This window comes from Neobacillus terrisolis, assembly GCF_051233475.1.
Lineage (GTDB): Bacteria > Bacillota > Bacilli > Bacillales > Cytobacillaceae > Bacillus_BU.
The window spans coordinates 1-57671 of the sequence record NZ_JBKFGH010000024.1 but is presented as its reverse complement, the minus strand read 5'-3'; the positions used below and the strand labels follow the sequence as shown (position 1 = coordinate 57671).

Annotated in this window: 54 protein-coding genes and 1 riboswitch (1 of these 55 running past the window's edge); of the genes, 35 read left to right on the top strand and 19 right to left on the bottom strand. The window is 40.5% G+C overall.

Annotated elements, in window-relative coordinates; translation table 11 throughout:
• Positions 1 to 13 carry the final stretch of a bile acid:sodium symporter family protein gene (locus ACI48O_RS15375; protein WP_435562715.1) on the top strand. 944 nt of this gene lie to the left of the window's left edge, so only the last 13 of its 957 coding nucleotides appear in the window; the start codon falls outside the window, past its left edge; the stop codon is at positions 11 to 13.
• Between the two features lie 101 nt (positions 14 to 114).
• Here ACI48O_RS15375 and ACI48O_RS15370 read toward each other — a convergent pair whose 3' ends face one another.
• Both ACI48O_RS15370 and ACI48O_RS15365 read right to left on the bottom strand, forming a co-directional pair.
• Entirely contained in the window at positions 115 to 1065 is a 951-nt protein-coding gene (locus ACI48O_RS15370) for a response regulator (RefSeq protein WP_435562713.1), read from the bottom strand.
• Positions 1066 to 1070: 5 nt separating this feature from the next.
• Positions 1071 to 2336: a sensor histidine kinase gene (locus ACI48O_RS15365; RefSeq protein WP_435562712.1), complete on the bottom strand. Its 1266-nt coding sequence runs from the start codon at positions 2334 to 2336 to the stop codon at positions 1071 to 1073.
• A 625-nt stretch (positions 2337 to 2961) separates the two neighbouring features.
• Here ACI48O_RS15365 and ACI48O_RS15360 point away from each other — a divergent pair.
• The 6 genes from ACI48O_RS15360 to ACI48O_RS15335 all read left to right on the top strand — a co-directional run bounded on the left by ACI48O_RS15360 (position 2962) and on the right by ACI48O_RS15335 (position 10008).
• On the top strand, positions 2962 to 4275 hold the full coding sequence (locus tag ACI48O_RS15360; RefSeq protein WP_435562711.1) for an anaerobic C4-dicarboxylate transporter family protein: 1314 nt from the start codon (positions 2962 to 2964) through the stop codon (positions 4273 to 4275).
• 77 nt (positions 4276 to 4352) lie between these two features.
• Positions 4353 to 5819 carry an aspartate ammonia-lyase gene (gene aspA / locus ACI48O_RS15355; protein WP_435562710.1) on the top strand — a complete coding sequence of 489 codons (1467 nt, stop codon included), beginning with the start codon at positions 4353 to 4355 and terminating at the stop codon, positions 5817 to 5819.
• Positions 5820 to 6053: 234 nt separating this feature from the next.
• A complete protein-coding gene (locus tag ACI48O_RS15350) occupies positions 6054 to 6665 on the top strand; it encodes a succinate dehydrogenase cytochrome b558 subunit (protein WP_435562709.1) in 612 nt (203 codons plus the stop codon).
• A gap of 104 nt (positions 6666 to 6769) precedes the next feature.
• The gene (gene sdhA, locus ACI48O_RS15345) at positions 6770 to 8533 is read left to right on the top strand and encodes a succinate dehydrogenase flavoprotein subunit (RefSeq protein ID WP_435562708.1); all 1764 of its coding nucleotides are present in this window, start codon (positions 6770 to 6772) and stop codon (positions 8531 to 8533) included.
• 2 nt (positions 8534 to 8535) lie between these two features.
• On the top strand, positions 8536 to 9288 hold the full coding sequence (gene sdhB / locus ACI48O_RS15340; protein ID WP_435562707.1) for a succinate dehydrogenase iron-sulfur subunit: 753 nt from the start codon (positions 8536 to 8538) through the stop codon (positions 9286 to 9288).
• A 270-nt stretch (positions 9289 to 9558) separates the two neighbouring features.
• Positions 9559 to 10008 carry an OsmC family protein gene (locus ACI48O_RS15335; protein ID WP_435562706.1) on the top strand — a complete coding sequence of 150 codons (450 nt, stop codon included), beginning with the start codon at positions 9559 to 9561 and terminating at the stop codon, positions 10006 to 10008.
• 271 nt (positions 10009 to 10279) lie between these two features.
• On the opposite strand, the gene ACI48O_RS15330 is transcribed toward ACI48O_RS15335, so the two are convergent.
• Positions 10280 to 10582, bottom strand: a complete 303-nt coding sequence (locus tag ACI48O_RS15330; protein WP_435562705.1) for a c-type cytochrome — start codon at positions 10580 to 10582, stop codon at positions 10280 to 10282.
• 128 nt (positions 10583 to 10710) lie between these two features.
• Between ACI48O_RS15330 and ggt the strand changes: the two genes are divergently transcribed.
• Positions 10711 to 12291, top strand: coding sequence for a gamma-glutamyltransferase (gene ggt, locus ACI48O_RS15325; protein ID WP_435562704.1), 1581 nt, complete (start codon positions 10711 to 10713; stop codon positions 12289 to 12291).
• A gap of 139 nt (positions 12292 to 12430) precedes the next feature.
• Here the strand turns inward: ggt and ACI48O_RS15320 are convergent, their stop codons facing one another.
• The 3 genes from ACI48O_RS15320 to ACI48O_RS15310 form a co-directional block, all read right to left on the bottom strand.
• Complete coding sequence (locus tag ACI48O_RS15320; protein ID WP_435562703.1) at positions 12431 to 12619, bottom strand: YgaP family membrane protein; 189 nt, start codon at positions 12617 to 12619, stop codon at positions 12431 to 12433.
• A gap of 188 nt (positions 12620 to 12807) precedes the next feature.
• Positions 12808 to 13101 (bottom strand): c-type cytochrome, encoded by a 294-nt coding sequence (locus tag ACI48O_RS15315; RefSeq protein WP_435562702.1) that lies wholly within the window; start codon positions 13099 to 13101, stop codon positions 12808 to 12810.
• 237 nt (positions 13102 to 13338) lie between these two features.
• Positions 13339 to 13875 carry an NUDIX hydrolase gene (locus ACI48O_RS15310; RefSeq protein WP_435562701.1) on the bottom strand — a complete coding sequence of 179 codons (537 nt, stop codon included), beginning with the start codon at positions 13873 to 13875 and terminating at the stop codon, positions 13339 to 13341.
• A gap of 208 nt (positions 13876 to 14083) precedes the next feature.
• Here ACI48O_RS15310 and ACI48O_RS15305 point away from each other — a divergent pair, with 208 nt between their 5' ends.
• Complete coding sequence (locus ACI48O_RS15305; RefSeq protein ID WP_435562700.1) at positions 14084 to 14476, top strand: hypothetical protein; 393 nt, start codon at positions 14084 to 14086, stop codon at positions 14474 to 14476.
• A gap of 68 nt (positions 14477 to 14544) precedes the next feature.
• Here ACI48O_RS15305 and ACI48O_RS15300 read toward each other — a convergent pair whose 3' ends face one another.
• Positions 14545 to 16596 (bottom strand): molybdopterin oxidoreductase family protein, encoded by a 2052-nt coding sequence (locus ACI48O_RS15300; protein ID WP_435562699.1) that lies wholly within the window; start codon positions 16594 to 16596, stop codon positions 14545 to 14547.
• A 390-nt stretch (positions 16597 to 16986) separates the two neighbouring features.
• Here ACI48O_RS15300 and ACI48O_RS15295 point away from each other — a divergent pair, with 390 nt between their 5' ends.
• The 4 genes from ACI48O_RS15295 to ACI48O_RS15280 all read left to right on the top strand — a co-directional run bounded on the left by ACI48O_RS15295 (position 16987) and on the right by ACI48O_RS15280 (position 22347).
• Positions 16987 to 17709, top strand: a complete 723-nt coding sequence (locus tag ACI48O_RS15295) for a toast rack family protein (protein ID WP_435562698.1) — start codon at positions 16987 to 16989, stop codon at positions 17707 to 17709.
• A 568-nt stretch (positions 17710 to 18277) separates the two neighbouring features.
• Positions 18278 to 20260 (top strand): FAD-dependent oxidoreductase, encoded by a 1983-nt coding sequence (locus tag ACI48O_RS15290; RefSeq protein WP_435562697.1) that lies wholly within the window; start codon positions 18278 to 18280, stop codon positions 20258 to 20260.
• A 183-nt stretch (positions 20261 to 20443) separates the two neighbouring features.
• Positions 20444 to 21715: an AAA family ATPase gene (locus tag ACI48O_RS15285; protein ID WP_435562696.1), complete on the top strand. Its 1272-nt coding sequence runs from the start codon at positions 20444 to 20446 to the stop codon at positions 21713 to 21715.
• Entirely contained in the window at positions 21712 to 22347 is a 636-nt protein-coding gene (locus tag ACI48O_RS15280; protein WP_435562695.1) for a retron system putative HNH endonuclease, read from the top strand. The genes ACI48O_RS15285 and ACI48O_RS15280 overlap by 4 nt, the downstream gene beginning before the upstream one ends.
• Positions 22348 to 22424: 77 nt before the next feature.
• Here ACI48O_RS15280 and ACI48O_RS15275 read toward each other — a convergent pair whose 3' ends face one another.
• A complete protein-coding gene (locus ACI48O_RS15275; RefSeq protein WP_435562694.1) occupies positions 22425 to 24413 on the bottom strand; it encodes an LTA synthase family protein in 1989 nt (662 codons plus the stop codon).
• Positions 24414 to 24616: 203 nt separating this feature from the next.
• Between ACI48O_RS15275 and ACI48O_RS15270 the strand changes: the two genes are divergently transcribed.
• The 3 genes from ACI48O_RS15270 to ACI48O_RS15260 are packed head-to-tail and all read left to right on the top strand — an operon-like array spanning position 24617 to position 27214.
• Positions 24617 to 25069 (top strand): hypothetical protein, encoded by a 453-nt coding sequence (locus tag ACI48O_RS15270; RefSeq protein ID WP_435562693.1) that lies wholly within the window; start codon positions 24617 to 24619, stop codon positions 25067 to 25069.
• A 15-nt stretch (positions 25070 to 25084) separates the two neighbouring features.
• Positions 25085 to 25966 carry a tetratricopeptide repeat protein gene (locus ACI48O_RS15265; RefSeq protein ID WP_435562692.1) on the top strand — a complete coding sequence of 294 codons (882 nt, stop codon included), beginning with the start codon at positions 25085 to 25087 and terminating at the stop codon, positions 25964 to 25966.
• Positions 25967 to 27214 (top strand): AAA family ATPase, encoded by a 1248-nt coding sequence (locus ACI48O_RS15260; RefSeq protein ID WP_435562691.1) that lies wholly within the window; start codon positions 25967 to 25969, stop codon positions 27212 to 27214.
• Between the two features lie 148 nt (positions 27215 to 27362).
• Here ACI48O_RS15260 and ACI48O_RS15255 read toward each other — a convergent pair whose 3' ends face one another.
• Together ACI48O_RS15255 and ACI48O_RS15250 are read right to left on the bottom strand one after the other, a co-directional pair.
• Positions 27363 to 28718, bottom strand: coding sequence for a S1C family serine protease (locus ACI48O_RS15255; protein WP_435562690.1), 1356 nt, complete (start codon positions 28716 to 28718; stop codon positions 27363 to 27365).
• Positions 28719 to 28899: 181 nt separating this feature from the next.
• Positions 28900 to 29862 carry a D-2-hydroxyacid dehydrogenase gene (locus ACI48O_RS15250; RefSeq protein ID WP_435562689.1) on the bottom strand — a complete coding sequence of 321 codons (963 nt, stop codon included), beginning with the start codon at positions 29860 to 29862 and terminating at the stop codon, positions 28900 to 28902.
• A gap of 61 nt (positions 29863 to 29923) precedes the next feature.
• Between ACI48O_RS15250 and ACI48O_RS15245 the strand changes: the two genes are divergently transcribed.
• Positions 29924 to 30067, top strand: coding sequence for a hypothetical protein (locus ACI48O_RS15245; RefSeq protein WP_435562688.1), 144 nt, complete (start codon positions 29924 to 29926; stop codon positions 30065 to 30067).
• Positions 30068 to 30119: 52 nt separating this feature from the next.
• On the opposite strand, the gene ACI48O_RS15240 is transcribed toward ACI48O_RS15245, so the two are convergent.
• The 4 genes from ACI48O_RS15240 to kduI form a co-directional block, all read right to left on the bottom strand.
• Positions 30120 to 30572, bottom strand: a complete 453-nt coding sequence (locus ACI48O_RS15240) for a NanQ anomerase/TabA/YiaL family protein (protein ID WP_435562687.1) — start codon at positions 30570 to 30572, stop codon at positions 30120 to 30122.
• 113 nt (positions 30573 to 30685) lie between these two features.
• Positions 30686 to 31462: a 2-dehydro-3-deoxy-D-gluconate 5-dehydrogenase KduD gene (kduD, locus tag ACI48O_RS15235; RefSeq protein WP_435562686.1), complete on the bottom strand. Its 777-nt coding sequence runs from the start codon at positions 31460 to 31462 to the stop codon at positions 30686 to 30688.
• A complete protein-coding gene (locus tag ACI48O_RS15230) occupies positions 31462 to 32127 on the bottom strand; it encodes a bifunctional 4-hydroxy-2-oxoglutarate aldolase/2-dehydro-3-deoxy-phosphogluconate aldolase (protein WP_435562685.1) in 666 nt (221 codons plus the stop codon). The genes kduD and ACI48O_RS15230 overlap by 1 nt, the downstream gene beginning before the upstream one ends.
• 98 nt (positions 32128 to 32225) lie before the next feature.
• A complete protein-coding gene (gene kduI, locus ACI48O_RS15225) occupies positions 32226 to 33056 on the bottom strand; it encodes a 5-dehydro-4-deoxy-D-glucuronate isomerase (RefSeq protein WP_435562684.1) in 831 nt (276 codons plus the stop codon).
• Between the two features lie 390 nt (positions 33057 to 33446).
• Between kduI and ACI48O_RS15220 the strand changes: the two genes are divergently transcribed.
• Together ACI48O_RS15220 and ACI48O_RS15215 are read left to right on the top strand one after the other, a co-directional pair.
• Entirely contained in the window at positions 33447 to 34403 is a 957-nt protein-coding gene (locus ACI48O_RS15220) for a sugar kinase (RefSeq protein WP_435562683.1), read from the top strand.
• A gap of 28 nt (positions 34404 to 34431) precedes the next feature.
• Complete coding sequence (locus ACI48O_RS15215; protein WP_435562682.1) at positions 34432 to 35445, top strand: 2-keto-3-deoxygluconate permease; 1014 nt, start codon at positions 34432 to 34434, stop codon at positions 35443 to 35445.
• Between the two features lie 68 nt (positions 35446 to 35513).
• Here ACI48O_RS15215 and ACI48O_RS15210 read toward each other — a convergent pair whose 3' ends face one another.
• The 3 genes from ACI48O_RS15210 to ACI48O_RS15200 form a co-directional block, all read right to left on the bottom strand.
• Positions 35514 to 36677 carry an iron-containing alcohol dehydrogenase gene (locus tag ACI48O_RS15210; RefSeq protein ID WP_435562681.1) on the bottom strand — a complete coding sequence of 388 codons (1164 nt, stop codon included), beginning with the start codon at positions 36675 to 36677 and terminating at the stop codon, positions 35514 to 35516.
• Positions 36678 to 37039: 362 nt separating this feature from the next.
• Complete coding sequence (locus ACI48O_RS15205) at positions 37040 to 38044, bottom strand: LacI family DNA-binding transcriptional regulator (protein ID WP_435562680.1); 1005 nt, start codon at positions 38042 to 38044, stop codon at positions 37040 to 37042.
• A gap of 307 nt (positions 38045 to 38351) precedes the next feature.
• Positions 38352 to 39128 (bottom strand): metal-dependent hydrolase, encoded by a 777-nt coding sequence (locus tag ACI48O_RS15200; protein WP_435562679.1) that lies wholly within the window; start codon positions 39126 to 39128, stop codon positions 38352 to 38354.
• A gap of 679 nt (positions 39129 to 39807) precedes the next feature.
• On the opposite strand from ACI48O_RS15200, the gene ACI48O_RS15195 reads away from it, so the two are divergent.
• The 15 genes from ACI48O_RS15195 to ACI48O_RS15125 all read left to right on the top strand — a co-directional run bounded on the left by ACI48O_RS15195 (position 39808) and on the right by ACI48O_RS15125 (position 54962).
• Entirely contained in the window at positions 39808 to 40251 is a 444-nt protein-coding gene (locus ACI48O_RS15195; protein WP_435562678.1) for a YkvA family protein, read from the top strand.
• 382 nt (positions 40252 to 40633) lie between these two features.
• Positions 40634 to 40963: a TM2 domain-containing protein gene (locus ACI48O_RS15190; RefSeq protein WP_435562677.1), complete on the top strand. Its 330-nt coding sequence runs from the start codon at positions 40634 to 40636 to the stop codon at positions 40961 to 40963.
• 25 nt (positions 40964 to 40988) lie between these two features.
• Positions 40989 to 41759, top strand: a complete 771-nt coding sequence (locus ACI48O_RS15185; protein WP_435562676.1) for a M48 family metallopeptidase — start codon at positions 40989 to 40991, stop codon at positions 41757 to 41759.
• 318 nt (positions 41760 to 42077) lie between these two features.
• A complete protein-coding gene (locus ACI48O_RS15180) occupies positions 42078 to 43100 on the top strand; it encodes a LacI family DNA-binding transcriptional regulator (RefSeq protein WP_435562675.1) in 1023 nt (340 codons plus the stop codon).
• Positions 43101 to 43238: 138 nt separating this feature from the next.
• Positions 43239 to 43637, top strand: coding sequence for a D-ribose pyranase (gene rbsD / locus ACI48O_RS15175; RefSeq protein ID WP_435562674.1), 399 nt, complete (start codon positions 43239 to 43241; stop codon positions 43635 to 43637).
• 33 nt (positions 43638 to 43670) lie between these two features.
• Positions 43671 to 45167: a sugar ABC transporter ATP-binding protein gene (locus tag ACI48O_RS15170; protein ID WP_435562673.1), complete on the top strand. Its 1497-nt coding sequence runs from the start codon at positions 43671 to 43673 to the stop codon at positions 45165 to 45167.
• A complete protein-coding gene (locus tag ACI48O_RS15165; RefSeq protein ID WP_435562672.1) occupies positions 45160 to 46143 on the top strand; it encodes an ABC transporter permease in 984 nt (327 codons plus the stop codon). Before ACI48O_RS15170 ends, ACI48O_RS15165 begins: the two co-directional genes overlap by 8 nt.
• A gap of 18 nt (positions 46144 to 46161) precedes the next feature.
• Positions 46162 to 47121, top strand: a complete 960-nt coding sequence (locus ACI48O_RS15160; protein WP_435562671.1) for a substrate-binding domain-containing protein — start codon at positions 46162 to 46164, stop codon at positions 47119 to 47121.
• 95 nt (positions 47122 to 47216) lie between these two features.
• The gene (gene rbsK, locus ACI48O_RS15155) at positions 47217 to 48152 is read left to right on the top strand and encodes a ribokinase (RefSeq protein WP_435562670.1); all 936 of its coding nucleotides are present in this window, start codon (positions 47217 to 47219) and stop codon (positions 48150 to 48152) included.
• A complete protein-coding gene (gene deoC, locus ACI48O_RS15150) occupies positions 48149 to 48826 on the top strand; it encodes a deoxyribose-phosphate aldolase (protein ID WP_435562669.1) in 678 nt (225 codons plus the stop codon). Before rbsK ends, deoC begins: the two co-directional genes overlap by 4 nt.
• Before the next feature lie 185 nt (positions 48827 to 49011).
• Positions 49012 to 49204: riboswitch (Lysine riboswitch) on the top strand.
• A gap of 201 nt (positions 49205 to 49405) precedes the next feature.
• Positions 49406 to 50794 carry an amino acid permease gene (locus ACI48O_RS15145; protein WP_435562794.1) on the top strand — a complete coding sequence of 463 codons (1389 nt, stop codon included), beginning with the start codon at positions 49406 to 49408 and terminating at the stop codon, positions 50792 to 50794.
• Positions 50795 to 51225: 431 nt separating this feature from the next.
• Positions 51226 to 51882: a 5-bromo-4-chloroindolyl phosphate hydrolysis family protein gene (locus ACI48O_RS15140; RefSeq protein ID WP_435562667.1), complete on the top strand. Its 657-nt coding sequence runs from the start codon at positions 51226 to 51228 to the stop codon at positions 51880 to 51882.
• Positions 51879 to 53093, top strand: a complete 1215-nt coding sequence (locus tag ACI48O_RS15135; protein WP_435562666.1) for a toxic anion resistance protein — start codon at positions 51879 to 51881, stop codon at positions 53091 to 53093. Before ACI48O_RS15140 ends, ACI48O_RS15135 begins: the two co-directional genes overlap by 4 nt.
• Before the next feature lie 200 nt (positions 53094 to 53293).
• Positions 53294 to 54349 carry a processed acidic surface protein gene (locus ACI48O_RS15130; RefSeq protein ID WP_435562665.1) on the top strand — a complete coding sequence of 352 codons (1056 nt, stop codon included), beginning with the start codon at positions 53294 to 53296 and terminating at the stop codon, positions 54347 to 54349.
• 1 nt (position 54350) lies between these two features.
• Positions 54351 to 54962, top strand: a complete 612-nt coding sequence (locus tag ACI48O_RS15125; RefSeq protein ID WP_435562664.1) for a class D sortase — start codon at positions 54351 to 54353, stop codon at positions 54960 to 54962.
• A 99-nt stretch (positions 54963 to 55061) separates the two neighbouring features.
• On the opposite strand, the gene ACI48O_RS15120 is transcribed toward ACI48O_RS15125, so the two are convergent.
• Entirely contained in the window at positions 55062 to 55730 is a 669-nt protein-coding gene (locus ACI48O_RS15120; protein WP_435562663.1) for a DUF975 family protein, read from the bottom strand.
• A 260-nt stretch (positions 55731 to 55990) separates the two neighbouring features.
• On the opposite strand from ACI48O_RS15120, the gene ACI48O_RS15115 reads away from it, so the two are divergent.
• Positions 55991 to 56191 (top strand): cold-shock protein, encoded by a 201-nt coding sequence (locus ACI48O_RS15115; RefSeq protein WP_435562662.1) that lies wholly within the window; start codon positions 55991 to 55993, stop codon positions 56189 to 56191.
• A gap of 699 nt (positions 56192 to 56890) precedes the next feature.
• Here the strand turns inward: ACI48O_RS15115 and ACI48O_RS15110 are convergent.
• Positions 56891 to 57496 (bottom strand): hypothetical protein, encoded by a 606-nt coding sequence (locus ACI48O_RS15110; protein ID WP_435562661.1) that lies wholly within the window; start codon positions 57494 to 57496, stop codon positions 56891 to 56893.
• Positions 57497 to 57671 lie beyond the last annotated feature (175 nt).

The following is a 57671-nucleotide window of genomic DNA, read 5'->3' as shown; positions in this document are numbered from 1 at the left end:
AAAAGCCGGGTAACATGTGAACAGCGTTTCCAATGAACAGCGCCAGCAACGGTGCTACGGAACCATAGATCAGAAAAACAGCCTTCCCGAATTTCTCGGGAAGGCTGAGCTTTTTTACATATTTTCCTTCGCTTCCATGTAAAGAGCTTGAATGAATTTTTTTATGTTGATTCGCAAAGGAGTCGAGGTATTATTAGCTTTACCTTCTAGTTCCAGCATTTTTAAACGGACTTGAGAATGATCGAAAAAGGTGGAAGCATAATGTTCGAATTTGGGATTGGCATAATCGGTCAAGCCCAGTGCCGCAATATGATCGAGAGCTTGGTGAATAGCACGGCGAATTCTTTGTTCCCCCGCCTTTGTTTCCTTTTTAATAACAGCTGGGCATGTGTTATGTCCAATCCGTTTTTCGACTACTCTTTCGTATAAATCCTTTAAGGAAGGTGTGACTCGAACCCCTTCATTTTCTAATTGGTAAATAATACTCAATATATCAAGTAAATCCTTGTTTCCACTTTCAGCAATAATGCCAAGTTCGAGCAACACGTTTTTCCCTGAATTGATGATAGGCCCTGAGCCAGTGCTTGAAGTCATACCTGCACGTGACCCATGTTTTACGCCGGCATTCGAAGGAGTAGGGATGCTGATTTGCTGCAGAGTGCTTAATGATTTTTGAATATCCATAATTGATTTTTCAAGGAGAAGATGCTCACATACCTTCTTAAGGACATTGACTACCTCGAGCCTGTTGATCGGTTTGGTAATATAATATTCGACCCCGAGTGAGTAGGCTTCCCCGATCATATCCTTTGACTCCACTTGGGATACCATAATGATTTTTCCGGAGAAGGTTGGAGCAATTTCCCGGACTGTTTCAATCCCGTCCCGATTAGGCATGAGTAGGTCGATTAGTAAAATATCAATCCTTTTTTTGGCAAGTTCGTCTGCGTAAACCTCGGACCCATCTTCTGCCTCTCCACAAACAGTCCCAAGGTCTTCATCTTCAATAATATTGGCTAACATTGCTCGAATTGGAGCAGAATCATCTACGATAAAAAAGTTCACCGGTCTCAGCCTCTCTCCGTAAGTTTTTTTATTGGGAGACAAATGGTAAACACTGTCTTGTTGCAGCTTTCTAATTCTTCTAAGCGAATCGAACCCCCAAGCCCTTCGATCATATCTTTCACATAGGATAGACCAATTCCATTGGAGGCATTTCCAATCTGATCAAATTTCGTTGTAAAGCCGGGTGTGAAGATTAATGGCCTATTTCGCGGACTAATACCTGAGCCATTATCTTTAACGCGAACTTCAAGCATATCAAGGTCCATTTGTGCTTCAATGTCAATTTCACCCTTAGTATCAATCGCTTCAACCGCATTGGAAACTAAGTTGTTAACAACCGAAAGTAGTAAGAATGTATTATAGGCTGGGTGAATTCCAATAATATTAATGTTAAATTCTATATTCTTGTTAAGATGAGCTGCATATCTTTTATTCCCCGTAACGACTACATGAATAATTTCACTAATGGGCATGAAATCATTAAGCTTCTCCTTGGCCATCATTTTAGAAAGCCCTGCATAAATTCGCTGGTTGTCCTTTTTAATTTCATGGATTTCACCGGCAATTTTAAGTGCTGTTTGGGCAAAAACATCATTCCCGCTTTCTTTTAAATCCCGATAAAGTCCATAGCCGATGCTCGTCAGCTGTTCGGTGTTTTTCATTGTTTTATTAAGCTGTACCATTTCAACAAATAAATTAGAAATCAGAACAAGCATCTGTTCATTACGATGCCGTTGAGCATCTTCAGCGAGCCGTGCCTCCCGAATGACAAGGAGATTGAAAAATCCAAGAACGAAGAAACTGCGGATAATGGCAATAATACTAATTAATAGGAAAGAATGAATGGTCATCGGCATTTGGGTGTAGATGGAGCGGACGCCGATTTCCGTAATGGTGGAGACGATTTCCATGAACACTCCAAGAAGTCCGATATACAAGGGCTGGTCGATACGCTGTTTTACTTTTAAAAAATGAAACATCGCTGCGAACACTAAATAATAGAAAAAAACCGGAAAATATGTATCGAAGGCATCAACAAAATCCATATCGCCAACGTATACTCCGAGCAAAACGCGGAATGCAACAACAGATATACCAACAAGGAAGCCAGAGACAACCGAATTAATTTGTCGTGACCATAATAGAAAGAAAAAGAAGACCGGTGTTCCAAGGCTTACCCGAACGGTTTCTTGAATTGGGAAGGACTTTAGTTCACCGGCAATCGGTACCGCGATCATCATCGCTAAATAGACTAGAAAACGTCTTTGCATAGTTGTGCCACTTCCTGTATTTGTCTTTTGTTAACGATCATTATTCAGCAAGGTGTTTGATGACAATACCATTTTAAGCGATATGCTCTAAATCCAAACTTAAATTTATGACAAATTTATTAAGTTATCAATTCATCTTGTAGGAAAATGTAGTTTTTCGTAGGACGGATATTATTCTCTATTTAAGCAAGAAGGCAGGCTTCCCCATTCTCACCAGATTGAAACGCTGTCTTCTAGCTTAGCATACCTCAGCAAGGTGAGCTAACTGTTTTATTTGAAAAACATTGTGAATTAATTCACAAACTAAGTTGCGTTATTAATGAAGCAGCTTGTGAATGATTCGCAGCAAAGGAAGGGGATTAACAGTTTTACTTCCGGAATTTTGTTAAGAGTCTGATCAAGGGAAAGAAGGTGGCGGGAGGTTCAGTGTTATTGAGCATCCGGAAGGTCACATTGAGGATTTGATAATTTTGCAAAAAATAAGATTAAATAATGCCAGAAATTTTGATACTAAGTTTATATTTTACAGCACTAATAACCTTGCCAAATTATCAGCTTCAAAAAAATGCATTATTTTTAAACATCAAAGAAAAATGAAAAAATTTCTCGTCTGGAGGGAAACAACATGTTTTGGATTCAATTTCTTATCGTGCTTACCTGTATCTTCATCGGTGCTAGGCTTGGCGGCGTAGGCCTTGGAGTTATGGGTGGTGTTGGTCTCGGAATTCTCGTTTTCGGTTTTGGGCTTCAGCCAACATCAGCACCAATTGATGTAATGTTGATGATTCTTGCTGTTATTACGGCAGCAGGTGCTTTACAAGCAGCAGGTGGAATGGAGTATCTCGTTTTCATTGCTGAAAAAGCACTTCGAAAGCATCCTAAATGGATTACTTTCATCGCTCCAATGGTTACGTACATTTTCACTTTCTGTGCTGGAACCGGTCACGTTGCTTATTCGATTCTACCGGTTATTGCCGAAGTAGCTCGCGAATCTGGAGTTCGTCCGGAACGCCCAATGTCAATCGCGGTTATCGCATCGCAGCAGGCAATTACAGCTAGTCCGATTTCTGCGGCGACTGTTGCTCTATTAGCTTTATTGACTGATTTTAATATCAGCTTACTCGACATCATGTTAATCTGTGTTCCTTCTACGTTTATTGCTTGTATGATTGCTGCATTCGTTGCGAGCAAAACTGGTAAAGAGCTTAATATGGATCCTGATTATTTAAAACGTCTTGAAGCAGGTCTTGCTCCGATTAAAAAGGACAAGAAAGCATTTAACCCAACTCCTGGTGCAAAGCTATCCGTTATCTTGTTCTTAGTAGCTGCTGTCCTTGTTGTTATCCTTGGTTCATTCCAAGAATTACGTCCAGGTTGGGAAATTGAAGGTGTATTCACTCGTATGACAATGCCAGCTGCAATTGAAATTGTTATGTTGTCCATTGCGGCATTGATGATCATTTTCTGTAAACCAAATGTTGAAGAAATCGTTTCAGGTAGTGTGTTTAAGGCTGGAGCTGCAGCGGTTGTTGCAATCTTCGGTATCGCTTGGATGGGAGATACATTCTTCCAAGGAAATATGGCGCTAATTTCTGGTTCAATTTCTGACCTAGTAACTGCAGCACCTTGGTTATTTGCTATCGCATTGTTTGCTTTATCAATCTTGCTTTACAGCCAAGCAGCAACAGTACGTACACTTATGCCGCTTGGAATCACACTTGGTATTAACCCGGCTTTATTAATCGCAATGTTCCCGGCTGTTAACGGATACTTCTTCATTCCGAACTATCCAACAGTTGTTGCAGCAATCAACTTTGACCGTACAGGAACAACAAAAATTGGTAAGTACATTTTAAACCACAGCTTCATGGTCCCTGGTCTAATCGCTTCAGTCGGAGCCGTAGCAATCGGCATCCTACTAAGCATGGTAGTCCTTTAAAGCATTGGGGGACAGTCCCCCGATGCTTTACAGAAGTAAAGTGAAGGGGGAGGTCCCCCATATAAAAAAATTAGGAGATGAATGTGATGAAAGATTTATTCCGCATCGAAAAAGACTTTTTAGGTGAAAAAGAAGTACCGGTTGAGGCTTATTATGGAGTTCAGACGATGCGTGCAATCGAAAACTTTCCTATCACCGGATATCGAATTGATGAAGCATTAATTATTGCAATGGCAATTGTAAAAAAAGCAGCGGCTCTTGCGAATGCAGAAATCGGCCAAATGGATCGGAAAATCGCCGATGCAATTGCAGCAGCAGCTCAAGAAGTAATCGATGGTCGTCTTCATGATCAATTTATCGTCGATCCAATCCAAGGTGGAGCAGGTACTTCCATCAACATGAATACAAATGAAGTCATTGCCAACCGTGCACTTGAATTGATCGGTGAACAAAAAGGGAATTACAAAGTAATCAGTCCAAACAGCCACGTAAATATGGCTCAATCTACAAACGATTCTTTCCCAACAGCTATTCATCTTTCTACGCTTGCATCTTTAGATGTATTGCTTGAAGCGATGGAAGACTTGCATGCAGAATTCATGAACAAGGCACGTGAGTTTGACGGCATCATTAAAATGGGAAGAACTCACTTACAGGATGCTGTGCCAATTCGCCTTGGTCAAGAGTTTGAAGCATATGCACGAGTTCTTAGAAGAGATATTAAACGAATCGATGCTACACGTGAGCATTTATATGAAGTAAATATGGGGGCAACAGCAGTCGGAACTGGTTTGAATGCTGACCCTGAGTATATTAAGAAAGCAGTTAGCTATTTATCCGAATTCAGTGGTTATCCATTAAAAGGATCTGAAAACCTTGTTGATGGTACACAAAATACAGATTGCTATGTAGAAGTATCTTCTGCATTGAAGGTTTGTATGCTAAATATGTCTAAAGTTGCCAACGATTTACGGATGATGGCTTCAGGTCCTCGTTGTGGATTTGGTGAAATTAATTTACCAGCTCGTCAGCCAGGTTCTTCCATCATGCCAGGAAAAGTAAATCCTGTTATGGCAGAAGTATTAAATCAAAGTGCGTTCCAAGTAGCTGGAAACGATTTAACAATCAGCATGGCTTCTGAAGCAGGCCAATTTGAGCTTAACGTAATGGAACCGGTAATTGTATTCAATCTTTTACAGTCTATAAAAGTAATGACGAATGTGTTCAATGTATTCCGTACTCATTGCCTAAGCGGAATTACAGCTAATGCAGATAGAATGGCTTCTTATGTAGATAATAGTGTCGGCGTAATCACAGCGATCAACCCTCATGTTGGTTATGAAACAGCTGCATCCATTGCTCGTGAAGCAATCGTTGCAAAGAGACCGGTAAGAGAAATCGTGCTTGAGCGTGGCGTGCTTACTACTGAAGAACTAGATACGATCTTAAATCCTTTTGAAATGACTCATCCTGGTATCTCTGGGAAATTTTTAATAGAAAAGAAGAAACAAAATAAAAGCGAGCGCGAGCTAGTGCTTGCTTAATATAAAAGACGATGTTGATTGTTGATTGGAGAGGAAGGTGCGAGACTCCTGCGGGAGAAGGTGTCACGGGAGACCCCACAGGCGCTAAAGCGTCGAGGAGGCTCCCGGACTCCCCCGCGGAAAGGGAGCACCTGGAGCGGAAATCAACAATCGAATGCGGGAACGGTGCTTTAGTAGTTTACCAGATTAGCAGAGCACCAAATGATAGTTAAAAGTATTAGGAGGTTATAAGAGATGGAGCGAAAAAATCAGCATTTGTATCGAAAGCTTCACTCCCTGTCAGGAATCATCCCAGTTGGGGTGTTCCTGATGGTTCACCTTTTTGTGAACTATACAGCAACATGGGGGATTGATGCATACAATACTGCCGCGGGAATCATGGTGAATTTGCCATTTAAATATTTCCTTGAGGCATTTATTATTTTTATTCCGATGTATTTTCACGGTATTTATGGGGTTTATATTGCGTTTCAGGCGAAAAACAATGTCAACCGCTATGGGTATTTTAGAAACTGGAAGTTTTATTTACAGCGTTTAAGCGGAGTTATCACTCTTATCTTTGTAACTTGGCATATTTGGGAAACAAAAATCCAAGTAGAGTTTTTTGGAGTGGAAGCAAGTTATGATCTAATGGCCGGCATCGTTGAAAGCCCAATCGCATTGGTGCTTTATATTATCGGGATTGTTGGGTCCGTTTTCCATTTCGCGAACGGAGTTTGGACTTTCTTAATTACTTGGGGGATTACCGTTTCACCAAAATCTCAAAAAATTACCCAATATATTACACTCGGACTTTTTGTTGTACTATCCATTATTGGGGTACGCGCGATTCTTGCATTTGCGTAATAGGTGCTGGCAGGAACGAATAGGTTCTGGTGCGCCTAGCACGTAGCACTTAGCACGTAGTACGACCCGAGTTTTGTCGAATACTCGATAGGAGGAAAACATAAATGAGCAAAGGAAAAATTGTCATTGTCGGCGGCGGCTTGGCGGGCTTAATGGCCGCAATCAAGATCGCTGAAGCAGGGACTAAAGTAGATTTATTTTCGATGGTGCCGGTGAAACGTTCCCACTCCGTTTGTGCACAGGGCGGAATTAACGGAGCGGTTAATACAAAAGGAGAGAATGATTCACCATGGGAACATTTCGATGATTCCGTGTATGGCGGAGATTTTCTAGCCAATCAGCCTCCTGTAAAAGCAATGTGTGAAGCGGCTCCGAAAATCATTCACATGTTTGACCGCATGGGCGTAATGTTCAACCGTACACCTGAAGGATTACTCGACTTCCGTCGTTTTGGTGGTACGCAGCATCATCGAACTGCATTCGCAGGCGCTACAACTGGTCAACAGCTATTATACGCACTAGATGAGCAGGTTCGTCGTTTTGAAGCAGAAGGTTTAGTAACAAAGTATGAGAGCTGGGAATTTGTATCGGCTGTTCTTGACCAAGAGGGCGTCTGCCGAGGCATTACTGCTCAAGACTTACGTTCAATGGAAATGAAGGCATTTCCGGCTGACGCAGTTATTATTGCGACAGGTGGACCTGGTCTTATTTTTGGAAAATCAACGAACTCAACGATCAATACAGGTTATGCAGCTGCAAGATTGTACGAGCAAGGCGCATTTTATGCTAACGGAGAATTCATTCAAATTCATCCGACAGCGATTCCTGGTGATGACAAAAACCGCTTGATGAGTGAATCAGCACGTGGAGAAGGCGGTCGTGTTTGGACGTATAAGGACGGCAAACCTTGGTACTTCCTTGAGGAAAAATATCCTGCCTATGGAAATCTAGTGCCACGTGATATTGCAACACGTGAAATCTTTGATGTGTGTGTAAACCAGAAGCTTGGAATTGATGGGGAGAACAAGGTATATCTTGATTTGTCTCACATTGATTCAAAACAACTGGATATTAAACTGGGCGGAATTATGGAAATCTATGAAAAATTCATGGGTGATGATCCACGCAAGGTTCCAATGAAAATATTCCCGGCTGTTCACTATTCAATGGGCGGACTTTGGGTGAATTTTGATCAGCGCACGAATATTCCTGGTTTGTTTGCGGCTGGTGAATGTGATTATTCTCAGCATGGTGCAAACCGCCTTGGTGCGAATTCACTATTATCGGCTGTATATGGCGGTATGGTAGCAGGACCATCAGCGCTTGATTATATCAAGGGAATGACTAGCTCTACTGATGGTATTTCATCTTCTATATTTGATCGTCAGTTAGCAGAGGACGGACAAAGATACCATTCGATTTTATCAATGGGCGGAACAGAGAACGCTTATTTACTTCACAAAGAGCTTGGCGAGCTTATGACGGATAATGTGACCGTTGTTCGTGAAAACAAGAAGTTAAAGATGACTTATGATAAGCTTCAAGACTTCGTTGAACGATATAAGCGAATTAATATTGAAGATACAGCTAAATGGAGTAACTCAAGCGCCTCTTTTGTTCGTCAGCTTGAGGGTATGATTAATTTAGCACAAGTGATTACACTAGGTGCGCTTAACCGTAATGAAAGCCGTGGTGCTCACTATAAACCAGAATTCCCTGATCGTAATGATGATGAGTGGTTAAAAACAACAATGGCAAAATTCAATCCAAGCACAAAACAGCCTGAGCTTTCTTACCAGGATGTTGATGTTTCTTTAATTCAGCCACGGAAACGGGATTATACAAAAGCTAAGAAAGGAGCCAAATGATCATGGCGGGAAACGGCAAAACGATTAGACTGATTATCAAACGGCAAAACGATCGGAATTCACTGCCTTATCAGGAAGAATTTCAAATTCCATATCGCTCGAACATGAATATCATTTCGGCCCTTATGGAAATCCAGAAGAACCCGGTTAATGTTAAAGGAGAACGGACAACCCCAGTCATTTGGGAATCTGTTTGCCTTGAGGAAGTTTGTGGAGCATGTTCGATGGTGATCAACGGAAAACCTCGCCAGGCATGTTCCTCGTTGATCGACCAGCTTGAACAACCGATTCGAATCGAGCCTTTAAGTACATTCCCTGTTGTCCGTGATTTAGCAGTGGACCGCCAGCGGATGTTCGACGCGTTGAAGAAGGTAAAGGCTTGGATTCCAATTGATGGGACTCACGATTTAGGTCCTGGACCACGGATGCCAGAAAACACTAGACAATGGGCGTATGAGTTGTCTAAGTGTATGACATGCGGCTGTTGTCTTGAAGCGTGCCCGAATGTAAATGATCATTCACCTTTCATTGGGCCAGCACCACTTTCACAGGTCCGCCTCTTCAATACTCACCCTACTGGGGCGATGCATAAAGAAGAGCGCCTTGCAGCGATTATGGGTGAAGGCGGCATCACTACTTGCGGTAACTCTCAAAACTGTGTTGAGGTTTGTCCGAAAGGAATTCAACTCACCACATCGATTGCAGCTTTAAACCGACAAGTAGTTGCTCAATCATTTAAGAATTTCTTCGGTTAAAAAAGGGTGCACTGACACCCGCCGAGTTATTTAGCTTCACATATGTTGTGTAAACCCCCCCCAGGGTAGCCCCAATTCATTTATTGAATTGGGGTTTTTTTATGGGCCTTATAAATGAAGTCGAGTTTTTTAACATTTTATGTACAGCAGGTCTGTTTTCTTTTAAAAATAACCCAAGGGGGACGGTAAATATTTCTCTTTTGCGGGGCAGAGGACTATAATTTTAGATGGTAAGTCCAGTATATCTAATGAGAAGGGTAGGTTTTTCAAATGCCATTAACAACATTTAAAGCTACTGCTCATTTACAAGACGGCGTTCAGGTTAAAGTGAAGTCCAGAAATTTTGAGGTAACCATTGATGAACCACGGGAACTCGGAGGAATGGATACGGGAATGAATCCGGTAGAATTGGTGTTGTGTGCATTAGGTGCATGTCAATCCATTGTTGCTCGCGTGTATGCCCGTAAATTTGGGATTGAGTTCAATGATTTTTGGGTTGAGGTCGAGGGAGATCTCGATACAGATGGCTTCATGAATAAATCTGATGTCCGCCGGGGTTATAGCGATGTCCGCTATCATATTCATATCGATACTGACGCACCGAGAGAAAAAGTAGAAGAATTCGTAGATTTTATTGAAAAAACATGCCCGGTAGGCGACACGATTGAAAATCCAGTTAACCTAAAGCGGGGCGAGATTTTTATTGGATCACGGGTGTAGTTGACCTGTGTTTAACTGGAATTTTTAATAATGAATTTTGTGGAGAAAAGAGGTGTCCCGTTAAATAAACTGGCACCTCTTTTTTTATAGAGTAAGGGGTGTTTGGAGCCTTAACTCCAGCGGCTTTGTGACCAAAACCGATAAGGAAAACCGTCAAAGTGGTCACATGAAGGGTGCATGTGACCAACATTAACAGTCTACTCTATTTAATCAAACGTTTGATTAATAATATAATTAAAAATCCAGGCCTCCTCCTATACGAAATCTATCGTTATTTTTCCATCAGCCATTCCGTCATAAGTTCGGTTTCTTCTTCAGATAATAGCTTTCCGGGCATCATGCCGACTCCGTTTAAGATGATGTTGTACACTTCGTCTTTTGAATATTTGTCTGATAGGTTAGTTAATGCCGGTGCAGAAGCTCCTTGAAGATCGGCTCCATGACACGCTAAGCATTTATTTTTATAAAGCGTCTCTACATCCGCTGCTTCATTATTCTCTTTCTCATTGGCACCACACCCTCCTAACAACAGTAATACCGAAACCATCAACATAATAGTCCAGATTCGTTTCACCCTATCTCCTCCTTGTCATTATCGTGTTATAGTTAAGGTAATTATTAGTAAATTTCCCTATTTTAATACTAAAAAAATTACTTAAGAAAATATTTCCAGACGCAAAAAATTGAAAGAGAGGGACGAAAATGCGCAAAGCGATTGTTGGAAGTAAATCAATGGTGGTAAGCCCGCATTATTTGGCCTCGCAAGCAGGAAATTCCATTTTACAAAAAGGCGGAAATGCCTTTGATGCTGCTGTTGCCGTAAGTGCCTGTTTGGCGGTTGTTTATCCGCATATGACGGGCCTTGGAGGGGACTCGTTTTGGCTTACATACAGTACGAAAGATAAACAGCTCCGTGCATTTAATGGAAGTGGGCGCTCAGGCTCGCTAGTGTCTCGAGAACATTACATAGGTAGAGATGCCATTCCTTTTCGTGGTATTGAAAGTGTTATTACTGTTCCGGGAATGGTTGACAGTTGGGATGCGATGCTTAAGGAATATGGCCGGTTAACCCTTGCAGAGGTGCTAGAACCCGCCCTAAAGTATGCCCGATTTGGTTTCCCTGTTTCAAATGATCAATATGAAAATACCATAAAAAATGTGGATGTTTTACGCCAAGATTCCGATACCGCGGCCATCTTTCTTCCGGGAAATCGGATTCCAACTGTACATGAACGATTTGTACAAACAGCATTAGCCAATACGCTAAGCGAGCTAGCAGAAAAGGGAAGAGATCATTTCTACAAAGGGGAGTTGGCGGAAAGAATCGTCGCTAATCTTCGGGCGAAAGGAAGCGTATTGACATTGGAGGATTTTGCGGATCATCACGGGAGCTGGACTGATCCCATCTCAACAACGTATCGGGATTATACCGTCTGCCAAGTACCGCCCAATTCGCAAGGCTTTGTTGGCCTGATGGCTTTGAACATATTGGAGAATTTTGAATTAACCAATATTCCGCATGGTTCCTTCGAATATTATCATTTATTAGTTGAAGCATTAAAACGGAGTTTTCGGGACCGGAATGGGGTATTAACCGATCCTGATTTTTTTGATATTCCTTTAGAAAAATTAATCAGCAAAACGTATGGGAAGGAAATGGCTGACGAGATTAACATGGAAAAGGTGCTTCCACTTGATACGCGACCGGTTGGTAGTGATACAGCTCATGCCGCTGTCGTGGATGAAGAGGGGAATGCAGTTTCATTTATCCAAAGTCTTTATTTTGAGTTTGGCTCGGGGGTTGTGGCCGGTGATACAGGGGTTATTATGCAAAATAGAGGCTCGTTCTTTTCGCTGGATCCTTCTCATGTCAATCGTTTGGAACCAAGAAAGCGTACCTTCCATACGCTGATGCCTGCAATGGTGTTGAAGGAAGGAAAACCGTATATTTTATATGGGACTCAAGGGGGTGAGGGTCAGTCGCAAACCCAAACAGCCATCATCACGAGGATGATTGATTACGGAATGAACCCGCAGGAAGCAATCTCTCTGCCGAGATTTGTGTGGGGGAGAACATGGGGAGAGGCAAGCCAAGAGTTAAAGATAGAGTGCAGGGTTGACCAACACGTCATCGAGCAACTGGGGAAGGTCGGTCATATCGTTAATAAAGTGGGTTCCGTGGACGGTGTAATGGGCCATGCCAATGCCATATTAATAGATGACCAAGGCTTCCGGCACGGAGGTGTCGACCCAAGAGGGGACGGAGCGGCCGTGGGAATATAGGTTGTTGGGGTTTGGGAAGCTACAGGTCCCATCCCAACCAAATAAAATTTAATCAATCGTTTGATTAAAAAAAAGACAGCGTATATCTCTATAAAAATAGGATTATACGCCGTCTTTTCCCATAGAGCCCGGTGGCTGCTTATTTTTTGTTAGTATTTATTTTAAAAATTGGATAAAGCGGACAAAAGCGAATAGTGGCAGTAAAGATCAGTACAATCCCTACTAATCCAAAGTATTTTACATTTCCATCGAGTAGAAAAAGGCCTAAAAGCAAGACCCCGAGAATCAAACGAATAACGCGGTCAGTTCCTCCAATATTTGCTTTCACAATTACTCATCCCCTATGTAGTTAATTGATTTAAGTTAATGATAGCTTTTGGGTCGAGTATTTACCGTGACTAAGTCACAAAGTAGCTTTTTGTGAGAGTTTGGCAAATTTAATAAAAAAACCCTAGAAGTATGGCCGACAATACAATCGGCAGTACTTCTAAGGTTTATGTATGCATACCTAAAAAATTACTTCTCCATTAACCATTCGGTAACAATCTGTGCTTCTTCCTCTGATAATAGTTTACCTGGCATCATTCGAACACCGTTATTAATAATATTAAGAACTTCTTCTTCAGAATACTTGTTTTTCATATTTAATACCGCCGGCCCTGAAGTTCCTTTTAGGTCTTCACCGTGACAAGCTAAACAGCTTTTCTTATAAAGTGCTTCTCCATCCATTGCGCCGCTTTCATCGGAGCTTGATGAACATCCTGCTAATAATAAAAGTAAAAGCACTAACACTGTCCATAGTCGTTTCATGATGTCTCTCCTCCATACCTTCTTTTTTGTTAAACATAATTTTAAATCCTTAATTCCATCTAAATTAAACATTAACAATATATTAAAATACTTTTGGTACAACTTTCCACTAGAAGTTTGTCAAAAGTTTGAGAATTATTTTTTGAGGGAAAAGTAGAATACCTTATAACAAAAAAAGCGACCTATTTTATTCAATTTGGGTCGCTCTTTCTAGGATATCTTCTAATCTGCATTTGATTAATCAGTAATAAATTTGTATCTTAGCATAGCAGCCAAGCCGGCTCCGTGCTTGAATTCCCCATCTGCAACTAATTTCTTTAACTCCTCCATACTAAGCGCGTGGACCTCAATTTGTTCACTGCTTTCTAATTTTTGCTGGGTAGGAGTTAGTCCCGCGGCCGCAAACAAAAAGATTTCCTCGCTCGTAGAACCGGGAGAGGGGTAAAAGCTGCCTAACTCAAGCCAATGTTCGGCTATGTAGCCTGTTTCTTCCTCTAGTTCTCGTTTGGCCGTTTCAATTGGCGGCAAGCTTACATTATCAATCGCTCCGGCAGGGAGTTCCCATTGCCAGTCCTTGATGGTGTGGCGATATTGCTTTAAACATAAGACCTCGTTGTTATCCGTGATCGGCAGGATGCAAACTCCTTTTGCGAAATCTAAATACGAAAAGGTTTTTTGTTCTCCGTTAGGGAGGGTTACCTCATCGGTTGTAATCGTATATCGATTAATTTTATCCTTAACTGAACTGTTTATTTTCCAAGCCAATTCATTCACCTCTATTGTTTAAAGGAGCAAACTCCAAAGTAGTAAGTCTATTATAGCTTTTTTGGAAAATGGAATAAAACCATATCGGTAATTTACTTATTTACGTTTATACTTTTTACTATCATAAATTTGTGAAAAAGGTTTCATAAACCGTACAATTTTATGGCAAGTTTTAGTAATAAAATAGAAGGGTATTCAAAAATAAGGAGGTTAGCAAATGAAAGGTTATCTATCTTTGTTATTTGGCAGCATGATTGTAGTATTAATGCTTGTGTTACCCGGCAATGCGGCACAGGCGGCAGAACCAGTAGCAGAAACGGGAGATTCAACAGACCATTGCGGTTGTGACGTATCCTATATTGTAGGGGCAGAAAAGAATAAACTCGTTTCTAATCTATTAAAAAGCGATGAGTTTAAGGTTGTAAAAGCGCAACAAAAAAATAATGGCTATGAATGGAATGGAATTGATGGAACCGAGGTCATTCAGAACCATACAAAGGGTGGCATCATTTTAATTGGTGTGCCTTTTATTAATGATGGCGTAAAAGAAATGGCTGCTTTTCTTCTAATGAATGATTTGTTTATCTATTTAGGCAATAGCCCGGCATAATAGAGTATCTCGCTTATAAACTAAATTAAAACGATCGGGACCGTAATTGGTCCCGATCGTTTTATTATTTATTTTAAAAGTTTCTCCACATCCACCCGTCCAGAGAAGAAGGTTGCTCCACCGCCCATATCGGCTAAACGATTGGGGGTGAGGGAATTGACGAGCTGCTTCGTGCCTTCCATATCTGCCCACAGACCTTGTGTTACGACCACCCCAGGAAGAACGTTTTCGCCAACTGCTGCCTTAAGCTCACATTCACCTCGGTTATTCCAAACTCGGACCATTTCTCCATCTTCTATTCCTACTGCAATCGCATCCTGCTGATTCATATGAAGCCGTGGCTCTTTTTCAAGTGCTTGGTGCTTTTCGTTATTTGAAAAAGTAGAGTTTAAGAAATTATGATTTGGCGCCGGAATAAATAAATAAGGAAACTTCTGACTGCTATCCTCTTCCCCGTCGTTCCGTAATGGGATATAGGTCGGTAATGGAGGATAGCCATCCTGTTTCATTTTCTCGGAATACAGTTCTATTTTTCCACTTGGAGTCGGCAGTTTTCCAGGGAATAAAGGCTTTACGTTGGCCTTCACAAATTGCTGCTTAACCAATGCATCATACGTAATGCCCGCTAAATATGGGTTTTCCGGGTTATCGAGCGCCCCGGCAATCATGTCTGCTTCACTCTCATGGAATGCTGGGTCTTCAAAGCCCATTCTTTCCGCAAGCAGCTTGAATACTTGGACATTTGATTTGGACTCGCCGTACGGTTCAATCACCGGCTGCTGCAGTTGAAGATAATGGTGCCAGTAGGATGCGTAAAAATCCGTGTTTTCGAATGCCGATGTTGCTGGCAGCACGATATCCGCATACATGGCTGTTTCTGTTAAAAATAAATCATGAACCACGGTAAATAAATCTTCGCGTTCAAGACCTTGCCGTACCTTGTTGCCGTCCGGTGCGACAACAGCGGGGTTGGAGCTATAGACATAGAGAGCTTTAACCGGAGGGGTTAACGTGAGTAACGCCTCGCCAATCTGATTCATATTGATCACTCTGGCTGTTTTATTTTTCAAAAAATCAGGACGCTGTAGGTGGTCGCCATTGTATGCTAAATAACCGGAATTGCCTTTGATGGCACCGCCGCCTTTGACAAACCATTGCCCTGTAAGTGCTGGTAAACATGAGATCGTGCGAATACACATACCGCCATTATCGTGATGCTGCGGCCCGTTTCCAATTCGAATAAACGAAGGGGAAGTCTGGCCATACATACGGGCAAGCTTGTAAATATCTTCAACCGGAACTCCGGTAATTTTCGAAACGGTTTCCGGGTCGTATTGAACGACATGTTCGCGTAATTCCTCGTGACCGACCGTGTATTGCTGAAGGAATGCGTTGTTAACCATGTTTTCGGCAAATAATATATGCATCATACCGAGAGCAAGGGCGGCATCAGTTCCTGGTAAAATCGGAATAAACCAATCTGCTAATCTGCCGGTTTGATTTTTGTGAACATCAATGACGACAATTTTGGCTCCTTTCTGTTTGCGGGCTTTTTGAGCCAGTGTAACCTGATGCATGTTTGTGCTCACCGCGTTTATGCCCCAGAAAATGAATAGTTTGGAGTGAATAGTATCTTCAGGGTCGGTTCCGAAGCTGCCGCCCATTGTGTATTTATAGCCCACACCGCCGGCGACGGAACAGATGGTCCGATCAAGCTGGGAGGATCCAAGGCGATGAAAGAAGCGGCGGTCCATTCCTTCAGCGGTAAGATTGCCCATGTTGCCGTAAAAGCTATAAGGAAGGATGCTTTCCGGTCCATCCGTTTCAATGAGCTTCTTCCAGCGTGATGTGATGGTTTCGAGCGCTTCTTCCCAACTGATGCGTTCGAATTTCCCTTCGCCTTTAGCTCCCGTCCGTTTTAGCGGATATTTAAGCCGATTTTCAGCATATAGACGGTTTGTCATATTGCGCACTTTATTGCAAATATTTCCTTTGGTAACCGGATGATTCGGGTCCCCTTCAATTTTGACAATTTTTCCATCTTCTTTATGAACAAGTAAGCCGCACTGATCAGGACAATCAAGCGAGCAAACCGATTGAAAAACACCATCTCGTTGCATGTTTGCCTCCTTTTGGGGTCGATTCCGAGCCACCACCCGAATTTGTCGATTTTATGTTTAATAGTATTAATTATAGTTGTTAAACTATTATGTTGCGATAACAAAAAAAGGGAATTTAGTAGAACCAGCTGCATTCCTCTCGTTACTTTGTAGTATCTAAGAATGGTTGAGGGCTGTCAAGAAAAGCACTAATATCCGTTCATAGTCTGTTTTATTTTTCCTAATAAAGGAAAAAAAGAATTGTTAGTGGTACAATGACGGTGAGAAAAGCTTAGTAACCAAACAGCAGTCAGCCTTAGGTCGGACATCCAATTAATCCTTGAGCCGTTTTTACATTATACGGACCATTTATACAATAATGTTGGAAATCATTAAGGGGAGGAAATGACCATGAATAAAAGATTCATAGTAATGGCGCTGTCAGCCTTTTTGGTTGTTTTTGTAACGGCGGGCTGTGGAATCGATAACAATAATCAAGAGCAAAGTGATCAAGTTTTGATGGAAAAGGATCGGGCGAAAGAATTGGAGCTGGAATTTACTATTCCTGCCGGTGAATTGAAGGTTAGCAGCGGGGCTGACGAGTGGGTCGAAGGAACGATTAAATATAATGATGACAAATTAACGCCTGATATCACTTATTTACATATTGGAGACAAAGGGACCGGTGTCATTGAGCAAAAGAAGCGTAAATTAGTGAACGATGGCATAGGAGAAGTAGTGAACAAGTGGGACTTAAAAGTAAACGATGATGTACCGCTTGAACTTAAAGTTAACTCAGGTGCTTCAGAATCTAATTTGAATTTAACGGGCTTGCAGCTTAGAGATCTTGATGTTAACGCGGGTATAGGTGATATTACCATTGATCTTGGTGGAAAGTGGGAAGAGAGTTTTGATGTTTCTTTAGATATGGGGGTTGGACAATCAACAATTATTTTACCGGAGGACGTTGGGGTAAAAATCAAATCCACCAAAGGAATTGGTCATGCAGAATTTGTTGATTTTATTTCAAAAGGAAATGGGGTTTACGTTAATGAAGCATACGAGAACGCGGATGTCATCATTAACGTAAAAACCACGCTGGGAGTGGGAGAAGCGGTTTTTAAACTAGAATAATAGTTAGTCAGCAAAGATCTGGGGGGGTGCGTGCGACACCGCTCGATTTTTGCTGTTAGTTCATGAAAAAGGAATTGAGCGGACATACGTTCCGCTATTTGAAGTAAAAACGGCGGTTTTACATTTTTATCGGACATACGTTCCGCTATTTAGCATAAAGATAGCCATTTTCCCTGATTTTTTCACAAATAGCGTACTCCGTGTCCGGAAAACAGTTCCAAAGTGGCGTTTTTATGAAAATAACGGACTTCATGTCCGCCAAAAAGCTAAACGTATAAAAAACGTAAAGAACGAACACAAAAAATACCTCCTTGTTTAGGTATCATTAATTTTTTAATGTCAGTTTACAGTGGTATATAATAGAAGTATGTAGTTTTAAAGAATCTACCGGTTAATTGACCCAGAATCAAATTCTTTCAAAAAACATAATCCCCACACTAACCTCCCCAACTAACCTAACCCAGCATCCCAGATCGGCCTTATCTAATGAATCAAATATGACTGGAGAACCCGTCAGTTCAATAATGCTCTGCTCATATTAGTAATAATAAATAAGGAGGATTTGAAAATGGATGAATTCAAGTTCGAAAGAGTACTAGAACCAATTAAAATTGGATCAATGGAACTAAGAAACAGATTTGTCATGCCTCCAATGGTTACGAATTTCGCTGCAGTTGATGGCTCGGTTACAGACCGTTTTAAGCACTATCACGAAGCACGGGCAAAAGGTGGAGTCGGTTTAATTATTACTGAAGCCGTCTATGTCCACCCGAGCGCTAAAGGTTTCAAAAATCAATTAGGAATCGATCGGGATGAATTAATACCAGGTCTACGTGAATTGACGAATGTGGTGCACTGTCATGGTGCCAAAATTGCGGCCCAGCTCTATCATGCAGGAAGACAGACCAACTCTAAAGTGACCGGATTGCTTATCGTTGCCCCTTCACCAATTCCTTGTCCTGTTAATAAGGAAATGCCGACTGAATTATCTGTCGAAGCGATCAAAGAGGTGGTTGAGCAATTCAGACAAGCAGCCCGCCGTGCAAAAGCGGCTGGGTTTGATGCAATTGAAATCCATGGCGCACATGGCTACCTCCTTAACCAATTTTTATCACCATATAGCAATAAACGCTCCGATCAATATGGAGGAACGTTTGAAAATAGGATGCGATTCCCGCTCGAGGTTTACCGCAGTGTAAGAGATGAAGTTGGCGACAGCTTCCCGATTATGTACCGAATGAGCTCAGAAGAAATGGTAGAGGGCGGGCTAACCATTGAGGATACGAAATTATTTGCTCGAAAGCTTGTCGCAGAAGGGATCGATGCCCTGCATGTTTCCGGCGGGGTTTATGAATCCGCAGCAATGATTGCTGCTCCACAAGCAGTTCCGCAAGGCCTTTATGTGAACAATGCCGATTCAATCAAGAATGCGATAAAAAGTGCAGTTCCAGTTATTGTCGTCGGACGGATCAAAGAGCCGAAAATGGCTGAACAAATCATCCGAGATGGTCACGCAGATCTTGTTGCCATGGGGCGTGCGCTGTTAAGTGATCCGGACATGCCTACGAAAGTTGCTGAAAACAAGCTGCAAGATATAAGAAGATGCATTGGCTGTAACCAGGGTTGTATGGATCGATTGTTCAAAGACACTGACATTTCCTGCATGATTAATCCGCTTACCGGTCATGAGGCAGATTTTGATCTCATGGCACCTGTAAATAAGAAAAAAGTTTTAGTCATCGGCGGCGGCCCAGCCGGATTAGAAGCGGCATGGATTTCTGCTTTGCGCGGGCATGATACAATTCTTTATGAAAAGAAACCGGATCTAGGCGGACAATTACGGATTGCCTCCAGACCACCATTTAAAAAAGAAATTAACGACCTAACCACCTTTTTAATTGACCAAGTCGAGAGATCAGGAGCGAATATTATTACCGGAATTGAGGCCGATATTGATATCATCCGAGCGAATCATCCAGATGCGGTCATCCTGGCAACCGGCTCGGAACCGATTATTCCTAACATCCCAGGTATCAGCCAGGAAAATGTTATAACAGGCCATGCTGTTTTAAGGGATGCGGCTAAGGTCGGCGAAAAAGTAGTGATCGTTGGCGGAGGGATGCTTGGCTGTGAAACCGCTGAATATCTTGCCGATCGAGGCAAACAGGTAACCGTCGTGGAAATGATGAATGATATTGCTTCAGATGCTGGGGGAGCCGTAAGAGGACTTTTGCTTCTCCGCATGATTCAGAAGAAAATCATGGTTTTATCCAATAGTAAAGTCACTGAAATATCAGCTGACCGTGTCAAAATTGAAAAGGAAGAGGGAACCTTGGTGATTCCGGGTGTAGACACAGTGGTGGTAGCAACGGGAACGAAATCAGTTAATACTTTGGCCGATGAAATCAAGCGCGAAGGCATACCAGCTTATACGATCGGCGACGCAGCCGACCCACGCAAAATTTTTGAAGCCATCCATGAAGGATTCCAAGCCGCGTATAACTTAGGCACAATAGCATCTGAAAACCGGGAACCGGTCCTGCATCCGTGATGTGAGGGTTAAGTCCTTGCATTTCGATATAAACTGATAAAAATGGATGGTCCCAAGCCTTGCTAGCTGGGACCATCTTCCTGTAAAAATCGCGATGTGCTGCCGGCCTTCTAAAAAGCCCTTTTTAAAATATGATATGATGAAGAAAACCGGATTATTTTTAGAAGAAGAGAGGTGATTAATTTGAAAATCAAAGAGATGATTCTGGAAAATTTCCGTGGCTTTAAACATTTGCATTTACATTTTAACGAAAAGAATGTCGTGCTGGTCGGCACAAACGGGGTTGGAAAATCAACGATTCTTAACGCTGCAATTATTTTATTATCTAGAATTGTTGAATCACTTTCTTACGGAGTTTCAAAAAAAATCAGTTTAAGCGAGTCGGATATAAAAAACGGGAATCAAGGATTAAGGCTAAAGTGCACCTTGCATTACAATGGATTTGAACGGGAGCTGGCCCTTATTAAGACGAGAGCGAAGGATATCAACAGCAGATCTAAGCTTACTGTATACGATTCGACGAAGGATATGATTACCTATTTACATGCAAACCTAAAGGATGGGGGCGACTTTAACGCGCCGATTTTCGTCAATTATCCTGTCCATCGAAATGTGAAAGATATTCCTTCAAAAATAAAGAAGCGAAAGAGCTCTGATCCGTTTTCCCCGTATCATCAATGCTTTTCTAATGATGTCGAGTTCCGTTCCTTCTTTGAATGGTATTTAATTCAAGAGGATATCGAGCATCGCGAGCAAGTGGCATCCAAGGTGGCCGATTATGAAGATAAGCAGCTCAAAGCTGTTCGAAATGCGATTTATAATTTTATGCCCGGCTTTTCTGACCTGAAAGTGGCCCGGGTTGGCGGCAAAGTTAGAATGGTTATTTCAAAGGGAAGCCAACGATTGGGAGTCAATCAATTATCGAATGGTGAAAAGTGCACGTTAGCGATGATTGGTGATTTGGCTCGGCGTTTAGTGCTGGCAAATCCAAGCTTAGAAAATCCTTTGGAGGGAGAAGGGATTGTCTTAGTTGATGAGATTGAACTGCATCTTCACCCGGCCTTGCAACGGGACATCATTAATCGCTTGCAAACAACATTCCCGCATATTCAGTTCTTCATCTCAACGCATTCGCCACAGGTTTTGGGGGAAGTAAATGATGCGAAAATCTTCTTTGTTACCCAAAAGGAAGATGGTGAAGATATTTTTGTAAGAAGCGGGCCATGCCTTTTTGGCAAGGATTCGAATATGATTTTAGAGCAATTTATGGGTGCTCCTGAAAAAAATGAAGAGATTAAAGAACAGCTTGGAACATTATTTCAATTATTAATGGAAACAAGGCTTGATGAGGCGAACGATTTAATGGTGCACTTAGTTGAGATTTTAGGCAGTGACGACCCGAGCTTAATAAAAGCAGATATGATTTTAAGAAGAAAGAAGAGTTTGGGCCTATGAGGCATATCGAAAAAAAGCCCTCACCAAGTGCGTTTGAAACATGGAAGAAATCAACGGGGAATTTAGCAAGCTATGCTCATATCCCGCCAGTCATAAAAGGGATCGTCCGCGAAAACTTACTTGACGAGCAATACTGGCTCTGCTGCTATTGTGGTTTGAGTTTAACACGAAATAATGTTCATATTGAGCACTTCAGACCCCAATCAAAGTTCAAGGCTCTCCAATTAGAATATAACAATCTTCATGCCTCCTGTATGGGGAAATTAATCCACCTTGAGGAAGGTGTATCGGATTTCTGCGGTCATTCAAAGAAGGATTGGTTTGACCCTCAACTAACGGTATCACCGCTTGACCCAAACTGTGAAAGCTACTTTGAATATGGATTTGATGGTTCAATTAAAGCGGCCCACCACCACTTGGGTGCCGAAGAGACGATTCATCACTTAGGCTTAAATACGTACTTGCCAAGAAAACAAAGAGAAGAAGCGATTGATGCCATTCTCGATTTAATCGATTTATCAGATGCTGACCAAATTAAAGACATGATTACATTTCTGGAAACACCTGATATGACCAATAGACTTCCTTCCTTCAGCTATGTAATTGCTAGATTGCTAAAAACATTGCTATAACATTCGGTGCCTGTGTAAGCTAGTGACAGGCACCGATAAAGGTTCCTTGTTCTATCCGCAATTCGGAATTTCTCCCGCTATTCCCCAAACACTTTCCGATAGTAATCGGTATCGAGAATTTTTGCAGAGTAATAGAATTTTCCTTGGATAATCGCTGATATCCTGTTAGTGTAGTCTGCATCCGTCTCACTAGCAAACGCGGCTCCCTCATTTGCGGTAAACTCGCGCGTAATCGAGTTATAGCTGCCCCTATCAGTAATAAAGCTTTTATTTAGAAAAATAACGAGCGGCTCGGAGTCCGAAAATATATCTCTACCGATAAGAAGTCTTGAATCATATTCAAGCCCGAGTAAATTGGACAGCGTCGGGATAATGTCTAAGCTTGAGGCAGGTTTGTCGATTACGACAGGCTCCATTCCTTTGGAATAAACAATAAAGGTACTTTTATATAGCTCAAAATTCCGCTCGACTGAATGACCAGCCAGCTCATCAATTGTGCTATTTTCAAGCCCATATGGGAAGTGGTCAGCACTAATGGCGATTAAGGTTTTATCTGCTATGCCGGCGCTTTCTAGCTGAGCTAATAAATACCCGAGGGCACGGTCCAATTCAATCTGGGTCGCCAGATAGGCCTTGCCTTGGTCGGAATAGGGCAAGTTCTCAACATTTTGCTTATTTTTCCAAGCAATATAATTACCCGAAAAAGAATAACGTAAATGGCCGCTGACCGTCATGTAGTAGGTGTGGAAAGGCTGACTATTAAGATATTCTGGAATGGTTTTTTCCATCATTTCAAGGTCGGATTCGGGCCACGTTTTTTTCACATTCAGTCCGTTGCCAAGCCCTTTATAAACATAGCCTAGATTCGGATGAGAAAGATCGCGCCGATAATAAGAATAGGTGTGATCATGATAGGCTAATGTTTTGTAAGCCAACTTTTTTAGCTGATTCCCCATCGCGAAAGGAAGCGAGATGCTTCCCGATTGTCGAAAACTCCAAACACCGCTTTTCGGGATTAATCCCGTACAGGCAACATACTCTCCATCAGAAGTGCTTACTCCCCAAATAGGATTATAAAAATTAGTAAACTGATATCCCTCGTGGACCATTTTGTATAAAGTAGGAGTCAGTTCTTGATTGACGGCATAAGGTGAAAAGCTTTCTGCGGTAATAAAAATGAGATTATAGCCCTTGAATTTTCCGGTATATTCATTTTTCGCAGTCGGTGAAACACTGTTGAAATACTGGTGTATTTCTTTGATTTGTGGATCGGTTTCGTTGGCAATGAGCTGAGGAAAGTCGATTGCCATCGTATTGTATTCGATCTTTTCAATCTCAGTATCTTGGTTGGCTGAATGTTCTTCGCTCGGAGGAGAGGTGAGCAGGATGTCTTGTTCAAGTGGAGCGGATGGAGCTTCTAGCGCTGGTGTCCAGCCTAAAATGAGTCTTTCTGTATCAATGCGCATGGTCGTAAGCAAACCCAACTTCTCTACGGATAGAACCGGGTAACTATTTTTAAAATATAAATCGTATTCTGAATTGAGCTCTTTGCCGCTCATAAAAACAATGCCAATTCCCGTCGCCTGGGTGAGTGCAAAGCAGCAGATAATTGAGATTCTATTAAACTTATCTGTTTTTTCAAAAGAAAGCATTCTTTTTCCGAAAAAGGCTAGAAAAATGGCGGGCAGAAAAAATAGAATGATCCAAATCGATTCAGCTAAAATGTGGTCAACGATGTCCTGCCAAAAATCTAAGACTTGCGCGCCGTTTCCGGCTGAATAAACACTGTAAAAGGTCCGCGACATGATGAAATTAACGTATTGGGAGGAGTAGAGCAAAGCGGTTATACCAAGCAGGACAATGGAGAGGAGGTAGCTCATTCTCCCGTTGAGAAAGCTGCAAATAAAATAAAATACAAACGCAAACGCTAGTAAAAAAACAAAGGATAATAGAAGACTAAATGAAACAGGCTCTTCTACAGTCAACATCCTAAAAATAGAATCAATAAACAGAAGCGACAGTACGAAAAATATTAATAAGGAGTCAGCCTTCACCAACTTCCACATCACTCAAACCCCCTTCTAGTCTATTTTATCCCAACAGTCGCTACCTTAGAAAGCAACACCTAGGTGAAAAACTCGAAAATGGTTGAATCGCAGCGAGAGAAAGGTGTAAATTGTTCCTAATTTTGACTGCAAGCAATCCTATTTTTGTTAAAATAAAAGGGTCAGTTTTTTTTACATATAGCTTAGTAGCTGAAAGGAGCTTCATGATGGAAGGGACTCATCATTTGTATCAACCCTCTTTAAAAGAAGGCTGGAAAGAAACAAAATCCTATGACATTAATAAATTCTTTTTAGTTGCCTTTTTTGGTGGAGTCATCCCCCTGCTCGTGTTGGGGACAAAAAATGCAACATGGCTAAAAGTATCAAAGAAAGTAATCTATTCTTTAATAGCGCTAGGAATTTTATTACTAGCAATGAAATTTACATTCGTCTATTTCGTAACAAACGGTACGATTGAAATGGATAACAGAATGATTCGATATGGGTATAAAATTGGCTGCGTCTTGCTGTATTTGCTATACCGAAAGGTTCTTAAACAACCTTTCCAACAACATATGATAACGGTTGATCAGACTTTACCTATCCTAAAACCTGCGCTTCTTTGGATTATTGTCGGGGCAATCGTTGAAATAATCCTATTATCATTGGTGATATAGAGGAGGGTGGCGCTCATGATCGAGGAGTCCATTTTTAGGGATAAAGAGATTGCCAACATCAATCATCTTTTTTCTATTGAAAGATACGGTGAAGCAAAAAAACATATTGAAAATTTATTCAGTTTGAATCCCCATGACGCGACAGCTTTTTATTATATGTCGGTAGTTTACTATTATCAAGGCGACATGTCTGAAGCAAGAGCGTTTTGTGAACAAGCCTTGCTGAATGGTTATGATGAAGAAACAAGCTATCATTTTATTGGGACAACGTATGATCATCAAAAAAAATACAGAGAAGCGGAAGAAGCTTATTTAAAGGCACTTGAGCTAAATCCTGAAAGCGGGGAAGTTCACGCTTCTTATGGGTATATGATGTTGAAAGCAGGTTTCGAAGAAAAAGCCATCGCACTTTTAGAAGCGGCGCTCCGTTTAGACCCGGAAAGTGAAAGAATTAACCAATACGTCCTTCAATACTATTTTGCAAAATCAGCTACTGAGAAGCAGCTGCACTATATTCAAAAGGTAATGGAAAGTGGCTCTAGTGAAATGCAAAAGTTGTTAAACTTAGCGATATTTCATGAGCTGAAAGAGGAAGAAAAACAGGCAAGGGAGTATTATCGGCAAGCTTTTCTCCTTGACCCAACCAATCAATATTTGCTCTATATTCTTGATCAATATGATGAAAAAGTACACCCGCTTTTTTGGGCAGAACGGATCATGAAAAAACTCGGCGGTCCTGCTGTCATTTGGGTAAGTTTTATTGTCATTACACTAGCATTGAATTATTTCAAACTTTACATCCCGTTAGTCATTTTCGCAGCGGTCTATATCCTGTTTTGTGTGTATACTTGGCTTGCTCCGTTATTTTATAAACTTCTTGTGAAGGGAAGACGTTAAGTGGATAAAACGGCAATGTTTTTAGCAATGGTCGAGAAAGATGAGGATAACTATGAAGCATGGTATTTGCTAGCCGAAGAGTATATGCTTAACGACCAGCTTTCCGAGGCCCTATTTGCTTTATCGAAAGCTTTAAAAAAGAACGATGATAAGATGAAAAATTTAGTTTTGGAATCTTTAAACAAACTTGTTTCGAATCGGGGTTTGGATGAAAGGAATGAAGGGATAGAGCCTGGGGTTGAAGACTTGGGTGACCAGCTTGAATCGTTTGAATCTGGTGCAGTTCTTGAGGGTGCTCAACAGGCAGTAGAGGAGTTTTCGAAAACGAGCCTCAAAGTGATTGATGGTAAAAAGAAAAACAATATTGTCAATCTGGAGGAACGACTCCCTGAAAGAATCACATTTGCTGATGTGGGTGGACTAGATAATTTAAAGCAGACGATTGAGATGAAAATTATCAAACCGTTTGTCAATCCTAGTCTGTTTTCGAAGTTTCGTAAAAAAACAGGTGGCGGGATTTTACTTTATGGACCGCCAGGCTGCGGCAAAACCTTTATTGCAAAAGCAACAGCAGGAGAGTGTAATGCAAGCTTCTATTCAGCCCATATTTCGGAAATATTAGATCCTTATATCGGTGTGAGTGAACGGAATTTGGCTAATATTTTTGAAACAGCTAGGGCCAACAGACCTTCTGTTTTGTTTTTTGATGAAATAGATACGTTAGGATACAGCCGCTCGAAGTCTCGTTCGGAAGTAATGCGTCCATTAGTAGATTCCATGCTGACCGAATTACAAAGCATTGACACGAATACAGAAAAATTGTTAGTGATCGGCGCAACCAATATGCCTTGGGATGTCGATCCAGCATTTAAACGCCCCGGCAGATTTGACAAGCTCGTGTTTGTTCCACCGCCAGATCAAGCGGCCCGAAAAATCATTCTTGAATTAAAGCTGCGCGGAAAACCAATTGAGAGAGGATTTGATCTCAATGTATTGGCGGAGAGAACAGAACTTTACTCGGGTGCAGACCTGGAAAATGTCATCGAGGTGGCCACAGAAAACGTTTTATATGAAATTATGAAAACTAATAAAGAACGCCTCATTACAATGGAAGATATCCTGTCAGCGATTGAATCAACTAAGCCTTCCACTCTGGAATGGATGACGACCATAAAAAATTATATAAAATACGCGAACCAGGGCGGCCTTTATGATGAAGCTTCACGTTATATTAAAGAGTTTTGTTGATGGGTTGGTTGCTGCATCCGGACAGGGCGCTGCGCGACGCGGATTTTAGAGCTGTTTAGTCGAAAAAAACAAGCTGATTAGAAATGAATCATAATCAGCTTGTTTTTTCATATATATGTGTAATGTGGGCAAGGCTAGGAGGTTGGTTTCACTCCTTCTTTTTGTCTTCTTCCTGTTGTTTTTTTAATGCGAGCAGGGCATCTTCAGCGTCCACTTTTCCATCCCCGTTTAAGTCAGTCAACGTATTTTGGCTAGGAGGTGCTGGTGGAGCGCTGGTTGCTGTTACGGCTTGCACTTTGGGCTGTTTTGTTTTGATGGCAAAGGTGAAGACTAAGAGCAGGATCACGAGTATGCCGGCCACGCCATCGACGATATAGAAAATCGTTTTATAGTTTGACCAGAGAATTTTACTATCATCGATTTTCTTTTCGGAATCCGTAATATATTTTTTTATAAGCGAATGATTAGGGTAAATTCTTTGGACTGATTCGAATTTCTCGAGCGCGTCTTTGTAATAGCCTCCCCAATACAGCTCCAATCCTTCACGATAAAGCTTATCAGTATTACTGCTTGAATTTTTTGCGCCTGCTTGGTTGACGAATTCTTTAACAGTATTAACTGGCATCGCAAAGTCAAATCCGGTGATTTCCGCTCCAAAGGTTAACAGACCAATAATTTCCCCTTTATCATTAATAACCGGCCCGCCGCTGTTTCCGGTTGATGTTGCTGCGTTAATTTGGATAACAGACGTTCCTGTTTCTAATTTCTTAGAGGTAGCCGATATTTCACCTGAGTTCATCGTTGATTCCAATGAGGAGTCGATCGACAGCACATCAAATTCTGCTACTGAAGGATAGCCGATCGCCCAAATCGTTTCTTGGTCATCGACAGAATCGGAATTGCCCAGTTTCAGAGTCGGAAGATTCTTTCCTTCTATTTTAAGGACCGCAACATCCTTCCAGTCGCCATCTTTTTCGCCTATCGGGGAACCATAGCTTTTAATTTCACCGTCAAGAACATCTCCGCCAGGTAAATACACCTCTACCTCTCTTGAAATGTCCGTGTATCCTGTAGCCGTAATCATGTAGGCATAAGCTGTTTCGAGATCCGTTTGAAAATACTCGGCCACAATCGAACAGAGCTGGATAAACGCTTCATTTACGATTTCCTCATCTGACATTTGCGTTGTCGAGACCACATGAGCATTTGTTACGATATAGCCATCAGGGCTAATAATCGCACCCGAGCCATAGCCCCCCACAAAAGTTTGATAATTCAATTGTTGCAGTATTGCTTCTACCTCAGGGAAATAGTCGTAAAATTCCCATTGAACAACAGCATAGTCGAAAACACGGACTACGGCAGGCTTCGAGTATTCTGCCAACTTTTTGGCTTGGGAAATGTGTGAAGTGCTTGGCTTGATATTTATTAAGAAAAATGAAGTAACAATGACGGCGATAAGTATTATGCTAATTGGCACAGTAAAAAGGGCTCTCTTTTTCATCCCACTCACCTCTTATAAGGAAATTTAATCCTTTAAAACTATATTCACGTATTCAAACAATTTATTTTGTACACAGAAATAAATTAGCCGTGTGCTTGTGTTCAGAAAAAAAGAGAGATCCGCTCCGCTAGAAATAGTGGAATGGATCTCTCTTTTACGTTTAGGATTTGGGAAGGGCGAACTAATACCCTTTTTGGTAGTTAACTAAGTTAACAGAAGGGGTTTTGCCATTGAGGTAGTCTTGTAAATTTGGGATAAGAATCGTTTCAATCAGTCTTTCGGTGTAATGCTCGGTTGCGCCTGCATGATGTGGGGTGACGATTACATTTTCCATATCCCATAACGGGCTGTCGGTGCTTAACGGTTCTGTTTCAAACACATCGAGTCCGGCGCCCGCGATTATGTTATTTTTGAGCGCATTGATCAAATCGGTCTCATTGACAATTTCACCCCGACCGATATTGATAAAAAATGAAGATGGCTTCATGTTTTGAAACTGTTCGGCACTAAACAAATGATAGGTATCATTTGTTAAAGGTAAAGTGACAACGACATAATCACAGCGAGGGAGAATATCTGCTAGTTGTTCGATAGCGTACATTTCATCGACAAAATCGGTTGGCTTGGCTGAGTGGCGGACCCCTAACACGGTCATCCCAAACGCTTTGGCAATTTTTGCGGTTTCCTTGCCGATCGCGCCAACACCGATAATCCCAATCGTTTTTTCATGCATTTCAAGCTTAAGTCCTGCATTGTGCCATTTCTTGGCTGCTTGGTTTTGGACAAAGGTATGTATTTTCCGTGTTAACGCAAGCATGAGCGCAAAGATTGTCTCCGAAATTGGATAAGCATGAACACCGCTGGCACTTGTCATCAAAACGTTTCGCGCTTCAAATTGATCTAACGGATACGCGTTCACTCCAGCGCTCCAGCTCTGAAACCACCGTAACTTTGAATGTGGCTGGAGGCAATAATTCTCCATTCCACTAATCCAGCCCGCGATGATTTCCGAATCATGAATATGTTCCTGCCAAATTGCTTGGTCCCGTCCGACAATCAGCTCCCAATCGGAAATGATTTCCTGCACTTTATTGGCCAGCTGTTGATCGATATTTCTCGCTATAATCATCTTTCGTTTTTGCATGATGTTGTTCACCTGACTTTCTTTATTTTTATAAAAATAGGGCAGGGGGACGGTGGCGGCTGTGATAAATGTAACAAATGCCGATAAAATTCAAATTACCGCCGATAAAAACCGGAAAACCGCCGATAAACTTCGAAAAACCGCCGATAAAATCGCAAATAGCGCCGATAAATTGCTTGAACCCTATCCTCAAGCCCCAAACTAATAAAAAGCTGTGCCCAAACTCAGTTTTTGAGCATGGAACACAGCCATATTGACTATTTTTTCACTTTAAGAATCACTTTTCGCACCTTTGTTACTGCATCGCCCGCCAAAATTCCCGTCATGTGCCCGTCTTGAGGGAAACAAATCAACACATCACCCTTGCTCAACGAAACGGCGGACTGCAGCTCGCCATTAAAGAATATCGCATCCTTTTCAGCATCATAAGCTTCTTTCACAGTCAAACGATCAATTTGTTCATAGCCGACTTTCTCCGAACCTACTAAAATATAATGAAAGTCGAGATAGGTTTGATGGCTCTCCCAGAAACATTCGCCAATATCTTTTGTCTCATATTCGGACAAGAAGAAAAACATCTCATCATTCACAATATGCTTTCCAAGCTCATAGCTTGAAAAATCAGTGTCAGCCAAAAATTGCAGAGCTGTTTGAATATTGGCAGGATGATCGGAAGACTCGAGCAAATGGGTCAACTTATCTAGTATCATCTTAATTCCCCGCTATCTATAGAATGCCCCTTTGTTCTACTCATCGGGTGTTGCGCCGCAAAAACGACACGCCACATAGGCGGTCACATATGCGGACCCGACCCAACCAAAAACTATCGTACTAACCAACCGCCATCAACAGCTAGAATGTGACCGTTCATATAGTCAGACGCTTTACTTGATAAGAATACGGCAACACCCATTAAATCAAATGGAGTTCCCCAACGGTCAGCCGGAATTCTTGATTGAATTTCATTGTTGCGGTTTTCGTCGGCACGGATTGGTGCAGTGTTAGCTGTTGCGATATAACCAGGCGCGATCGCGTTGATTTGGATATTGTGGCAAGCTAATTCGTTAGCGAATGCCTTTGTAATACCAGCAACACCATGCTTACTTGCAGTGTAAGAAGGCACGAACTTTCCGCCTTGGAACGCAAGCATAGACGCGATGTTGATGATTTTTCCACTCTTTTGCTCAACCATTACTTTTGCGATTTCTTGGCTTAAGAAGTAAACCGCGTTAAGGTTGATGTCCATAACCGCATTCCAATCCTGCTCAGGGTATTCTAATAATGGAGAACGGCGGATTGTACCAGCGTTATTAATTAAAATATCAATCTTGCCAAATTCTTTTAAGCATTCTTCTTTAACACGGCTGCGATCTTCTTGCTTCGTTAAATCAGCTTGAATAAACACAACTTTACGGCCTTCGTTTTCGATTAATTCTCTTGTTTCATCCCAGTTTGTATCATAAGTAGGGATGAAAAGGTCAGCACCAGCTTTTGCCAACGCAACTGCATAGCCTTGTCCTAAACCAGAGTTCCCTCCAGTAACGATTGCCACCTTACCATCTAAACGAAAGAAATCCATTGAAAAATTTTGTAAGCTCATTATTTTACTCCTCCAGTAGTTAATTTATGTTGTCTTGCTTCTTCAACCTTTTGAACATATTGCTTGGCAAGCTCGGTAATTTTGGCAAAATCATTATTCTTCGCCGGGCTCACCAGATTTCCGCCAATTCCAACGGCAACGCAGCCATTTTTTATCCACTGATCAATGTTGCCTAAATCCACGCCGCCAGTTGGCATAATATTCACTTGTGGCAGCGGTGCTTTAACTGCTTTTATATAATCCGGCCCAAACGCATTACCCGGGAATAATTTCACGACATCAACGCCATGCTCCATCGCTTTCTTCATTTCGGTAATCGTTAGGCAGCCGGGCATAAACGGAATTTGATAAAGATTGCATAACTTAGCGGTGTCTTCGTCAAAGCCAGGGCTGACCACAAACTCAGCTCCGGCCATGATCGCAATTCGTGCTGTCACTGCATCGAGAACCGTCCCGGCACCAATGCACGCCTGATCCCCGTATACCTTCACTAATTCAGAAATAGCGATATCCGCATTTGGCGTCGTAAAGGTAATTTCGATTGACGTGATCCCGCCGCTAATGCATGCGTGCGAAATTTGCACGGCCTCTTCAGCAGAATCGGCACGAATTACTGCCACTACGCCCGTTGCGGCGATTTTTTGCAGAACTTGTATTTTTTTCATAATGCTCCTCTCCAAAAGCAAAACTTCTTTATTTTTATAAAAAGTAAAGCTTGTCCTCGTTCAAACCTGAACTTCGGCTAACTCAACCTAGTCTGCTTTTAGCGTAAATCTTCCATGGCGACGTGGTCCATGTCGGTATACGTGTAGTTCTCTCCAGCCATAGCCCAGATAAATGTATAGTTACTTGTTGCCACACCAGAGTGGATGGACCATGAAGGTGATAGGACTGCCTGCTCGTTCTTCATCACAATATGACGCGTTTCAGTTGGCTCACCCATCATATGGAACAAACGTGCATTTTCATCTAAATCAAAGTACATATAGATCTCAACGCGGCGGTCATGTGTATGAGTTGGCATTGAGTTCCATACACTGCCTGGCTCAAGCAAGGTCATTCCCATAACTAGCTGACAGCTTTGAATTCCGTTTTCGTGAATAATGCGGTGGATCGAGCGCTTGTTGGCACTTTCCTGTGACCCCATTTGATCTCCTGGAATATCAACAAAAGCTGCTTTTTGAACCGGGTATTTCTTATGCGCAGGTGTGGAGATAAGATAGTACTTCGCTGGATTTTCTGCTGTTTCACTTTTGAAGATAAGCTCCTTGCAACCTAATCCGATGTAAAGGGTATCTCTTTTTTCTAATGAATATTCTTCTCCATCCACAAGAACCGTCCCCTTGCCACCAACGTTGATGACACCGAGTTCTCTTCTTTGCAGGAAATAATCGGCTTTAATGACATCGTGTCCTTCTAAATGTAGAGCATCGTTTGTTGGCGTGATTCCTCCAACGACAACGCGATCTTCTAATGAATAATATAGTTTGATTTCTCCTGGAACAAACAACTCTGGAACAAGATATTGATTGCGCAATTGCTCCGTATTTAATGTTTTTGCATGATCTGGATGTGTTGCATAGCGTTTTTCCATTGTAAGCCCTCCAAGATATATTTTATAAAACGGTTTATTAAAAATTGATGCTGTTGACGCTTACACCAATGATTCTATGCTCATTATAGTAGTTCGTCAATCCTTAAATTTTGATTAAAATAATCGGAGTGATTTTATTTGGTTACGTATAAATATTGATATTATAGGGTTTTCCGGCACTTTTCTTTAGCTGTTATTCAAATTAATTTCACATTTGAAAACTAATTTTAAAAATAAAATTGTGAAGCTTGTTGTACAAAACCGGTTTATGTGTTAACTTTTAGTCATCGAAATTGAATCCGCTTTCGGAATCGATTTCAAAACTTTTAAAAGTTATTACAGATCTGTTAATACAACTTAGTATTCCACATAAGGAGGGATTCCGTTCAGATGAAACTCGACACAGTAACATTCGGAGAGCCCATGACGATGTTCTTTGCGAATGAAGTTGGTTCTCTCGATGATGTTGTTACTTTTTCAAAAGCATTAGCGGGAGCCGAAACAAACGTTGCCACTGGATTATCAAGATTAGGTCAAAAGGTGGGTCTCGTCACCAAGCTTGGTGATGATACATTTGGAAGATTTATTACGAATGCCTTAAAGAAAGAGAATATTGATACAAGCAGTATTGTTGTCACAAAAGAATATCCGACGGGGATGCTTGTGAAATCGAAAGTATTAGAAGGAGATCCGGAAGTACAATACTTTAGAAAAAACTCAGCAGCTTCTAAGCTTGGTCAGGAAGATTTTTCTGAACATTACTTTAGAAATGCAGCACATCTTCATGTCACTAGTATTCCTTCAGCTTTATCGAAAGAATGCAATGAATTTACGGTTCGCGCCATGGATTTTATGAGACAAGAGGGGAAAACGATCTCGTTGGATCCGAATCTACGTCCAGGTTTGTGGCCGAATCAAGAAACGATGGTTCAAACGATTAATGAGTTAGCGTTGAAATGCGATTGGTTTTTACCGGGAATAGCAGAAGGGAAAGTGTTAACCGGCTTTGACCAGCCTGAGCAGATTGCTGATTTCTATTTAGAAAAAGGAATCAAGCTTGTTGTGATCAAGCTCGGGGCAGAAGGTGCCTACTATAAAAGCAAACATGAATCAGGTTATGTAAAAGGTTTTGAAGTGAAAGAAGTCGTTGATACGGTTGGAGCCGGTGATGGCTTCGCGGTGGGTATTATCAGCGGATTATTGGAGAAACTTCCTGTAAAAGAAGCTGTGATTCGTGCAAACGCAATCGGTGCATTGGCGGTCATGTCCCCTGGGGATAGTGATGGATTACCTACTAGAGAAGGCTTAACACAATTTATTGAAAAGTCATTAGTAGCTTTAAAATAAACCATCCAATGAAGCGGAGTGAAAAATAATGAAAATTAAAGCTAGCATTGAAAAAATTCCTGGTGGAATGATGATTGTACCATTATTCATCGGAGCACTTTTACACACATTCGCACCAAATACTGCTGAGTTCTTTGGCGGATTCACAGGCGCCATGCTTACTGGAACAGGTACGATTTTAGCGGTATTCTTCTTCTGTATTGGGACAACGATTGATGTACGTTCATCTGGATATATTGCCAAAAAAGGTTTAACGCTATTATCAGGTAAAGTATTATTTGCAGCTTTGATCGGTTATATTGCTTCTTTATTCATCCCTGCCGAAGGAATTCAATCTGGATTCTTTGCCGGAATCTCCGTGCTTGTGTTAATTGCGGCGATGAATGAAACAAATGGCGGCTTGTATTTAGCTGTTATGAACCACTTAGGCAGAAAAGAAGACGCAGCAGGTTTTTGCTTCATCAGTATTGAGTCTGGTCCGTTTATGACAATGGTTACTTTAGGTGTAGCAGGCCTTGGAACATTCCCTTGGCAGGCGATTGTGTCAACATTAATTCCTTTTGCTTTAGGTATTCTACTAGGATCTCTTGATAAAGATATTCGTAAATTCTTTGGTCCGGCTGTTCCGATCTTCATTCCATTCTTTGCTCTTTCGCTTGGATATGCTTTGAACTTAGGAATGCTTGTGAAATCAGGTTTACTAGGAATTTTACTAGGTATTACTGTAGCTGTTGTTTCTGGTGGATTCCTTTATGTGCTTGACCGCTTTGTAACAGGTTCAGATGGTGTCGCTGGGGTAGCGGCAGGTTCAACAGCCGGAGCAGCCGTTGCCGTACCGTTCGCGATTGCTGAAATTGATCCATCTTTCGCAGGTGTAGCAGAATCGGCAACAGCTCTTATCGCAACATGCGTAATTGTAACAGCGGTATTAACTCCACTTTTAACAACTTGGGTTGCTAAAAAATCAAAAGAGAAGGGTATTCCTGAAAAAAAGTTACCCAAACAACCCATCGTAGATGAAATAAAAGCAGAAGCTTCTTAAAAGAAAAAAGAGATCGGCGACTACTTAGGTAGCTGTCGATCTCTTTTTGTTTTGGGTTTTTGGCTTGTTTATAAGCTGGCACGATAGATGGCGGCTACATCTTTAGAGGTTAATTTTTTAAAGTTACCGAAGTCACCTCTAGCCATTGCTTTTTCCGTCATTATTTCAATCGAGTCTTCGCCAATTCCGTAGTCCGCAAGTCGAGACGGAGCTCCGATCGATGTCCAGAAAGCACGCAAGCACTCAATTCCTTCTAAAGCGACTTCCTTTTTACTTTTTCCGGAAGGATCCACTCCGAATACACGGGTTGCCAATTGTGTGAACCGGTCGATTCTTTCGTCGATCACGTATTCCATCCAATGAGGGAAGAGAATCGAGAGACCGCCTCCATGTGGAATATCGTATACTGCCGATACAGCGTGCTCAATATTGTGGGTCGCCCAATCAGGGATGATACCGGTTGAAAGCAATCGGTTTTGTGCAAGTGTCCCGCAATAAAGGATGCTGGCACGATAATCATAGTTGTGTAAATCGTTGAGTAGCTTCGGTGCCGTTTCGATGACTGTTTTTAAAATCGATTCACCGAATCCGTCGATTAATTCTGTCCCTTGTTGATGGTGGAAGTATTGTTCAAATACGTGGGCCATAATATCCACGATTCCATATATGGTTTGGTCTAATGGAACAGTGTAGGTGTATTCGGGATCTAAGATAGAAAATTTAGGATACGTGTATAAGCTCCTAAACGGGTACTTTTCTTTTGTGTCCCAGTTGGTGATTACGGCACCATTATTCATTTCAGAACCAGTTGCCGCAAGGGTGATGATCGCCCCAAAAGGCAAGGTGTCGGTGATTTCAGCTTTATTTGTGATAAGGTCCCAAGCGTTTCCGTCATATTTTGCTGCAGCAACAATTGCTTTCGTACAATCGAGGACGCTGCCACCGCCGACCGCTAGGACAAAATCGATATTGTGTTTCTTGCAAAGTGCGGCTCCAGCTTCTACAGAGGTTAAACGGGGATTTGGTTCAACCCCGGTTAACTCATATATATTAGCCCCGAGTTCGTTTAAAATCGACATGACTCCTTCATATAAGGCGATTTTCTTAATACTCCCGCCGCCGTACACAACAAGAATATTTTTTCCATACTGCTCTAATTCAGATTTCAACAGCTCTAACTGATTTTTGCCAAAAATGATCTTCGTAGGGTTATGAAATGAGAAATTCTCCACTAGTTTTTTCCTCCTTGATGTAATTGAAATCTCCTAATTATACCATTTTGATAAACCGATTTAGTTGTTGGTGTATTACGATTTTTTTACAAAAAAGAGGAAGGTTTTTTGCTAGGGAACTGTTGTGATTTTTTTACATAAAGTCTGTGTTAAAGAAGAATGTTGATTTTCAGCACTCTGTTGATTGGAGCGGAAGGTGCGAGACTCCTGCGGGAGAAGGTGTCACGGGAGACCCCACAGGCGCTTGCGCCGAGGAGGCTCCCGGACTCCCCCGCGGAAAGCGAGCACCTCTCGCTGCAATCAACAGCCAAATTTAACACAGCAAAAAAACCACATTCCTATTAGGATGTGGTTCATATTAGTTAAACCGATTCTCCTTGTTTTAACGTTGGAGGGAATCGGAATGTAATTGGGGTGATCTCCTTTTCCTTTTCGATCGCTTCGAGCAGGATCTTTGCAGCTGTTTTTCCCATTTCATAAGCTGGCTGTGCAACCGTTGTAATGGTTGGGTTGTGAATTCGGGCAAAGGTAACATCATCGATCCCAATCACAGCAATATCCTCTGGAATGGACATTTCGTAGTGCTTTGCAGCAAGAAGGACTTCCTTTAAAACAATATCGTTTGCGGCTAACAGCGCAGTCGGAGGATCGCTTAACGATAACAGCTGTTTGACAGTTGCTTGAATGTCCTCTTTTGGAACGTTATAAATATAGTCTTCTCTAATTTCAATACCATTCCGCTCAAGAGCTTTTTTATATCCGCTCAGGCGTTCAATCCTTGGAGTTATATTCGGAGAGGTAATGGGCATCGTAATGATACTGATTTTTTTATGTCCCTTTTTAATAAACTCCTGGACAGCTAAATTTGCGGCAGCCTCATTATCCAGCAAGACGCTTTGCACCGCTACACCGTCAACAATCCTGTCCAAAAATACAAGTGGATAGTTTTCTTCTATTAATTGATTATAAAGATCGACGTTTTTTCCAGTTGGGAAAACCATTAATCCATCAACCTGACGTGCTTTTAGCATTTCAATATAATTTCTTTCTTTTTCCGAGTTGTCATCACCGTTGCAAATGATCACTTGGATTCCCGATTTCTGAAACTCATCCTCAATCCCGCGGACAATATGATTGGATATATTGTAAATGATATTTGCCACGATAATTCCAACCATGGAAGTTCTCTTTTGCTTTAAGCTTCTGGCAAGATTATTGGGAACGAAGTTTAATTCTTTAATAACTTCCTCGATTTTTAGTTTTGTTTTCTCGCTCATATATTTATAACGTTGATTTAAATATTGAGAAACGGTGCTCTTTGAAACACCGGCTTTTTTGGCGACGTCTTCGATTGTTGGGTTCTTCATATTTTCTCTCCTCAAATCATACATGTTCCTCATCAGGGGGCAAAGCTAAACAAGGTTTATTATTGTAAAATAGCGCCCTATTGAAGGAAACATTACCATTTATTATACAGAACTTGAGGAGAAAAAGTCTATCGTATACAAAAACTTCACAGGTGCCTGAACACGCCTGCACCCCAACACACTAAAGCATTAACACACTGGGGGACAGTCCCCCAGTGCAGTAAAGCGTTACCGCACCGTGGGGCTGTCGCCCGGTGCTCATGGTGCCAGCATGGAAATTGAAACCACAAGAACCGTCCCCTTGCACCTAAAAGGAAACTTCTTCGCCGTAGCCGAGGGTAACGACAGTCGTTTGTTTATAGTCCTTTAACAGCTCTTGTAGCTCCTTGTCCTTGTCAATCATAAATTCAACTACCGGAAAGGCTTGGAGCAATTGTGCCAGCGTCTCAGTTGATAGGGCGGTTTGTTTATTAGGAAATGTATGACTTGGGATTACGTATTTAACATTTAATAAATGTTTAACAGCATAAGCTGCTTCTTTTGGTCCCATCGTAAAATGCCCGGAAGAGGATAAGATGGCAATGTCTGGCTGATAAATGTCCTGGATTAATTTCATATCAGACATAATGGCCGTATCGCCTGAATGATAAACAGTGCTATCATCTACAAAATCGAAAACATAGCCGGCCGCTTCTCCAGCGTATATTGGAGTGCCTTCGGTTTCGTTATAGGAAGAGGTATGACGCGCCTGAACCATAGTCACTTGAACATCTTCAAAGGAAACCGAACCGCCAATATTGATCGGAAGGACATTTTTAATTCCCTGTTGAAGGAGAATCATTGCCAGTTCATATTGTGCCACAATCAGAATCTCTGGTTTATGCTCGATTATTTTCGATAACCCGCTCGTATGGTCGACATGACCATGGGTTAGAAAAACACAATCAATCGATTTGTAAAAATCCACATGATTTAAATGAGCTGGAAAACCTGGATTTAGCTCGAAAAATGGGTCGATCAAGTATTTCTTTTCTGACTTACTTGTTAAAACATACATGGCATGTCCCAGTCGCAAAACCTTCATTAAACACTCCCCCCTTAAATAAAAACTCCATACCATTGTATTTACGGGAGGGGGAAATCATGAATGTTATTAATGGTTTTTTGAAGGTCTTTACCGTGGTCTGTTGACGTGTGCCTTGTGGCTTGGTGGCTCAGGCGGTCCCTTGCGGTCCTTGGCACGAGGATCATAAAATAAAAAAATAAGGCACCATTCTTGTAATAAGAATGGTGCCGTTTTGGGTGAAACTAACCTCGGAGAAAGAGCAGGTCTAAGAGTGGTTTTTTACGTCTGTCAACTACCCTTATCTGTTTGGAATCCAGTTTATCTTGATTATCTTTTATCCAATTTTGTACTTCGCTTTTCGTTTGACAATGGGTAAAGAACGTTTCTCCACCTTTTCCTATTGCATTAATCATAAATCTGCAATTTGTATTTCTCATAATCTCCACCTTAATATATATCATCGGATAAATATTACTAGATGGTTAGCAAAAATTCCACCCTTTTTTTATTCTTTGTCTCAAAGTTTTTTATATGCAAAAATGGCAGCGCTTTAAAGTGACGGGGGACTGTCCCCCACTGCTTTAAAGTGTGAGTAGGTAAGGGATGATTTGTACAAAATAATGACAAAAGTATCGACAAGGTGTTTGGTTGGAGATGTCGAATTTTACTATGTAATAGAAGAAAGAGGTGAAAACATATGTTAGAGCATGAGCAGGATTTTTATCAGAACTTCCGAAAGAAGATGAAATATTGGGAGAAAAATGAAGATGGAAGAGCTAATAAATATGTTGAATTTTTAATGTTTGGACCCGATTTATTCCATTTATTGTGCAAGTTGACTGTTGATGATAATGTTTCGGTCACCGATAAAGCAAAGTTAGGGGCGGCCATCGCCTACTTCATCTCTCCAGTTGATTTCATCCCTGAGGTACTTGTGGGTCCAGTTGGATATATAGATGATATTGCCGTTGCAGCATATGTTTTAAACAGCATGATAAATAAAGCAGATCCGGAAATTGTCAAGAAGCACTGGGCTGGAGAAGGAGACGTCCTTGAAATCATAAAGAAAATCATTGCCACAGCCGATCAGATGGTTGGGTCGGGAATTATGAAGAAGATAAAGGGGAAATTTGGAGCGTAAAGTTCTTATATATTGTGCAGCGTTAAAGTGGCTATGGGGACAGTCCCCTGCTGCTTTAACGCTGTAGCTTAAAAAGTCGCAATGAAATCAAACATCTATTGCTCGAGTTTTTGGGTGGTAGATGTTTTTTAGTTGTACAATTATCATCTGCCCCATGTAAAGGTCTAAAGTCATATGTAATTAAATAGGCCGTTGTAGAATATTGGCAAGGGTAATTTTTATTATTTAAACTTAAAAAGGGAGCTAGAAAAGAAGAGAAAGAATAAAATGTTACAAGATAAAAACAATATTATACAAATAATTATAGTTTTAGTAGAAATTACCTACATTGTAATTTAATATATATTTATGGTTCTTTTAAAATTTAAGGAGGTTTTGGTTTATGAATAATATTTATGCAAAACAAGAATTAACTACCCAGGAACTTCAGATGCTTGCTTCTGAAATGGACAGGAGGAAGAAATCTACAACAACGACATGGTTATTATGGTTTTTCTTTGGCGGAATAGGAGGGCACCGTTATTACCTTGGAAAAATAGGTACTGGAATTGCCATGACCCTTACTTTAGGATGCTTTGGAATATGGTCGATAATTGATTTATTTTTAATCAGTGGAATGATTAACCGTAAAAACACTGAAATTGAAACAGAAATTATTAACGAGCTTAATTTGATGAAAAACGCAAAAAATAATGGTGCAACTGCAGTATAACAATAGCAATTAAATGGAGATTATAATGGAAAATCGTCTTGTTCATGAAAATGAAAAAATTTATTATACTTTGTGTTTAGTAGTTAGTATTTTTACATATATTGGACTAATATTATCAATTATTGGAATAGTGTATATCATAGGCGGTGTATTATTTACATTAGTTTTACATGGTATTTCTATCGGTCATATAAGAAATAATGGTGTAAAGCTTACTGAAAGGCAGTTTCCTGAAATAAATAAAAAGGCAAAGGAAATTGCCCTAAATATGGGAATTCGAGATTTGCCTGATATTTATATTATTCAATCAGAGGGTGTCTTAAATGCCTTTGCCACAAGCTTCTTGGGGAGAAATTTTATAGTTCTTTATTCTGATATAGTCGAAGTAACAAAAGATGGTTATAAGGATGAATTGAATTTTATCATTGCCCATGAACTTGCTCACATTAAAAGGAAACATATTACAAAACAGTTATTAATTCTTCCTGCTTTATGGGTACCTTTTCTAGGTAATGCTTATTCAAGATCTTGTGAATATACCTGTGACAGAATTGCAGCTGCATATATTAATCATTCACAAGCTTCCGTAAATGCTCTTGCCATCTTGGCGGTAGGAAAAAGGCTTTTTGTGGACTTAAATATAGTTGAATATATTCAAACATCTAAAGCTGAATCTGGTTTCTTTATTTGGTTGAGTCAAGTGATTTCTACTCACCCGCCTCTACCAAAACGGATTGCAGGAATTGAATATTTAAATAATGTGTTAGGGACATACAAAATGACTAACATTGGATAACCAATCACAACTATACTTTGTTTTTTTAAGGATTACTAAAAATAAAGAGCGTAAAAAACCCTTGTCTAAATATGTTTAGCAAGGGTTTTTCTTTATAAAGGAATTGATTAGACCGATCCTAAAAGAAATACAAAAAATTTATAATTTTTTCAAAAACACAAATAAAGCCATCTTGATTTCAGAATAGACTGGTGATAATATCAAATTAAGAAAAAATCTAAACGTTTACATTTCAAAAAGGTTTCTAAATATGTAAAAGTAAATGAAATATTTTTTTTAGTTAAATAATGTAAGCGTTTAAATTTTAGGGGTAATAAAATGGATAACAAACCAACAATAGAAGATGTTGCTAAACTCGCCAATGTTTCCATCGCTACCGTATCGAGGGTGATAAACAATCAAGGGGGAGTAAGAAAGGCTACTGAAGAACGTATACTTAACGCAATTAATGAGCTGGGTTATATTCGAAGTGCATTAGCGCGAAGTATGAAGAAAAAGGAAACCAATACGATTGGGATTATTGTTCCCGACATAAAAAACCCATTTTTTCCATTAGTTGTTGCCGGGATAGAGCAGAAGGCAAGAGAAAAGGGGTATTACACAATATTAAGCAGTACGAATGAATCACCAATTGTTGAAGAGGATATTGTTAAAATATTCATTGAGCGTGGTGTTGATGGAGTAATTATAACCACTGCCAATGAAAATGGTGATCATATTAAACTGTTACAGGACCAAGGGATTCCAATTGTAGCAGTTGATAGAGTAATCAAGAAGTTTGATATCGATACAGTATTGGTCGATAATGTTAGCGGTTCTTATCATGCAGTTCAACACTTAATTTTGCAGGGGCATAAGAGGATCGCCATCATTTGTGGTCCACAAAACACAACGCCTGGATATGAAAGACTGTTAGGATATAAAAAGGCTTTAGAAGAGTACAACCTTCCTATTGATGAAACTTTAATTGTCCAAGGTGATTTTATGGAGGGGAGTGGATATAAAGCAACACAAGAATTGTATTCATTAGATAAACGACCTACCGCCATCTTCTCATCGAATAATTTAATGACGATTGGATCTCTCAAGGCGCTGATGGATCTTGAGTGGAAACTTGGGGAGGAGGTATCATTCATCGGGTTTGACGATGTGGATATCGCTACTTTTATAAAACCAAGATTATCTGTTGTTTCTAGACCGATGAATACTCTTGGAGAAATGGCCTTTCAATTACTATACGAGAGAATGAATTTTAAAGAAAACTTGCCAAAAAGGGAGTATTTGCTTTCACCGGTTTTAAAAATCAGAGAGTCTTGCCAACTAAATAATTACTATTTGTAATAAATAACAAATTTGTTTTATATAAAATTGCTATAAAGGAAAACCATTTTTATTTTAAAAAAGTGTTATATCCATAAAGCAATTTTTTATTTTATAAAAATCTAAACGTTTACATTTTCCGATAGGAGGAGTTTTACTATGAAAAAAGGCGGAATTTTAAATCCAAAAATTAATCTATTAATCTCTGAAACTGGCCACACAGATACGATTGTTGTAACAGACGCAGGCCTGCCAATTCCAGAAAATGTTACTCACCGAATTGATTTAGCTTTAAAGGAAGGTATCCCCGGCTTTTTAGAAACACTTGACATTGTTTTAACTGAGCTTCAGGTTGAGAAGGTTATTTTAGCAGAAGAGGTCAAAACGTTTAGTCCGGAGATGAATGATCAAATTGTGAGCAGATTTCCTAATCTCCCTATTGAATACGTACCACATGTTGAATTCAAGCAACAAACTAAGAATGCAAGGGGTCTAATCCGTTCAGGTGAGTTTACACCATATGCAAATGTCATTTTAGTAGCTGGTGTAGTTTACTAATACTTTACCTCATCATAAAGGAGGAGTGGGCAAGTGAGTGCAGCATTACTTGAAATGAAGGGGATTTCTAAGGAATTTCCCGGTGTTAAAGCCCTCGATAATGTATCAATCCAGGTTAACCAGTCTGAGATTCTTGCCTTACTAGGAGAAAATGGTGCAGGGAAATCGACCTTAATGAAAGTGCTCGCTGGTGTTTATCAGCCTAATGGTGGAGAAATATTTATTAACGATGAAAAGGTCATGATTGATGGGCCTAAACACTCACAAAATTTAGGAATAAGCATTATTTATCAGGAATTTAATCTCATTCCTCATATGAGTGTTTCAGAGAATATTTTTATTGGGAGAGAGCCACGAAAAACAAAAGGCGTACTAGATCGTAAACAAATTAAGCAGGAAACTAGAAAATGGCTTGATAAGGTTGGATTAACTCAATTGTCCCCAGATTTTCTAATTGCCGACTTGTCGGTGGCTGAACAACAGTTGGTAGAAATAGCAAAGGCATTGTCCTTTAATTCAAAGATCATTATTATGGATGAGCCCACTGCAGCTTTGAATGATGAAGAAACAAATAAATTGCTTGCGATTATGAAGGAGCTGAAACAACAGGGAATGGGGGTAATTTTTATTACTCACCGCCTTGAAGAAGTCCAAGCAGTAGCTGATACAATCGCAGTTTTACGAGATGGAAAATACATAGGTAGCAGACTGGTTAAGGACGTCACTAAACACGATATGGTCACAATGATGGTTGGGCGGGAATTAACGGATCTATTTCCGGAGAAGGGAAGCCCTTCTGATGAAATGGCATTAGAAGTAAAAAATGTTACGATACCGAACGTTCTACACAATATTGATTTTACAGTAAAGAAGGGTGAAATTGTTGGTGTTGCTGGCTTGATGGGTTCGGGGCGGACAGAACTTTCAAGAGCGTTATTTGGTTTATATAAAAATATGAAAGGATCGGTGAAAGTAGATTCTAAGGTTGTAAACAGTCCAAGATCAGCTATAGATGCTGGAATTGCATTAGTAACGGACGACAGGAAGCAGGAAGGCTTAGTCCTCGGATTATCTGTTTATGAGAATCTACTACTACCAACCTTTAGAAAAATATCGATGTTTGGTATTCTTCAAAAAAGAAAAAAGGATGAGATTGTAAACCGTTGGGTTAGAGAATTAAAAATAAAGGTTCATGATCCTAAAGTGGAAGTCAGAACATTAAGTGGTGGTAATCAGCAAAAAGTAGTTCTTGGAAAGTGGCTTCAAATGAATCCTAAAATTCTTATTTTAAATGAGCCGACAAGAGGTATTGATGTTGGTGCCAAGGCGGAAATTTACCAAATAATGAAAAGGCTTACAAACGAGGGGATATCCATTATCATGATTTCTTCAGAAATGCCAGAATTACTTGGCTTAAGTCATCGGATTTTGGTCATGAATGAAGGGCGAATTGCAGCCGAGCTTCAACAGAATGAAGCTACCCAAGAGAAGATTTTTTATTACGCATCCGGAGGTGGGATGAATGGATAGTACAGCAGTAGTAAATGAGCAGAAGGATCAAAAGAGCCAGAAACAATGGGCGACTTTTATCGAAAGATACCGTGTGCTCCTTATCTTTTTAGTATTATGTGTGATTGCTGGATTTCTCTCAGACGTTTTTTTCACGATGAACAATGTCATGAACGTTCTGCGGCAAGTATCGATTATTGCGATCATTGCCAGTGGAATGACACTCGTCATTCTATTATCCGGAATTGATCTTTCCGTTGGGGCAGTAATGGCTTTTTCCGGAGCGATTTTAGCAGGGGTTTTAACAGCTGGATTCCCGCTTCCAATTGCCTTGTTAGCTGCGATTGGAGTGGGGTTGTTATTTGGTTTATTTAACGGTTTTGTTGTTGCGAGGTTTGGAGTCCCTTCCTTTATTGCAACACTCGCAACGATGGTAATAGCTCGTGGATTTACGCTTGTTTATACGAAGGGTTACCCGCTAGTAGTAAGTAATGAACCTTACCGCTTTATTGGAAGCGGCAGATTTTTAGGTATCCCGATTCCGATTATTATAATGTTTGTGATTTTTGGTTTTATGTATTGGATGTTAAAATACACCAGCTTTGGGCGCTATATTTATGCGATCGGTGGGAATGAAGAAACCGCCATATTGGCCGGTATCAATGTTAAGGCGATAAAAATTGCTGTTTTTGGGATTGCTGGAATGCTATCAGCTTTATCTGCGATTATTTACACCTCAAGATTAATGTCAGCACAACCAACAGCGGGTTCAGGAATCGAATTGGATGCTATTGCGGCCGTTATTATTGGCGGGACTAGTTTAGCAGGGGGAAAAGGTGGAGTTACAGGAACTTTAATCGGTGCATTAATTATGGGTGTTCTCGATAATGTATTGAATTTGATGAATGTTTCTCCTTTTTACCAAAGTATTGCTAAAGGTCTTGTCATTCTAATTGCTGTGTTAGTAGATAGTAAGTTTTCAAAAATAAAAAAATAAGATAATGGGGGTTACAAAATGAAAAAGATTTTTTCGCTGTTAGCATTGCTTACGATGATTATTGGGCTTGTAGGTTGCAGTATGGATGAAGGAACCAGCACAAAAACCGACACGAAAGCTAAAGAAGATGATTCATTAAAAGTTGGTTTATCCATGAATACTTTAAATAATCCTTTCTTTGTGGCAGTTAAGGAAGGGGCAGAAGCACAAGCGAAAGAAGAAAATATTGATCTAGTGGTTACGGATGCACAAAATGATCCTGGTAAGCAATTAGCAGACGTGGAAAATCTATTACAACAAAATATTGATGTCCTCATTATCGACCCAGCTGATAGTGACGCAATTGCTCAAGCTGTAAAAAAAGCTAATGATGCAAAAATTCCTGTATTCACGATTGACCGACAGTCTAATGGCGGAGAAGTCATTACACACATTGGGTTTGATGCACTTAAATCTGGGAATATTGCTGGAAACTTCTTAAAGGATGCTTTAGGCGGTAAAGGGAAAATTGTTGAGATTCAAGGAATTCTTGGTACAAACGTTGGTCAGTTAAGAAGCAAAGGCTTCAATGAGATAATGGAGGCAAATCCTGGTTTTGAGGTTGTTGCAAGACAAGCAGCAAACTTTGACCGTGGTGAAGCAATGAAGGTAATGGAGGATATTCTTCAGGCACAACCTAAAATCGATGGAGTATATGCAGCTAATGATGAAATGGCTCTTGGTGCTTTAGCAGCTATTGAAGCAGCAGGACGTCTTGATGAAATTACATTAATTGGTTGTGATGCTGTTGATCCAGCTTTGGAAGCTATCAGAAGCAAAAAGTTAGAAGCAACGATTGCTGAGCCACCAGTTTTCCTTGGTAAAGAAGCGATCCTTACAGCTGTTAAAATTTCTAAGAAAGAATCTGTTGAGAAAGAAGTTATTCTAGATTCAACACTTGTTACTCCCGAAAATATTGATCAAGTAAAAACTAAGTAAATTTTTATAGATAATGAATTTGTGATCTTCGATTTAAGTTGGTCTGAAAAGAACCTAGATCCAATAAAAAGATAAAGAGAAGTCGGAGGACAACTATGTCAAAAATTGTTGTAGTTGGAAGCTATGTTGTTGATTTAATGAGTAGAGCTCCGCATCTTCCAAAGCCAGGTGAAACCGTCCTTGGGGGGCCATTTAAAATGGGCCCTGGAGGAAAAGGTGGTAATCAAGCAACTGCTGCGGCGCGCTGCGGGTCTGAAGTAACCTTTGTTACAAAATTAGGTGCAGATGTTTTTGGCAGAGAAGCTTTAGATCATTTTAAAAATGAGAATGTAAATTCACAGTACATCAAAGTAGATGCACAAGAATCTACTGGTGCAGCTTTAATAGCAGTGGATGACAATAGTGAAAATAGTATCGTTGTTGCTTTAGGAGCCTGCGGTACGATTACAGAAGCCGATGTAATGGAAGTTGAGGGTAAAATCCAAGAGGCTGATATTGTATTGCTTCAATTGGAGACAAGTATAGAAGCAATTGTTACAACAGTTAAATTAGCTTCGAAACATCAAGTGCCTGTTATATTAAATCCAGCACCATTTCAAGAATTCCCACGTGAAATCTTAAAGGATGTAAGTTATATTACTCCAAATGAGACAGAGGCATTTGAATTAAGCGGAGTCGTTGTTAAGGATGAAGCTTCAGCCCTCATGGCTGCAAAAAAAATCCATGAGATGGGAGTTGATACCGTTATTATTACTTTGGGAAGTAAGGGAGCATTCCTATACAGTGGCGTTGAAAAAGGCAAGTTAGTAGCCGGATTTAAAGTTGATGCTGTTGATACAACCGGTGCTGGAGATGCTTTTAACGGTGGATTTGCCCATGCAATAAGTAAAGGGAATTCTGTGGTCGATGCAATGGTTTATGCCAATAGTGTGGCGGCTCTTTCGGTAACAAAAATTGGTACCGCACCAGCCATGCCATATAAACAAGATGTTGAAAACTTTTTAAAAGAGAAAGGTCTGTTGATTACATGAGCGGGATAAATAGAATTATTGACCATACATTATTAATGGCAACTGCCACTTCGGCTCAAGTAATACAACTTTGTAATGAAGCAAAGGAATACCAATTTGCATCAGTATGTATTCCTCCGAATTATGTGTCACTTGCCAGTAGTCAGCTAGCGGAAAGCGATGTGAAAGTTTGTACAGTCATCGGGTTCCCGCTTGGCTATAACAATACTAGTGTAAAGATTTTTGAAGCGAAAAAGGCCATTGCCGAGGGTGCAGAGGAACTTGACTACGTTTTAAATATCGCTCAATTAAAAAACGGTAACTTTGAGGCGATCGAGGTTGAGATGCAAGAATTCGCTGAATTAAAAAAGGATCATCCAGATTTAATCATTAAAGTTATTCTTGAGACCTGTTATTTAACTAAGGAAGAGATCGTTCAAGTTTGTCGACTGGCTAAACAGGCAGGAATTGACTTTGTAAAAACCTCAACAGGCTTTGGAACAGGTGGGGCAACGATTGAAGATGTACAATTAATGCGCCAAACTGTTGGAACAAAAATTGGTGTAAAAGCCTCTGGTGGAGTTCGGACAATTAAAGACGCTGAGGTGATGATTAAAGCAGGTGCTAACCGGATTGGAACGAGCAATGGGGTTGGAATAGTTAGCGGTAATAGAAGTGTTGAAAGCAATTATTAATATTAATAAGAAGGGAAGTCCTAAAACAGGATTTCCTTTTCTTATGGAAATTCCTTGAGTCGTTATTTTATCAAAGTAATAAATGGATTTAATTCCTCTGGAAACATCAGGTTATTGACATTTTTTACGGCAAACTTTATAGTTATGATGTTCTATTAATATAATATTTTTGCCCTCATCCTAACCGATGAGGTAGAGGTCGCGATTTTGATTAGTAAAGTAACGGAGATATAGAGATATCGATGAACTTACTTGAAAGGGAAAATCGCCGAAGCATTCTTAGAGTCTCTAACAACGAATGCTGGGGCTGTTTCCGAATAGGAACAGAACTGTCACGAATGCCATAACCTTGTGCATTTGTGTTGAGCTATCTTCATGGAAGGTTTGATGCGGTTAAATAGAGACTGCCCGCGAGAATTCGTTGGCTTTTTTTATTGAAATTTTGCGCTCCTTCCTACAAATATGAAAAGGAGTTTTTTTATGAGTCAAGGAAATTCAACAGCACGTGTTTTAGTCAGGCCGGAAACTCCAGCTGAACAACCACAGTTGCAGCGTGGTTTACAAGCTCGTCATTTAACAATGATTTCGATTGGTGGAGCCATCGGAACTGGTTTATTTTTAGCAAGTGGATCTGCCATTCATACAGCGGGGCCAGGAGGCGCATTACTTGCCTATGCCATAATTGGTGTAATGGTATACTTCTTGATGACAAGTCTTGGTGAATTGGCTGCGTACATGCCGGAAGCAGGTTCATTTAGCACGTATGCAACAAGATTTGTTGATCCAGCTTTAGGGTTTGCGCTTGGCTGGAATTATTGGTATAACTGGGCGATTACGGTTGCGGCAGAATTAGTTGCCGGGGCACTTATTGTGAAATTCTGGTTACCGGAAAGCTCTTCACTTTTGTGGAGTGCTGTATTCTTAGCGGTTATGTTCGGTTTGAATTATTTATCAGTTAAAGGCTTTGGTGAGTCTGAATACTGGTTTGCACTTATTAAAGTTGTTACGATTATTCTCTTTTTATCTGTTGGTTTATTAATGATTTTTGGAGTGTTTACTGGTAAGGCGGTAGGGTTTTCAAACTTTACTTTAGGTGACGGTCCATTCCACGGTGGATTTTTCACGATGATTGGTATCTTCATGGTAGCCGGGTTCTCGTTCCAAGGTACTGAGTTGCTTGGGGTTGCAGCAGGGGAAAGTGAAGATCCGGGACGTAATGTTCCACGTGCAGTCAAACAAGTATTTTGGCGAATTCTGTTATTCTATATTTTAGCGATCTTTGTAATTGGGATGTTGATTCCATTTACACTGGAAGACCTTGCAAGCGGCGATGTAACAAAGAGCCCGTTTACGTTAATTTTTGAGCGTGCTGGTTTTGCGTTTGCTGCTTCTGCGATGAATGCTGTTATTTTAACATCTGTTCTTTCAGCGGGTAACTCAGGAATGTACGCATCTACTCGTATGCTTTGGAATTTGGCTAAGGAAGGAAAGGCACCGAAGTTTTTAGCGAAAGTGGATGGACGCGGTGTTCCTGTTAATGCCTTGATTGTCACAGCAGCAGTTGGACTTGTAGCCTTTTTTGGTTCATTACTGGGAGATGGTGCGGTTTATATCTGGTTATTGAACGCATCTGGTATGTCCGGATTTATTGTATGGTTAGGAATTGCGGTCAGCCACTATCGTTTCCGTAAAGCTTTTGCGTTACAAGGACGCAGCTTAAGTGAGCTTCCTTACCGTGCTAAGTGGTTCCCGTTTGGTCCGATTTTTGCCTTCGTATTATGTGCATTTGTAGTCTTAGGTCAAAACTATTCTGCCTTCTTAGGTGACAAAATTGACTGGTACGGAGTAATGGTTTCATATATCGGCTTACCATTGTTTATTGCAGTGTGGTTAGGCTATAAATTTGTGAAGAAAACAAAAGTAATCCCTCTTCATGAGTGCGATTTAACGCCTACGCTAAAAAAATAAGTTATCTATCATTAACAATAAAAGAGTAAACAATAAAAGACATCTAAGAACAGAGCAAAGTCATCTGCTTCTCAGATGTCTTTTTTCTTTACCGCATTAAAGCGGCGGGGGACAGTCCCCCACCTCTTTAATGCGATAAAGGGGAAGGGGTATTTGTAGGCAGTGGATGGGTTTTTTTATATAATAATTGGTAGAGGGGAAAATGACCGAAATGGCCGATCTAATCCGAAGACAATGTTTATGTCTACGTCTTAAGTCCTAGTTGTGATTAAGGTTGCGGTCTATAGGAAATGGACGTCTATTGGTGTATTCTTAAACAAAAGAAGGAATAAGCCTTTCAGGTCCATGCGATTTTTCAATTTGTGATGAAACATTTTCTACACTAATTTCGTATGCATAGAAAGGATTAAAAGTCAGGAGTCGATGGAACAATGAACCTGTTCATTTCATTTCTAATTGGAACGTTTGTGGCATTGCCAATCGCAATAGTCGTATGGCTAATAAGCTTTTTTGCATTTGACCAAACCATGATGCTTTCATCAGCCTATTCATTGGGCGGAGGGCTCAGCATATATTGGCTCCTCTCGATGATGGTGAAAGCCAGCTTTCTTAAGAAAAACCAGCTGACAAGAAAGGAATATCGATATATTAAAAAGAACTTAGATGAAGCGAACCTAAAAATAAAACGCTTGAACAAATCATTATTTCAGATTCGCGAAATCCCATCATTTAAGCAAAGAATTGATATTATCCGGATCACAAGACGCATTTACAATCTAACGAAAAAAGAACCGAAGCGCTTTTACCAGGCTGAAAAGTTTTACTTTTCCCACCTTGATTCGATTGTGGAGTTAACGGAAAAATACGCTCTATTAACATCCCAGCCTAAAAAAACGTTAGAGCTTAACCAAACTTTAAATGAAACACGCTATACATTAAATGATCTTTCAAAGGCGATTGAAAAAGATTTATACGTTATTCTTGCCGATGACATCGACCACCTCAATTACGAAGTCGATGTTGCAAAGTATACGATCAACACCCATAAAGAGCAAAAATATCTTGAAGAAAGCAGGTTGAAAAAATGAGTGAAAAAGACTTAAACTTGAGCGACAAAAACCCAACCTTGTTTAACCAAACGGGCAATGTGCTTGACGATATTTTAGCCAATCCATTTGGTGATGGCTCAAGCCAAGCCGAGACAGCAGCGGATCCATTTTCACCACAACCGCTGCAAGAACAGAAGCCTGTGAAACTCATTGACGTCATTCCTGCTGAAAATAGAGCAAAGGCATACCAGCTCGCTGAGCAAATTGACCCAAGAAACCACCAAGCGATGATTCTTTACGGTTCACAAGCGCAAACCAAGCTATTAACCTTTTCGCACACGATGCTTGAGCATGTTCAGAAAAAAGACATAGGTGAAGTCGGCGATATTATTAACGACTTGATGAAGCGGCTCAACGATATTAACCCGGACGAGCTTAAGTCAGAAAAACCATCCTTGCTGTCCCGAATGTTCGGAAAGCTGTCAGGATCGATTCAAGAGGTGCTGTCCAAGTATCAAAAAACGAGTGCCCAAATTGATCGCATCAGTGTCAAATTGGACCGGAGCAAGAATGTCCTTTTATCCGATATTGGCATGCTTGAAAAACTTTACGAAACGAACAAAGACTATTTCCATGCTTTAAATGTCTACATAGCCGCGGGTGAAATAAAACTGGAAGAGCTTACGGAAAAGACGATTCCAGCGCTGAAAAAGGCGGCGGAAGCGACCCAGGATCAAATGAAATTCCAAGAAGTAAATGACATGATTCAATTTGCAGACCGGCTCGACAAGCGTCTGCACGATTTGAAACTAAGCCGAGAAATTACCATCCAGAGCGCACCGCAAATTCGTCTCATTCAAAATACAAACCAGGCGCTCGTGGAAAAAATTCAATCCTCCATCGTAACGGCGATTCCGTTATGGAAAAATCAAGTGGCGATTGCCTTAACCTTGCTGCGCCAACGCCATGCTGTTGAAGCGCAAAAACAGGTTTCCAAGACAACAAATGAGCTTTTATTAAAAAATGCCGAAATGCTTAAGTCGAATACGATTGAAACAGCAAAGGAAAATGAGCGGGGCCTTGTCGATATTGAAACATTAAAGAAAACACAGGAAAGCCTCATTTCCACACTTGAAGAAACATTACGCATCCAAGAAGAGGGTAGAACAAAGCGCCGTGCCGCCGAACAAGAACTGGCCACAATGGAAAACGAACTAAAATTAAAACTATTAGAAATCAAAGGAAAATAAACAAGGGGCCTGTCCCTCCACCGCGTTAAAGCGGTGGGGGACAGGCCCCCTTTTCTTTAAAGCGTTAAAGGTGTGGGGGTCTGCCCCCTTTTTGTCGATTTATTGTGTAGGTTTTTGACAAAAAACTATATACAAGCGGTGGCTTTCATATTAATCTTATATTTAGGTTTTTATGAAAATATTGGAAGTGAGGCGGAAGAATGAAAAAAATCATCAAGGTTCTACTAGCGTTAATGTTAATCGCATCATTTTTTCCAAATCTATCATTTGCTGCTCAAGAAGCTAGCTTTGATACTGATTTGGAAGCCTATCTAAAAGAAGTAAGTGAAATTCGTGGTTTTGATGTAACACGAGAGGATATTGAGTTGGTACTTTCTTATTATGAGGATGAAATTGCGAATTTTTCAAGTGTGGACGAACTTTCAGAAGCTCTAGGCGAAGTAATCAAAGCAGATTATAGTAATTTAACTCCAATGTTAGAAGAATATGGTTTAACGATGGATGAACTTATTGCCCTGTTGGACGAGAATGGGGAGTCGCTTGACGACTACGTTTATGTAGCGGATCTTGATTCATCCGTTTATTTCTACTTGAATTTATGGGAAGACGAATTAGGATACATAGATGAAGAATTCATCAATCAGCTCTTAACCATCTTTGAAGAAGAGTTCGGCTTAACGCAACAGGAAGTTCAAAACTTAACCGATCATTTTACCGCTTTGGAGAGTAAATTATCGGCTCCTGAAACGTTAGCACAGATTGAAGCTCTTGGAGAAAGAATGGCAGCATTTGCAGAATTTGAATCGTTAGACGATTTAAGTGCTGACCAAATTAAAGATTTTTTATCTATTTATAATGAGTTTCTTGATATATTGGAGCTAAAGATCGATTTCGCTCTAATCAAAAATAACGAAGAATCTCCAATGAACATTTGGGATGTTATGAATCTTAAAGAGCTGACTAATGCCAAGCTAAAAATTAGCATCTATGATAAAAATGATAAATTTTTGGCGGACCTAATTATTACCGGTGAAATGGTTGATTCAGGCACAGTTGTTGACATTGGTGAGCAAATTGATAAAGCAGCGGAAGAAACAGCTAAGGAAGTAGCAAAAGCTCCACAACCAGAAGTCAAAACAGTAAAGGGCGGTAAGCTCCCTAACACAGCTGGTAACTATGCAACCAACCTTCTTGTTGGTTGCATGATGATTTTACTAGGAGCCTTCGTTTACCGAACAAGCCGTAAGGTATCGTAAAATGAGAAAGAAGAAATTCCTGCTCATTCTAGCTGTTTTGTTGATTGGCGGGGGCCTTGCTTTTTCAACGACAAATGCCTTTAAGCTCATGAAAGGTTATTTTCTATATAAAATAGAAAAACCGGCTCAGGCGGATGTCACCCAAGACAAGAAACCACAAAAGGTTAACAATCAACAAAAACTGCTATATCCGGTTCGCCCAAAAAAGGGAGAAGAAATTGGAAATCTTTTTATTCCTAAATTAAATGAAAGCTTGCCCATTTTTCATGGAACGGATGAGGATGAATTAGAAAAGGGTGTAGGGCATTATGCAAATAGTGTTCTTCCAGGCGAGAAAGATAATTCAGTTTTGTCCGGACACCGTGACACCGTTTTTCGACGGCTAGGGGAAGTGGGTGTCGGAGATTTACTAACCGTTACCACTTCGGCAGGGGAATTTACTTATAAGGTTCATAAAGTAAGAATTGTCGATGCTGACGACCGTACAGTCATCGTACCGAAACCTAGAGCGATTTTAACGGTAAGCACTTGTTACCCGTTCGATTTTATCGGCAATGCCCCACAACGGTACATTCTAGTGGGCCATTTAATTTCAAAGAATATCAAAGAATAACAAGTTAATATGAAGGCTGACAAGGAACAAAACCCTGTCAGCCTTTGTTTTTATAAAAATAAATCTTGTTAAGTCTTTTCAGAAGAGACCCGCTTTGACTTATACTACAGGTTCATCCCCACCGTACCCATCCTGAGTACTAATGACCTCATTATAAAAAATAGCCGTAGATGTGTATAAGTACGGTGTCAGCCACAAAAAGCCAATTCCAAGCGTAAAAATACAGAGAATTCCCCAGCCGATAAAGCTGAGATTCAATAAGAAGTATTTCCACTTGTACCCATTCATCCGTTTTCGGCTCTCGGTAATCGCTTCGAGCACTTTATATTCGGGGTGATCCTTCAAAAGTAAAAAGGTTTGTGAATAAGATAATGCCTTAATAATTCCAGGGATTAACAGTAAAAGAGACCATAGAAATACAAAGATGCCGACCAATAATGCAGCGCCAATTAATTTAAAATACCTATTTGCGTCTTTAAAAATTGTAAATACATCAGAGATTTGCGGGCCTTCATATCTGGCAAGCGCTAAATAAAACCAGAGTACTGCGGTAGATAAAGGGATTAGGGCAATTGAGATAAGCGTGTTGAGGAGATCTACTGCAGTAGGCACATCTTCCGGTTCTCTCCAGTTGGGACCTCCGCCAAAAATACTAGGCACTATTGTATTAATCAGAAAGACGATAAAAGTAAGTAAGACAGCCATTCCCCACTGGCCTTTTAAGGCAACAAGTGCCTTACTCTTGATGTTAGAAATAGAAATACTCATTTTTATTTCCTCCTTTTTCCCCGTTGAACAGGGGAGTAAACCTACCGAAAATGGTTTTGGTTTATAGCTGAATTATACCACTTGCCAGCAAACAAGCAGCTATTATGTTATATTCAATAAAACTTGTCCTCATGTCAGCCAAGTCCAAGTAAATACAAAAATTTAACATTTATGTTTAGTATTTCTTTTATTGGACATACTAAAATGAGCAAGATTCATTTTGAAATTTTGTATATTTATTCATGCTAGGAGGCAACAAAATGGAACGTGGAAAAGTAAAATGGTTTAATTCTGAAAAGGGTTTTGGATTCATTGAGCGCGAAGGTGGAGAGGACGTATTTGTTCACTTTTCAGCTATTCAAAGCGAAGGGTACAAAACGTTAGAAGAGGGCCAGGAAGTAACCTTTGAAGTTGAGCAAGGTCAGCGCGGCCCACAAGCAGCAAACGTTCATAAAGCATAATGAACTAGCGGTGGACCACTACGGCTATCACTGCCAAAACAGACAATAAACAGACTTTTTTTATAAGGTCTGTTTTTTTGTGCATGGTTGTGTTTTTTTAAAACTATAGTAATAGGGCTTTTGGTGACAAATTTTTGGGACACCCAAGCGGATTTTATAACCAATAAGGTCCATTAGTGTCAAATTCCCGGAATTGCAAGCAAATTTTATAACCAATAAGGTCTATTAGTGACAAATTCCCGGAATTGCAAGCAAATTTTATAACCAATAAAGGCTGTTGGTTATAAATTCACAGGACACCCAAGCGAAATTTATAACCAATAAGGTCTATTGGTGACAAATTCTCGGAATTCCAAGCAAATATTATAACCAATAAAGGCTATTGGTTATAAATTCACAGGACTCCTAAACGAGTTTTATAACCAATAAGGTCCAGGTCTATTAAACAATTTTTAGATATCTTAGCGGCTATGCAACCAATAAAGGCAACACGGTTACTGCCACTAATTGTAGGGTCTTGTTAACATCAGAAAATGAGAAACCACTAAAAATCAGTTATAAGGCTAACAGCGCTTGTGGACAAAAAATGCCCCGCTCAAAACCCATCTGAGCGAGGCATTTTACATCAAAACGGTAAAATGGTTGGTTGTTACCATTATTGTTTAATTTTTAAAAATAAATACGTCTTACCGATATAGATTATTCCTTAAATTCCTTCCCAGAATGCTCCTTATACCAAAAACGGAATGACCCGTCACCCAACTCTTTATACTCAATTCCAGAATCCATGAAGGCCTGTTCTAAACTTGCCCGCTCAAACTCTTGCTTCTGCTTCAAGTCATTTAAAGAGGCGTTGAGCTTGTCAAAAAGATTCACCTTCCGAGCTTCGTCTAACTCGACTAACACGACCATTCGCTGGTCTAACAGAGCCAAAACGGATTTTTTATGATTTTCAAAGCCGTTCGGGGCCTTAAGCTTCATGGCTTCATCAATCAATTGCTGAAGTTGGTCCTTTGTTTTCTGGATTTCACTTGAATACTCCTCGGACGATAACCGGAATAATTTCAACTTAACGTTTTTTACAATCGAATCACTATCATCGTTGTAGCGCTCTACTTGATCTAAATAGGTAACCAACTCTTCATGATCATTTACAAAATAATGATTGTATAAGCTAATCAGTCGTTCAGAATTTACGTATATAAGTGCTACTGCCCCAAGAAAAACCAGCACACGGATGATTAAAGACAATCGCTTGCCGAACTTCTTTTCAACTTCGTTTTTACTTTCACTAGAAGTTTCCATCCGATATTCCTCCTTGTTATTTTTAAAAAAAGGCTGTGTTAAAGTTGGCTGTTGATTTCCGCTCCAGGTGCTCGCTTTCCGCGGGGGAGTCCGGGAGCCTCCTGATATGAACGAAACTGTCAAGGCTCCCACTCCAAATTTGTATTGTATTAATTTTGGGCAACTCTAAGTAGAG

Bases quoted from the DNA above. Each gene is read 5' to 3' on its own strand.
- ACI48O_RS15255 (WP_435562690.1), bottom strand. From the start codon at position 28,718: ATGAAAAAGAGAGCCCTTTTTACTGTGCCAATTAGCATAATACTTATC.
- ACI48O_RS15215 (WP_435562682.1), top strand. From the start codon at position 34,432: ATGAAAATTAAAGCTAGCATTGAAAAAATTCCTGGTGGAATGATGATT.
- ACI48O_RS15290 (WP_435562697.1), top strand. From the start codon at position 18,278: ATGGATGAATTCAAGTTCGAAAGAGTACTAGAACCAATTAAAATTGGA.
- ACI48O_RS15315 (WP_435562702.1), bottom strand. From the start codon at position 13,101: ATGAAACGACTATGGACAGTGTTAGTGCTTTTACTTTTATTATTAGCA.
- ACI48O_RS15335 (WP_435562706.1), top strand. From the start codon at position 9,559: ATGCCATTAACAACATTTAAAGCTACTGCTCATTTACAAGACGGCGTT.
- ACI48O_RS15135 (WP_435562666.1), top strand. From the start codon at position 51,879: ATGAGTGAAAAAGACTTAAACTTGAGCGACAAAAACCCAACCTTGTTT.
- deoC (WP_435562669.1), top strand. From the start codon at position 48,149: ATGAGCGGGATAAATAGAATTATTGACCATACATTATTAATGGCAACT.
- ACI48O_RS15305 (WP_435562700.1), top strand. From the start codon at position 14,084: ATGAAAGGTTATCTATCTTTGTTATTTGGCAGCATGATTGTAGTATTA.
- ACI48O_RS15160 (WP_435562671.1), top strand. From the start codon at position 46,162: ATGAAAAAGATTTTTTCGCTGTTAGCATTGCTTACGATGATTATTGGG.
- rbsK (WP_435562670.1), top strand. From the start codon at position 47,217: ATGTCAAAAATTGTTGTAGTTGGAAGCTATGTTGTTGATTTAATGAGT.
- ACI48O_RS15350 (WP_435562709.1), top strand. From the start codon at position 6,054: ATGGAGCGAAAAAATCAGCATTTGTATCGAAAGCTTCACTCCCTGTCA.
- ACI48O_RS15140 (WP_435562667.1), top strand. From the start codon at position 51,226: ATGAACCTGTTCATTTCATTTCTAATTGGAACGTTTGTGGCATTGCCA.
- ACI48O_RS15250 (WP_435562689.1), bottom strand. From the start codon at position 29,862: ATGCAAAAACGAAAGATGATTATAGCGAGAAATATCGATCAACAGCTG.
- ACI48O_RS15360 (WP_435562711.1), top strand. From the start codon at position 2,962: ATGTTTTGGATTCAATTTCTTATCGTGCTTACCTGTATCTTCATCGGT.
- ACI48O_RS15110 (WP_435562661.1), bottom strand. From the start codon at position 57,496: ATGGAAACTTCTAGTGAAAGTAAAAACGAAGTTGAAAAGAAGTTCGGC.
- sdhA (WP_435562708.1), top strand. From the start codon at position 6,770: ATGAGCAAAGGAAAAATTGTCATTGTCGGCGGCGGCTTGGCGGGCTTA.
- ACI48O_RS15120 (WP_435562663.1), bottom strand. From the start codon at position 55,730: ATGAGTATTTCTATTTCTAACATCAAGAGTAAGGCACTTGTTGCCTTA.
- aspA (WP_435562710.1), top strand. From the start codon at position 4,353: ATGAATGTGATGAAAGATTTATTCCGCATCGAAAAAGACTTTTTAGGT.
- ACI48O_RS15185 (WP_435562676.1), top strand. From the start codon at position 40,989: ATGGAAAATCGTCTTGTTCATGAAAATGAAAAAATTTATTATACTTTG.
- ACI48O_RS15280 (WP_435562695.1), top strand. From the start codon at position 21,712: ATGAGGCATATCGAAAAAAAGCCCTCACCAAGTGCGTTTGAAACATGG.
- ACI48O_RS15240 (WP_435562687.1), bottom strand. From the start codon at position 30,572: ATGATACTAGATAAGTTGACCCATTTGCTCGAGTCTTCCGATCATCCT.
- ACI48O_RS15190 (WP_435562677.1), top strand. From the start codon at position 40,634: ATGAATAATATTTATGCAAAACAAGAATTAACTACCCAGGAACTTCAG.
- ACI48O_RS15130 (WP_435562665.1), top strand. From the start codon at position 53,294: ATGAAAAAAATCATCAAGGTTCTACTAGCGTTAATGTTAATCGCATCA.
- ACI48O_RS15275 (WP_435562694.1), bottom strand. From the start codon at position 24,413: ATGTGGAAGTTGGTGAAGGCTGACTCCTTATTAATATTTTTCGTACTG.
- ACI48O_RS15365 (WP_435562712.1), bottom strand. From the start codon at position 2,336: ATGCAAAGACGTTTTCTAGTCTATTTAGCGATGATGATCGCGGTACCG.
- rbsD (WP_435562674.1), top strand. From the start codon at position 43,239: ATGAAAAAAGGCGGAATTTTAAATCCAAAAATTAATCTATTAATCTCT.
- ACI48O_RS15115 (WP_435562662.1), top strand. From the start codon at position 55,991: ATGGAACGTGGAAAAGTAAAATGGTTTAATTCTGAAAAGGGTTTTGGA.
- ACI48O_RS15205 (WP_435562680.1), bottom strand. From the start codon at position 38,044: ATGAAGAACCCAACAATCGAAGACGTCGCCAAAAAAGCCGGTGTTTCA.
- kduI (WP_435562684.1), bottom strand. From the start codon at position 33,056: ATGGAAAAACGCTATGCAACACATCCAGATCATGCAAAAACATTAAAT.
- ACI48O_RS15180 (WP_435562675.1), top strand. From the start codon at position 42,078: ATGGATAACAAACCAACAATAGAAGATGTTGCTAAACTCGCCAATGTT.
- ACI48O_RS15295 (WP_435562698.1), top strand. From the start codon at position 16,987: ATGAATAAAAGATTCATAGTAATGGCGCTGTCAGCCTTTTTGGTTGTT.
- ggt (WP_435562704.1), top strand. From the start codon at position 10,711: ATGCGCAAAGCGATTGTTGGAAGTAAATCAATGGTGGTAAGCCCGCAT.
- ACI48O_RS15230 (WP_435562685.1), bottom strand. From the start codon at position 32,127: ATGAAAAAAATACAAGTTCTGCAAAAAATCGCCGCAACGGGCGTAGTG.
- ACI48O_RS15195 (WP_435562678.1), top strand. From the start codon at position 39,808: ATGTTAGAGCATGAGCAGGATTTTTATCAGAACTTCCGAAAGAAGATG.
- ACI48O_RS15220 (WP_435562683.1), top strand. From the start codon at position 33,447: ATGAAACTCGACACAGTAACATTCGGAGAGCCCATGACGATGTTCTTT.
- ACI48O_RS15270 (WP_435562693.1), top strand. From the start codon at position 24,617: ATGATGGAAGGGACTCATCATTTGTATCAACCCTCTTTAAAAGAAGGC.
- ACI48O_RS15300 (WP_435562699.1), bottom strand. From the start codon at position 16,596: ATGCAACGAGATGGTGTTTTTCAATCGGTTTGCTCGCTTGATTGTCCT.
- ACI48O_RS15165 (WP_435562672.1), top strand. From the start codon at position 45,160: ATGGATAGTACAGCAGTAGTAAATGAGCAGAAGGATCAAAAGAGCCAG.
- ACI48O_RS15145 (WP_435562794.1), top strand. From the start codon at position 49,406: ATGATTTCGATTGGTGGAGCCATCGGAACTGGTTTATTTTTAGCAAGT.
- ACI48O_RS15200 (WP_435562679.1), bottom strand. From the start codon at position 39,128: ATGAAGGTTTTGCGACTGGGACATGCCATGTATGTTTTAACAAGTAAG.
- kduD (WP_435562686.1), bottom strand. From the start codon at position 31,462: ATGAGCTTACAAAATTTTTCAATGGATTTCTTTCGTTTAGATGGTAAG.
- ACI48O_RS15125 (WP_435562664.1), top strand. From the start codon at position 54,351: ATGAGAAAGAAGAAATTCCTGCTCATTCTAGCTGTTTTGTTGATTGGC.
- ACI48O_RS15265 (WP_435562692.1), top strand. From the start codon at position 25,085: ATGATCGAGGAGTCCATTTTTAGGGATAAAGAGATTGCCAACATCAAT.
- sdhB (WP_435562707.1), top strand. From the start codon at position 8,536: ATGGCGGGAAACGGCAAAACGATTAGACTGATTATCAAACGGCAAAAC.